52 protein-coding genes, 1 tRNA gene and 1 pseudogene (1 of these 54 cut by a window edge) are annotated in these 57,671 nt (G+C 42.0%); 32 read left to right on the top strand and 22 right to left on the bottom strand.

What is annotated here, in order from left to right:
- From bioA to C8322_RS09045, 9 genes are all read left to right on the top strand, one after another.
- Positions 1-1,018, top strand: partial view of an adenosylmethionine--8-amino-7-oxononanoate transaminase gene (gene bioA, locus C8322_RS09085; protein ID WP_008305607.1) — the 3' portion only. 263 nt of this gene lie to the left of the window's left edge; 1,018 of the gene's 1,281 nt are visible here — the last part of the coding sequence; its start codon lies off the left edge, out of view; the stop codon is at positions 1,016-1,018.
- Positions 1,015-2,184 (top strand): 8-amino-7-oxononanoate synthase, encoded by a 1,170-nt coding sequence (locus tag C8322_RS09080; protein WP_005221162.1) that lies wholly within the window; start codon positions 1,015-1,017, stop codon positions 2,182-2,184. The genes bioA and C8322_RS09080 overlap by 4 nt, the downstream gene beginning before the upstream one ends.
- Complete coding sequence (bioC, locus tag C8322_RS09075; protein WP_005221164.1) at positions 2,181-2,933, top strand: malonyl-ACP O-methyltransferase BioC; 753 nt, start codon at positions 2,181-2,183, stop codon at positions 2,931-2,933. The genes C8322_RS09080 and bioC overlap by 4 nt, the downstream gene beginning before the upstream one ends.
- Complete coding sequence (bioD, locus tag C8322_RS09070; RefSeq protein WP_005221166.1) at positions 2,930-3,580, top strand: dethiobiotin synthase; 651 nt, start codon at positions 2,930-2,932, stop codon at positions 3,578-3,580. The genes bioC and bioD overlap by 4 nt, the downstream gene beginning before the upstream one ends.
- 494 nt (positions 3,581-4,074) lie before the next feature.
- On the top strand, positions 4,075-4,491 hold the full coding sequence (locus C8322_RS09065) for a hypothetical protein (RefSeq protein WP_004811008.1): 417 nt from the start codon (positions 4,075-4,077) through the stop codon (positions 4,489-4,491).
- 63 nt (positions 4,492-4,554) lie between these two features.
- A complete protein-coding gene (locus C8322_RS09060; RefSeq protein WP_004811006.1) occupies positions 4,555-4,749 on the top strand; it encodes a hypothetical protein in 195 nt (64 codons plus the stop codon).
- Positions 4,750-4,758: 9 nt separating this feature from the next.
- Positions 4,759-6,198 carry a cytochrome ubiquinol oxidase subunit I gene (locus C8322_RS09055; protein ID WP_004811005.1) on the top strand — a complete coding sequence of 480 codons (1,440 nt, stop codon included), beginning with the start codon at positions 4,759-4,761 and terminating at the stop codon, positions 6,196-6,198.
- Positions 6,195-7,199, top strand: a complete 1,005-nt coding sequence (cydB, locus tag C8322_RS09050) for a cytochrome d ubiquinol oxidase subunit II (protein ID WP_004811002.1) — start codon at positions 6,195-6,197, stop codon at positions 7,197-7,199. Before C8322_RS09055 ends, cydB begins: the two co-directional genes overlap by 4 nt.
- An 18-nt stretch (positions 7,200-7,217) precedes the next feature.
- Positions 7,218-7,325: a hypothetical protein gene (locus tag C8322_RS09045; protein ID WP_017401650.1), complete on the top strand. Its 108-nt coding sequence runs from the start codon at positions 7,218-7,220 to the stop codon at positions 7,323-7,325.
- A gap of 191 nt (positions 7,326-7,516) precedes the next feature.
- Here the strand turns inward: C8322_RS09045 and C8322_RS09040 are convergent, their stop codons facing one another.
- The gene (locus C8322_RS09040) at positions 7,517-7,711 is read right to left on the bottom strand and encodes a hypothetical protein (protein WP_004810999.1); all 195 of its coding nucleotides are present in this window, start codon (positions 7,709-7,711) and stop codon (positions 7,517-7,519) included.
- Between the two features lie 412 nt (positions 7,712-8,123).
- On the opposite strand from C8322_RS09040, the gene sbmA reads away from it, so the two are divergent.
- From sbmA to C8322_RS09020, 3 genes are all read left to right on the top strand, one after another.
- On the top strand, positions 8,124-9,317 hold the full coding sequence (gene sbmA, locus C8322_RS09035; RefSeq protein WP_004893364.1) for a peptide antibiotic transporter SbmA: 1,194 nt from the start codon (positions 8,124-8,126) through the stop codon (positions 9,315-9,317).
- Positions 9,318-9,927: 610 nt separating this feature from the next.
- Positions 9,928-10,914 carry a hypothetical protein gene (locus C8322_RS09025; RefSeq protein ID WP_004893365.1) on the top strand — a complete coding sequence of 329 codons (987 nt, stop codon included), beginning with the start codon at positions 9,928-9,930 and terminating at the stop codon, positions 10,912-10,914.
- Positions 10,915-11,107: 193 nt separating this feature from the next.
- On the top strand, positions 11,108-11,629 hold the full coding sequence (locus C8322_RS09020) for a hypothetical protein (RefSeq protein ID WP_111810539.1): 522 nt from the start codon (positions 11,108-11,110) through the stop codon (positions 11,627-11,629).
- A gap of 664 nt (positions 11,630-12,293) precedes the next feature.
- On the opposite strand, the gene C8322_RS14585 is transcribed toward C8322_RS09020, so the two are convergent.
- The 5 genes from C8322_RS14585 to gatC form a co-directional block, all read right to left on the bottom strand.
- Positions 12,294-12,671, bottom strand: coding sequence for a hypothetical protein (locus C8322_RS14585; protein ID WP_228156501.1), 378 nt, complete (start codon positions 12,669-12,671; stop codon positions 12,294-12,296).
- A 59-nt stretch (positions 12,672-12,730) separates the two neighbouring features.
- Positions 12,731-13,579, bottom strand: a complete 849-nt coding sequence (locus C8322_RS09005; RefSeq protein WP_111810538.1) for a hypothetical protein — start codon at positions 13,577-13,579, stop codon at positions 12,731-12,733.
- 64 nt (positions 13,580-13,643) lie between these two features.
- The gene (gatB, locus tag C8322_RS09000) at positions 13,644-15,119 is read right to left on the bottom strand and encodes an Asp-tRNA(Asn)/Glu-tRNA(Gln) amidotransferase subunit GatB (protein WP_111810537.1); all 1,476 of its coding nucleotides are present in this window, start codon (positions 15,117-15,119) and stop codon (positions 13,644-13,646) included.
- The gene (gatA, locus tag C8322_RS08995) at positions 15,119-16,597 is read right to left on the bottom strand and encodes an Asp-tRNA(Asn)/Glu-tRNA(Gln) amidotransferase subunit GatA (protein ID WP_004893377.1); all 1,479 of its coding nucleotides are present in this window, start codon (positions 16,595-16,597) and stop codon (positions 15,119-15,121) included. The genes gatB and gatA overlap by 1 nt, the downstream gene beginning before the upstream one ends.
- A gap of 52 nt (positions 16,598-16,649) precedes the next feature.
- Positions 16,650-16,964 carry an Asp-tRNA(Asn)/Glu-tRNA(Gln) amidotransferase subunit GatC gene (gene gatC / locus C8322_RS08990; RefSeq protein WP_004893380.1) on the bottom strand — a complete coding sequence of 105 codons (315 nt, stop codon included), beginning with the start codon at positions 16,962-16,964 and terminating at the stop codon, positions 16,650-16,652.
- Between the two features lie 133 nt (positions 16,965-17,097).
- On the opposite strand from gatC, the gene C8322_RS08985 reads away from it, so the two are divergent.
- The 6 genes from C8322_RS08985 (at position 17,098) to C8322_RS14415 (ending at position 21,854) form a co-directional block, all read left to right on the top strand.
- The gene (locus C8322_RS08985) at positions 17,098-18,144 is read left to right on the top strand and encodes a rod shape-determining protein (protein ID WP_004893381.1); all 1,047 of its coding nucleotides are present in this window, start codon (positions 17,098-17,100) and stop codon (positions 18,142-18,144) included.
- Between the two features lie 16 nt (positions 18,145-18,160).
- Positions 18,161-19,018: a rod shape-determining protein MreC gene (mreC, locus tag C8322_RS08980; RefSeq protein ID WP_004810981.1), complete on the top strand. Its 858-nt coding sequence runs from the start codon at positions 18,161-18,163 to the stop codon at positions 19,016-19,018.
- Positions 19,005-19,496, top strand: a complete 492-nt coding sequence (gene mreD / locus C8322_RS08975; RefSeq protein ID WP_004893383.1) for a rod shape-determining protein MreD — start codon at positions 19,005-19,007, stop codon at positions 19,494-19,496. The genes mreC and mreD overlap by 14 nt, the downstream gene beginning before the upstream one ends.
- On the top strand, positions 19,484-20,050 hold the full coding sequence (locus C8322_RS08970; protein ID WP_004893384.1) for a Maf-like protein: 567 nt from the start codon (positions 19,484-19,486) through the stop codon (positions 20,048-20,050). The genes mreD and C8322_RS08970 overlap by 13 nt, the downstream gene beginning before the upstream one ends.
- Positions 20,051-20,090: 40 nt before the next feature.
- A complete protein-coding gene (gene rng / locus C8322_RS08965) occupies positions 20,091-21,545 on the top strand; it encodes a ribonuclease G (protein ID WP_004810976.1) in 1,455 nt (484 codons plus the stop codon).
- Positions 21,546-21,680: 135 nt separating this feature from the next.
- On the top strand, positions 21,681-21,854 hold the full coding sequence (locus tag C8322_RS14415) for a PA1571 family protein (protein WP_004810972.1): 174 nt from the start codon (positions 21,681-21,683) through the stop codon (positions 21,852-21,854).
- Between the two features lie 156 nt (positions 21,855-22,010).
- Here the strand turns inward: C8322_RS14415 and C8322_RS08960 are convergent, their stop codons facing one another.
- On the bottom strand, positions 22,011-23,393 hold the full coding sequence (locus tag C8322_RS08960) for a WS/DGAT/MGAT family O-acyltransferase (RefSeq protein ID WP_004893385.1): 1,383 nt from the start codon (positions 23,391-23,393) through the stop codon (positions 22,011-22,013).
- A 478-nt stretch (positions 23,394-23,871) separates the two neighbouring features.
- Positions 23,872-24,606: a phosphoadenylyl-sulfate reductase gene (locus C8322_RS08955; RefSeq protein WP_004810968.1), complete on the bottom strand. Its 735-nt coding sequence runs from the start codon at positions 24,604-24,606 to the stop codon at positions 23,872-23,874.
- A gap of 202 nt (positions 24,607-24,808) precedes the next feature.
- Between C8322_RS08955 and thrH the strand changes: the two genes are divergently transcribed.
- Positions 24,809-25,426, top strand: coding sequence for a bifunctional phosphoserine phosphatase/homoserine phosphotransferase ThrH (thrH, locus tag C8322_RS08950; RefSeq protein ID WP_111810536.1), 618 nt, complete (start codon positions 24,809-24,811; stop codon positions 25,424-25,426).
- 72 nt (positions 25,427-25,498) lie between these two features.
- On the opposite strand, the gene C8322_RS08945 is transcribed toward thrH, so the two are convergent.
- The 4 genes from C8322_RS08945 to C8322_RS08930 all read right to left on the bottom strand — a co-directional run bounded on the left by C8322_RS08945 (position 25,499) and on the right by C8322_RS08930 (position 30,114).
- Complete coding sequence (locus tag C8322_RS08945; protein ID WP_111810535.1) at positions 25,499-26,635, bottom strand: OmpP1/FadL family transporter; 1,137 nt, start codon at positions 26,633-26,635, stop codon at positions 25,499-25,501.
- A gap of 310 nt (positions 26,636-26,945) precedes the next feature.
- Positions 26,946-28,250 carry an OmpP1/FadL family transporter gene (locus C8322_RS08940; protein ID WP_008305644.1) on the bottom strand — a complete coding sequence of 435 codons (1,305 nt, stop codon included), beginning with the start codon at positions 28,248-28,250 and terminating at the stop codon, positions 26,946-26,948.
- Positions 28,251-28,597: 347 nt separating this feature from the next.
- Positions 28,598-28,670, bottom strand: a tRNA-Arg gene (locus C8322_RS08935).
- Between the two features lie 91 nt (positions 28,671-28,761).
- On the bottom strand, positions 28,762-30,114 hold the full coding sequence (locus C8322_RS08930; RefSeq protein ID WP_004810960.1) for an amino acid permease: 1,353 nt from the start codon (positions 30,112-30,114) through the stop codon (positions 28,762-28,764).
- 332 nt (positions 30,115-30,446) lie between these two features.
- On the opposite strand from C8322_RS08930, the gene prpF reads away from it, so the two are divergent.
- Both prpF and C8322_RS08920 read left to right on the top strand, forming a co-directional pair.
- A complete protein-coding gene (gene prpF, locus C8322_RS08925) occupies positions 30,447-31,640 on the top strand; it encodes a 2-methylaconitate cis-trans isomerase PrpF (RefSeq protein WP_111810534.1) in 1,194 nt (397 codons plus the stop codon).
- A 251-nt stretch (positions 31,641-31,891) separates the two neighbouring features.
- Entirely contained in the window at positions 31,892-32,800 is a 909-nt protein-coding gene (locus C8322_RS08920) for a polyprenyl synthetase family protein (RefSeq protein WP_111810533.1), read from the top strand.
- A 64-nt stretch (positions 32,801-32,864) separates the two neighbouring features.
- Here the strand turns inward: C8322_RS08920 and putP are convergent, their stop codons facing one another.
- The 5 genes from putP to C8322_RS08895 form a co-directional block, all read right to left on the bottom strand.
- A complete protein-coding gene (gene putP, locus C8322_RS08915) occupies positions 32,865-34,355 on the bottom strand; it encodes a sodium/proline symporter PutP (protein WP_111810532.1) in 1,491 nt (496 codons plus the stop codon).
- A gap of 215 nt (positions 34,356-34,570) precedes the next feature.
- Positions 34,571-35,425, bottom strand: a complete 855-nt coding sequence (locus C8322_RS08910; RefSeq protein ID WP_111810531.1) for an SPFH domain-containing protein — start codon at positions 35,423-35,425, stop codon at positions 34,571-34,573.
- A 23-nt stretch (positions 35,426-35,448) separates the two neighbouring features.
- A complete protein-coding gene (locus C8322_RS08905) occupies positions 35,449-35,910 on the bottom strand; it encodes an NfeD family protein (RefSeq protein WP_004810952.1) in 462 nt (153 codons plus the stop codon).
- Positions 35,911-36,009: 99 nt separating this feature from the next.
- Complete coding sequence (locus tag C8322_RS08900) at positions 36,010-36,927, bottom strand: patatin-like phospholipase family protein (RefSeq protein ID WP_034592511.1); 918 nt, start codon at positions 36,925-36,927, stop codon at positions 36,010-36,012.
- A gap of 62 nt (positions 36,928-36,989) precedes the next feature.
- Entirely contained in the window at positions 36,990-37,619 is a 630-nt protein-coding gene (locus tag C8322_RS08895; protein ID WP_048881392.1) for a 1-acyl-sn-glycerol-3-phosphate acyltransferase, read from the bottom strand.
- Positions 37,620-37,752: 133 nt separating this feature from the next.
- Here C8322_RS08895 and C8322_RS08890 point away from each other — a divergent pair, with 133 nt between their 5' ends.
- The 3 genes from C8322_RS08890 (at position 37,753) to C8322_RS08880 (ending at position 41,116) form a co-directional block, all read left to right on the top strand.
- Positions 37,753-38,997 carry an MFS transporter gene (locus C8322_RS08890; RefSeq protein ID WP_111810530.1) on the top strand — a complete coding sequence of 415 codons (1,245 nt, stop codon included), beginning with the start codon at positions 37,753-37,755 and terminating at the stop codon, positions 38,995-38,997.
- Positions 38,998-39,134: 137 nt separating this feature from the next.
- Complete coding sequence (locus C8322_RS08885; protein WP_111810529.1) at positions 39,135-40,286, top strand: porin; 1,152 nt, start codon at positions 39,135-39,137, stop codon at positions 40,284-40,286.
- 140 nt (positions 40,287-40,426) lie between these two features.
- Positions 40,427-41,116: an HAD family hydrolase gene (locus tag C8322_RS08880; RefSeq protein ID WP_111810528.1), complete on the top strand. Its 690-nt coding sequence runs from the start codon at positions 40,427-40,429 to the stop codon at positions 41,114-41,116.
- On the opposite strand, the gene C8322_RS08875 is transcribed toward C8322_RS08880, so the two are convergent.
- Positions 41,113-41,793 carry a DUF421 domain-containing protein gene (locus tag C8322_RS08875; RefSeq protein ID WP_111810527.1) on the bottom strand — a complete coding sequence of 227 codons (681 nt, stop codon included), beginning with the start codon at positions 41,791-41,793 and terminating at the stop codon, positions 41,113-41,115. The two genes, C8322_RS08880 and C8322_RS08875, sit on opposite strands and share 4 nt — an antisense overlap.
- Before the next feature lie 397 nt (positions 41,794-42,190).
- On the opposite strand from C8322_RS08875, the gene C8322_RS08870 reads away from it, so the two are divergent.
- From C8322_RS08870 to C8322_RS08855, 4 genes and pseudogenes are all read left to right on the top strand, one after another.
- A complete protein-coding gene (locus C8322_RS08870; protein ID WP_111810526.1) occupies positions 42,191-42,910 on the top strand; it encodes a carbonic anhydrase in 720 nt (239 codons plus the stop codon).
- 111 nt (positions 42,911-43,021) lie between these two features.
- Entirely contained in the window at positions 43,022-44,050 is a 1,029-nt protein-coding gene (locus C8322_RS08865) for a molecular chaperone DnaJ (protein WP_111810752.1), read from the top strand.
- A 91-nt stretch (positions 44,051-44,141) separates the two neighbouring features.
- Positions 44,142-45,326: a molecular chaperone DnaJ gene (locus C8322_RS08860; protein WP_111810525.1), complete on the top strand. Its 1,185-nt coding sequence runs from the start codon at positions 44,142-44,144 to the stop codon at positions 45,324-45,326.
- A 56-nt stretch (positions 45,327-45,382) separates the two neighbouring features.
- Positions 45,383-45,751, top strand: a pseudogene (locus C8322_RS08855) (endonuclease domain-containing protein).
- A gap of 48 nt (positions 45,752-45,799) precedes the next feature.
- Here the strand turns inward: C8322_RS08855 and C8322_RS08850 are convergent.
- From C8322_RS08850 to C8322_RS08840, 3 genes are all read right to left on the bottom strand, one after another.
- Entirely contained in the window at positions 45,800-46,465 is a 666-nt protein-coding gene (locus tag C8322_RS08850; protein WP_111810524.1) for an HNH endonuclease, read from the bottom strand.
- A complete protein-coding gene (locus C8322_RS08845; protein WP_111810523.1) occupies positions 46,465-47,712 on the bottom strand; it encodes an ATP-binding protein in 1,248 nt (415 codons plus the stop codon). Before C8322_RS08845 ends, C8322_RS08850 begins: the two co-directional genes overlap by 1 nt.
- A 64-nt stretch (positions 47,713-47,776) precedes the next feature.
- A complete protein-coding gene (locus C8322_RS08840; RefSeq protein ID WP_111810522.1) occupies positions 47,777-50,671 on the bottom strand; it encodes a valine--tRNA ligase in 2,895 nt (964 codons plus the stop codon).
- 188 nt (positions 50,672-50,859) lie between these two features.
- Between C8322_RS08840 and C8322_RS08835 the strand changes: the two genes are divergently transcribed.
- From C8322_RS08835 to C8322_RS08825, 3 genes are all read left to right on the top strand, one after another.
- Positions 50,860-51,534, top strand: a complete 675-nt coding sequence (locus C8322_RS08835; RefSeq protein WP_004810923.1) for a hypothetical protein — start codon at positions 50,860-50,862, stop codon at positions 51,532-51,534.
- Positions 51,535-51,551: 17 nt separating this feature from the next.
- Positions 51,552-52,358 (top strand): SDR family oxidoreductase, encoded by an 807-nt coding sequence (locus C8322_RS08830; RefSeq protein WP_111810521.1) that lies wholly within the window; start codon positions 51,552-51,554, stop codon positions 52,356-52,358.
- A gap of 223 nt (positions 52,359-52,581) precedes the next feature.
- Positions 52,582-53,856 (top strand): glutaminase, encoded by a 1,275-nt coding sequence (locus C8322_RS08825; protein WP_004810920.1) that lies wholly within the window; start codon positions 52,582-52,584, stop codon positions 53,854-53,856.
- A gap of 93 nt (positions 53,857-53,949) precedes the next feature.
- On the opposite strand, the gene dhaK is transcribed toward C8322_RS08825, so the two are convergent.
- Positions 53,950-55,680, bottom strand: coding sequence for a dihydroxyacetone kinase subunit DhaK (dhaK, locus tag C8322_RS08820; RefSeq protein WP_111810520.1), 1,731 nt, complete (start codon positions 55,678-55,680; stop codon positions 53,950-53,952).
- A gap of 343 nt (positions 55,681-56,023) precedes the next feature.
- Between dhaK and C8322_RS08815 the strand changes: the two genes are divergently transcribed.
- Positions 56,024-57,643 (top strand): hypothetical protein, encoded by a 1,620-nt coding sequence (locus tag C8322_RS08815; RefSeq protein ID WP_228156500.1) that lies wholly within the window; start codon positions 56,024-56,026, stop codon positions 57,641-57,643.
- Positions 57,644-57,671: the final 28 nt, after the last annotated feature.

The following is a 57,671-nucleotide window of genomic DNA, read 5'->3' as shown; positions in this document are numbered from 1 at the left end:
GGCCAAACTGCTGATCGAAATTACCCCAGAGCCACTGGATCGGATTTTCTATGCCGACTCTGGTTCGGTCGCTGTGGAAGTAGCATTGAAAATGGCGGTGCAATACTGGCATGCGCGTGGTCAGGTGCAGAAAAGCAATTTTGTGACTACTCGCTCCGGTTATCATGGCGATACCTGGAATGCCATGTCGGTCTGTGATCCGGTCACGGGCATGCACCAGATTTTTGGTTCCAGTCTGCCAAACCGTTATTTTGTCCCGGCACCACAAAGCCGTTTTGATGGTGAATGGCAAGTTGATGATATCCAGCCACTGGAACAATTATTAGCAGAAAAGCATGAACAGATTGCAGCCATGATTATTGAGCCGATCGTGCAGGGAGCAGGTGGTATGCGCCTGTATCATCCAGAATACCTGCGCCAGGTACGTCAGCTGTGTGATCGTTACAATATTCTGTTAATTCTGGATGAAATCGCGACTGGTTTTGGTCGGAGCGGCAAACTGTTTGCCTGTGAACATGCGGGTGTTAGCCCGGATATCATGTGTCTGGGCAAGGCGCTGACTGGCGGTTATATGACCTTGTCAGCCACACTGACGACTGCGCATGTCGCAGAAACCATTTCCAGTGGTGAAGCAGGCGTATTTATGCATGGCCCGACCTTTATGGCGAATCCACTGGCCTGTGCAGTGGCACTCAAAAGCACCCAGCTTTTATTGTCACAGGACTGGCAGGCAAGAGTGCAACAGATTGAACAAGTATTAAAAGACCATTTACAGCCATTAAATGTCTTGCCACAGGTTGCTGATATCCGCGTACTTGGCGCGATTGGAGTCGTGGAACTACAGCAACCTGTTGATCTGGCTAGCTTCCAGGCAGAATGTGTACGCCGTGGTGTATGGATTCGTCCCTTTGGTCGGTTGGTCTATGTGATGCCACCATTTGTGATTTCTGCTGAACAACTTAAAATTCTACTGACGCATATGTGCGAGATGATTCAGGCAATGGGAGCAACAGCATGAAGCATCTGGAATATTTTCAGCAGCAACTGGATGATTTGAAACAGCAGGGCCAGTATCGCCAGTTTAAACAGGGGATTTCCAGCCAGCCTTATCTTCAGTTGAATGGGATTGAGATGCTGAATCTGGCATCCAATGACTATCTCGGTCTGGCGGCCAATCTGCAGCTACGGGAAGAATTTTTTGATCTGACACCGCTTGCTGAACGACAGATGAGTGCCAGTTCTTCGCGCCTGCTGACTGGAAATTTCCCGGCTTATGAACAGCTGGAGACCAGCATGGCGCAGGTTTTTGGTCGTTCGGTGCTGTTGTTTAATAGCGGCTATCATATGAATATCGGGATTCTGCCAGCATTGGCGGATAGCAAGACCATTATTATTGCCGACAAGCTGGTACATGCCAGCATCATTGATGGTATCCGTTTATCCAATGCCAGCTATGTACGCTACCGGCATAATGATCTGGAACATCTACAACAGCTTTTAGTAAAGTATCAGGCAGATGATAATATTCAGCGCATCATTGTCGTCACTGAATCCATTTTTAGTATGGATGGTGATGAAACGGATCTCGGTGCATTGGTAGCACTCAAACAGCAATTTGATAAGGTTATGCTGTATGTGGATGAAGCCCATGCCATTGGTGTGCGTGGTGAACACGGGCTGGGTTGTGCTGAGGAGTATCAGGTCATAGACCAGATTGACCTGCTGGTCGGGACTTTTGGCAAGGCGCTGGCTTCAGTCGGTGGCTATCTGGTCTGTCATCCGCTCATTCGTGAATATCTGATCAACAGCATGCGTCCGCTAATTTTTAGTACTGCGCAGCCCCCAATCTGTATGGCCTGGACGCATTTTATTTTCCAGAAAATGCAAGCAATGAGGGAAGAGCGCCAACAGCTTGGCAGTCTGGCCAGGTGCTGTCATCAAAGTATTCAGGCCTTGGGTTATGCTTGTCCATCCAGCTCTCAAATTGTACCGGTAATTATTGGCGATGCAGCCAAAACCGTCGCTGCAGCAGAATATGTACAGCAAAAGGGTTTTTATGTCCTGCCAGTACGTCCACCGACTGTACCTAAAAACACTTCCAGATTGCGAATCTGTTTACATCAGCAGGTCAGTCCGGTACAGCTGCAACAGTTGCTGGATGCTCTGCAGGAGTTGCCACGATGAAAACTGATCAGGTCGCGCAGCGCTTTGCTCAGGCACAGTCCAGCTATGAACAGCATGCTATTGCCCAGCGTCGGGTAGCAATGGAACTGGTCCAGTATATGCAAGCGCATATTGCGGTAAATTTACAGCGTATTCTGGAAATTGGCTGTGGTTCAGGCCTGTTTACCCGCCAGTTAATGCAGCATTACAGTTTCGACCAGTTGTTTTTAAATGACCTTTATCCAGAAGTTAAACAGCATTTTGAGGAAGATGGCCGGATTTACTGGGGAATTGGCAATATCGAAACTTTGCCACTGCCACAATCGCTGGATCTGGTGGTGTCCTGTTCTGCCTTGCAATGGGTGCAGCATCTGGACACTTTATTTGTGAAAATTCATCAGGCTTTAAATCCGTCCGGCTGGTTCTGCTTTGCCAGCTATGCGCAGGACAATTTAACAGAAATTAAGGCATTGACTGGACAGGGGCTGAAATATCGCTCACTTCCACAAATGGTTGAACTGCTGGAATCTTGTGGTTATGAGGTCCTGATGCAGGAGGAGCAGCGCCTGATTCTGGAATTTGAACATCCTCGCGAGGTACTGAAACATATCAAGGCCACCGGCGTACAGGCGACGGCAGATAGTTTTCGCTGGAGCAAATCTTCTTTGCGGCTTTTTTATGAGCAATATCAACAATTCCAGCTACCAGATAGCCAGAAGTATCCTTTGACCTATCACCCGATTTATCTCATTGCACGGAAGCGCTCATGAACGCAAACATCTATTTTATCAGCGGTATAGATACTGGTATTGGCAAGACCTATGCTACCGGTTTTCTGGCCAAAATCTGGAATGCGCAGGGCATCCGTACTATTACCCAGAAGTTGATCCAGACTGGCAACACTGATTTGTCTGAAGATATCGAACAGCATCGCAAGATCATGGGCTGCGGCTTGCTCCCAGAAGATCAGCAAAAGCTGACTATGCCGGAAATTTATAGCTATCCGGCATCGCCCCATCTAGCAGCACGTTTGGACCAGCGTCCAGTAGACTTTCAAAAAATTGAACAGGCCACACAGCAACTGGCCGCACAGTTTGACCGTGTTCTGCTGGAAGGAGCAGGTGGTCTGATGGTGCCACTGACAGAAGACCTGCTCACCGTAGACTATATTGCCGCACAGCAGCTTCCTGTCATTCTGGTAACCTCAGGTCGTCTTGGCAGTATCAATCACACTCTGCTCAGTCTGGAACTGCTCAAACAGCGTAAGATTGAGCTGTATGCGCTGGCATTTAACCATGCCGATGATGCCCAGGATGAAGTCATTGCACAGGATACTATTCAGTATCTGCAGCAATGTTTGCAAAAGGATTTTCCAAATGCACAGTGGCTAGATATTCCGGTATTTCAGGAAATCTGAAGTTCTGTTTTAGCCTGGTAGTATGGCGCTATGCAATAAAGAAAATTCATCCGGAACAGTTTCTGTTGACCGGACTTGGGCTGTCGAGAATGTGAAATTTATAGCGTACTGCAACAAAGGCCTGCCTGATCCGGACAGGGTGGTCATTCAGCTAAACTTTTTTCTGCCAGAAAATATTTTAAGTTGAAGCGTAGCTCTCTGTCTGATCCTGCTACTGTAACAAGATGAAATTCTCAATTTAGATATTATTTTTGTGGCTCGGCGCATTCCTGTTCAAAGTATGCGGTTGTGCTTTTCCTGAGATGAATAAGCTCTGGAACATGAAAATTAATTTCTTATATTCAAAAATCTATAAAAATTAAGAATGAAAATAAGGCTTTCATAATAAATATATATATTATAAGGTTGTAATATTAAAGTTGAGTATAATGCTTGGATTTTGATCTAAGCTAAGCCTCAATATTTCTTTACTTCGGTCAATTCGAGAGAATGTTTTGCTGAAACGTAGTGGATTACTGTTGGCATGTGCAACGCTGCTATTACAGTTTGCCGTATATTTACAGCCGCTATTACCGGAGCAATACCATATTGCCCCGGTCTGTCTCTCTATTACACATAATCTTCTCTCACCGAAGCAGCATCAGCATGTACACGCAAGCTATCATGCGTTGATTGACCATCTGGGGGCCGAATCTGGCCATCATCATGACCATAATGAACATAACCATCAATGCCAGTACTGTACCGTATATGGTGACATTGTTCTGCCGTTTAATTTTGGTATTGATGAGGTCATTGACCGGATTCAGGTAAAGCTGAGTTTCTATAAATCCGCTTACCGACATGTCTATTTTTCCCTGCAACGGCTGTATTTGCTACCGCAAGGCAGGGCACCTCCTGTCACGCTTTAATACGCCAAGTCCGGTAAGGCATGACCTTGCCGCTATCTAAAACGTTTTAAAGAGTGAAATAACATGAATATCACAAATTTCGCATGGCTGACCCATGGCGGAGCGAAGCCGCTCAGCTTGGAAAAAGGGCAGAATGCAGATATTAAAGTCCTACAGATTTGCAACATTGTGAAAATCGTATACGGCCTAAACTACAAAATAATGAAGCCATTTCAGCTGTTTAAGCTGAAGTTCTCTCACCAACAACTTCTACAATAAGGTGATGACATGGATTTAGGTTTAACTGCGCTGGAACTGGCACGTATTCAATTTGCCTTTACTGTCTCCTTTCATATTATTTTCCCTGCGATTTCCATCGGTTTGGCCAGCTTTCTGGCCGTCCTGGAATGGCGCTGGCTGAAAACCCAGGATCCGGTTTACCGGGATCTGTTTAAATTCTGGATCAAAATCTTTGCATTGGCCTTCGGTATGGGGGTGGTCTCTGGTGTGGTCATGAGTTATCAGTTCGGCACCAACTGGAGTGAATTTTCCAGGGTGGCTGGAAGTGTCACTGGACCGCTACTGGCTTATGAAGTCTTAACGGCTTTTTTCCTGGAAGCCGGTTTCCTCGGTATCATGCTCTTTGGCTGGGATCGGGTCGGTCCGAAAACCCATTTTTTTGCTACGGTAATGGTTGCCCTCGGCACTTGTATTTCCATGTTCTGGATTCTGTCCTCTAATAGCTGGATGCAGACCCCGCAGGGTTTTATTATTGAAAATGGCATCATCATGCCGCAGGACTGGTTTGCTATCGTGTTTAACCCGTCTTTTCCGTATCGTCTATTGCATATGGGGATTGCTGCCTTTCTGGTTTCGGCACTGCTGGTAGCGGCTACAGCTGCTTGGCATCTACTTAAAGGTCGCCGTGATGCACTGGTCAAAAAGTCTTTTTCCATGGCGATGTGGATGATTCTGGTGCTGGCACCCCTACAGGTAATTGTAGGAGATTTTCATGGTTTAAATACCCGTGAATATCAGCCAGCCAAGATTGCTGCGATTGAAGGACACTGGGAAACTAACCGTGGTGAAGGCATGCCACTTTATCTGTTTGGTATTCCAGATATGGAAGCCGAAGAAACCAAATATGCTATCGGCATACCAAACTTGGGCAGCCTGATTCTGACCCATAGTATGGACGGTGAAGTGCAGGGTCTAAAAGATTTTGCGCCTGAAGACCGCCCAAACTCGCTGGTAGTGTTCTGGAGCTTCCGCATCATGGTCGGTCTGGGCATGCTGATGCTTTTGATGGCGCTGGCGGGTCTGATCTTGCGTAAAACGGGTCGTTTCTATGAAGCCCGCTGGTTGCACCGATTCGCCTTTTTCATGGGACCTTCCGGATTTATTGCTTTACTGGCAGGCTGGTTTACTACGGAAGTGGGCCGTCAGCCATGGGTGGTCTATGGGGTTATGCGCACTCGTGATGCACTCTCACCTGTATCAGCTGAACAGGTAGGACTTACTCTGATTATCTTTGTAGTGGTCTATTGTGTCGTATTTGGTGTCGGGATTTATTACATGCTGAAAATGATGCATAAGGGACCAGAATTTATCCATGCCCGTCCGCATACTGAGGGTGAAGTCATCCGTGCCTCTAAACGTCCAATGAGTACCTTTGAGCAAAATGAAGAGGATGACCGTGCTCAACGTGATCAGGAGAATAACAAATGATTGACCTGTCATTGATCTGGATTGCGATCATCGCGCTCGGTGTACTGATGTATGTGGTACTGGATGGCTTTGACCTGGGTATAGGCATTCTTTTTCCCTTCTTTAAGGATCAGCATGAACGCGATGTGATGATGAATACCGTGGCACCGGTTTGGGATGGTAATGAAACCTGGATGGTACTCGGTGGAGCAGGTCTGTTTGCAGCCTTTCCACTGGTCTATTCAACCGTGCTGTCCGCGCTATATATGCCGATTATCCTGATGGTTATCTCACTGATTTTCCGAGGAGTTGCTTTTGAATTTCGCTTTAAGGCACATCGTGGCAGGCACTGGTGGGACATCGCTTTTATTGGCGGTTCGCTTCTGACCTCTTTCTTGCAAGGCGTAATTCTTGGTGCTTATATCCAGGGCATTAAAACTACGAATGGCATTTATAGTGGTGGTGGACTGGACTGGTTGACCCCATTTTCGCTGTTTACCGGAGTAGGTGTAGTAATCCTGTATGCAACCCTAGGTTGTGGCTGGCTGATCTTTAAAACCGACCACGAGTTACAGGACAAGATGTTCCAGCTGATGCCAAAACTTATCATTGTGTTATTACTGGTCTTTGGAGCAGTTAGTCTGTATACGCCATTGGCACATCAACAGATTGCCGAGCGCTGGTTTAGTCAACCACAGATTTTCTATTTTAGTCCGGTGCCGATACTGGTTGTATTATTTACATTTATGGCGCTGCGTGCCTGTAAACGCCGTCAGGAATTTGCACCGTTCATCTATACCTTGGCGCTGGTGATCCTGGCTTACACCGGTTTTCTCATTAGCCTTTGGCCTTATATCATTCCGCCAAGTGTTACCCTTTGGGAAGCCGCCGCACCGCAAAGCAGTCAGCTGTTTTCCTTGATTGGTGCATTGATCCTCATCCCAATTATCCTGTTTTATACCGGTCTGTCTTATTGGGTGTTCCGGGATAAGGTACGGGTAGGTGATGATGGCTATCATTAGGCTTGTGGAGGAAACAGGATGAAACTGAATCGGGCAGGTTGGTTTATTGTGTTATGGCTTGCAGGCTTTGTCACAATGGCTCTCATTGCAGGCTTTTTCCGCTTCCTGCTAAAGCTGGCATATTGATTGTGTAGTAGGTCTCAAGATTCTACATTTTTCTTAAGACAATAAAAAAACCTCCCGATGTGATGGGAGGTTTTTTTATCTGTTTTCAGCTTTAGGATTAAAATAATAATACTGTCAGGCAGGTGTTGATCTGTATTCAGGAGAAGAAGTAAAACATACAACAACCCAGACCAAACTTTGAATCAGCAGAATTACAATTCTCTCCAGATTGTATTTTCATCTTTTAGTGCAACAGTAAAGTTAAACTGGTTGTCTGTAGTGACCAATAGACTGGTTGGTGTTTGCATAACTACTTTCAGCACTGTACCTTCTTCATAAATAATTGGCGTGCAGTTTTCTTTTTCCAAGGTGATTGGCTTCAGTAGTTCAATTACAGAGCTTTCCATGAGTTAACTTCCCGCGGTTATTATGTTTACTATTCATTCAAGGATAGCATAATTTTTCTTTGTTATTTAATAGTTTTTGCAAAATGAAAAATTGGAATGATCTCTTTCAATAGTGCATATCGCTGTAGTGTAGGATGGAAAATAACCATATATCGTATCTATTCTGTACAGGCTTGTTAACTGATGTTAAAACCAACAAAAGATGGATCACAGGATGCGTCACATAAGTATTCAGTTCACTACACACATAATGATTCATGCTTACAAATAGATTGATAAAAATAAGCAGTTTTCAGGCAGATATTTTTTTGATCAGGTTGAAAAACCTGTTATGAACTGCTTTACACTGCTGCAGATTTCATCATGATTGATTGACCTGAGGTCTACTAAAAATAAGGAGCATGCAAAGGACATGTTTAAGTCTTTCTTTCCAAAACCCGTCTGGTTTTTTCTCAGCGTGGTGGTGTGGTTCTTTATCAACCTCGCGATCTGGCATAGTGGAGGTTCAAGCTGGGGCAGTTATGTGGGTTTTAGCGAAGGCTACCATGAAGCGACGATGGCGATTGATATCAGCCGTTTCTGGTCACAGAAATTCCTGTGGTTCTATCTCTGGTTCCTGACTGCAACTGCGCTTTTTGCAGGATTCTGGTATGTGGTAGCGCGTCATCCCTGGCAGCGCTGGTCGGTGTGGGGTTCGGCCTTTATCCTGTTCAATATCTGGTTTGGGGTTCAGGTCAATGTTGTGCTGAATGAATGGTACAGTCCGTTCTATGACCAGATACAGAAGATGCTGACCAGTGGTGGTGGGGACGTAACTTTGCTCTATCAGGGCGCATTGGTCTTTATCTATATCGCGATGATTTATGTCACCCTGGCAGTATTTAACATGTTCTTTGTCAGTCATTATGTGTTCCGTTGGCGGACAGCAATGAATGATTACTATACGGCTTACTGGGAAAAGCTGCGGCATATTGAGGGGGCTTCACAGCGTATTCAGGAAGATACCATGCGCTTTGCTCGCAGTACTGAAGAACTCGGCGTTTCCTTTATTGAATCGTTTATGTTGCTGATGGCTTTTTTGCCAGTTCTGTATAAGCTTTCAAGTCACGTCAAGACCTTACCCATTGTGGGTGAGATTAGTCACGCGCTGGTCTGGGCATCCTTGGGCTGGGCGGTCTTTGGTACAGTGGTATTAATGGTCGTTGGTATGAAACTGCCAGGACTGGAGTTTAATAACCAGAAAGTCGAAGCGGCTTACCGTAAAGAACTGGTATATGGGGAAGATCATGCCGAACGTGCCCAGCCACTGACACTAAAAGAGCTGTTTAGCCGGGTGCGCTGGAATTATTTCCGCCTGTATTTCCACTATGCCTATTTCAATATGGTACGGATCTGGTATTTGCAGCTCGACAATATCTATGGCCTGTTTGTGCTATTTCCGAGTATTGCAGCGGGAGTAATTACTTTAGGTCTGATGATGCAGATCCTGAATGTGTTTAATAAGGTCCGTGAATCATTCCAGTACCTGATTTTGTCTTGGCCAAAGATTATCGAGTTAATGTCGATCTACAAGCGTCTGAAAGCGTTTGAATCTCATATTCATTAAAAAATAGTGTTTGGTATTTTAAAAAGACCAGCCTTATGGCGGGTCTTTTTTATATCAACTCAGGATTGGCCGGAGTATCCGATGAACGGTCAGTTATAGGCAAAATATTTGTAAAACCTCCCAATTTGGGGATATTCAGTGAATATTCGCTTGACTAGAATCCTAAGGGCCAAACGTGTTTGGTACTTAATTTTCAACCCCGCTGACGTATAAAAATAATAAATGTACGTTGATGAAAATTAAGTATTTTAATGCTCATAAACTGAATGCGGATGGTGGAGAGTGGTTTGCTATGCAAGTATAAAAGCTCGATCCAGCCTGCCAGATGAGTGACCAAAGAAGTACGTACTTCCTTCTTTGGTCTTTTTTCTTGAGCAGGTTTTATCTCAAAAATAATACTGCACCACATGAAAGTTAATGCAAATAATTTCAAAAATAACCATTAAAATGTCTCATAGTTATCATTTTTGATATTTTTAAATTTAAAAATAATTCTATTAATCAGATGCTTGTATTTGTTGTTTGCACAGTTTTGCATTATTTTATGTGAATGCTTTGGGTTGAGATATCTACGGTGAAACTGAAAGTATTTTTATTGATAACAATAACAATGAGCTTGGCAGCGTGTAATAGCATGCAAGGCGCAAAGAAAAATATATTACATCCTTTTCACAGTCCTCAGGAACTGATTGTGAAACGGGGCATCAATCAGCCAGATGGCAAGGCGAAAGACTATGTCTATCTATGGGATCAACAACAGCGCCATAATACCACTCAGGCCATGTATCCACGTTCCGTCATGACGCAATATTGCCATGAACAGGGGGGCAAGTTATCCCTGCTGTATAAGAGCAAATTTGGTCTGGTGAATGATTCTGCCCAGCGTACACGTCTCGCTGCAAATCGAGGTGTTGTACAGGGAATCGGTGCCTATAAATGTACGATGGGTGATCTTGCGGAAAGCTGGATTGTGTCGATTGAACCTGTTGCGGAACGTCAGGCAGAAAATAATAGCAAGACCCGTAACGTTCGGTTGCTGACCCGACTGATGAAAACAGCTGAAGCACATAATTTTTATCAGGCGGCTGCGAGCACTGCGAAGACAGCCAAGAAACAGGTCAATGTGGTGAAGGCAACGGCTACTGCCAAAACGTCTGTAACAGCAAAACCAACAGTAGAACAGAAAGACCACGATCGTAAAGAGCTTGAGCGCAAAGAACTGGCCAAAGTCGAAGTTGAGAAGAAAGAGCCTAAGCCGGTGACAGTTGCCGCTCCACGTGCAAGTGTGAACGAAACCCCACAACAGCAGCAAATGAAGCTGTATGTGACTGCCCGGCGTGACATTAATAATGGTAGAAACCTGAATAATGCCTGTAATAATGCTCAGCGTGCTTATAACTATGGCAAGCAGCAAGGCACAGAAGGAACGCGGGTTTATACTGAATCCGGTATGTTGGTGGCGCGTTGTCTGACCAGTATTTCGACGTATAGCAGCCGTTTTCCAAATGCCAAAGGACAGGCTCAACGCGTCCTGAACGGACTGGCATCGCAATATAATCATGCGGGTGCTAAGAATATGTTGAAACAGCTCAATTAAAAGAATCTGACTTTAATCGATAAGAATGCCACGCTTTAGGAACGTGGCATTTTTATTTTGAAATTGGGTGAATGCCTAGCATAATCAACGCGCCAAGTACTTTGCTAAAAATCAGATTGATTTTGCAATGCAATAACAGATGAACTGTTATGCTTTGTGGTACAAAGGGCAAACTGTTCATCGGAGTTTGCTTATGTCTCGCCATGTTTCCCCTGTAAGCCACAGATTTTCCCAAATCGTTCGTTCTGCGCTGATGGCAACTGCCTTGTTGGGAGTAGTGCAAATAGCAAATGCAGGCCCAACGGTCGATCAGCTCAGTAATTGTCTGGAGAGGTCTACCACAACTGCCGATAAAACCACGGTGATGCAATGGACCTTTGTGGCCTTGTCTGCACATCCGGACTTAAAAGCCTATAGCAATGTATCAGCCCAGCAGAAGGAAAGTCTGGATAAAAATCTGGCTTCAGTATTACAGCGTATTTTAGTTGAGCAATGTTCGGCACAGACCAAAGCGGTAATTCAGGCAGAAGGTCTGGAGGCTGTGGGGAATAGTTTTCAGGGACTCGGACGTAGTACGGGTGAGGAAATTTTAAAGAATCCTGAAATCAACAATCAGCTTAAAGGTATATTGCGTTATGTAGATCTGAATAAGCTGGTAACCACGTTTTTAACGCCAGATATTTGGAATAAGTTGGGTTCGATAAGAGGGAATTAACGTATCTGTAAGACTTACTTGAATATTGCAATAACAATTCTAATGAGTCCGTAAATGGGATAGAAAATAAATTCGATACCATTTGGTAATCCTGATCCTCGCTGTTTTCTGCGAGGTTCGGGCTGCATTCTAGATAGCCATTTATGGCATTTTGGAATCAATAGCAAAATGGTAATGACCAGTGCAAATATGCCAATGGCAATTTGGATAAGGAAGAGCAAAAGTTTGGGTGTCATTTTTGTTTTTCTTAAATGTTTTTGATTTTATAGCATAAATATTAATCCTTTACCTAATCCTCGCTTGTGCTTCTTTTTTAGAAATACCTCTCCCTAACCCTCTCCTAAAAGGAGAGGGGATTATTCACTATTAAATTAATGCAGTCATGAAATTATTTGATACTCCCTCTCCCTTAGGGAGAGGGTTGGGGTGAGGGGGAATTACAAAAAATCAGGATAAAACTTCTCAAACTCGCTATTCACCGCTTCACCCCGTAATAAATAACCTTTAGGTTGGATATAGCTATAAATTTCCCGAGTAGGTTGTTCATGCCAGCCAATATTAAATGCACAAAGTTTTGGGAAAAATTGTAGATGGTTGTAATTCAAATTATTATGAATCCAATAGGCGAGTTGTTGCCAATTGACTTGATCTTTTTCATACAGTGCTAAAAATGATGGAATGACAATACACGCCGTTGCACCGTAGCTTTTTCATCTGGATAGTCCCAAATATGACTGGCAAAGTTTTTCTCGTTGCTGGCGCAATTATGTCCTTTTTCATTACCAAGCTGATTGACGCTTGGTGAACGATAAGCAGATCGAATGGTGATACGCCCAAATTTGTCTTGGAGAGGTTCAAGTAATTCTTCACAGAGTTTTGTGCCTGTACGAATTGCAATTTCAGGATGGTCTGGAAAGTTAGGTATACCGTACCAATTGGATATTTCGCTATAGAGGAAATCACGCATAAAGAAGGACTTTGAAAGCTGAATACGTCCTAAGTCTTCGAGTTTAGCGATAGATGATACTTTTTTGATGCTCATATGTATTTTTATTCAGATATAAAAACCTGCTAATTAATGAGCAGGCTTTTATTAAAAAATTACCCTATAGACTTCATTAATTCAGGAATATATGGCGCTAAAGAGGACCAAAGAGTTGCGATTGATGCACTGTTTGATAATAAAGATTCGAATGCTGATTTTCTTTCAGGATGACTTTGAGCATTTTCAATATTATTTATGTCAGTATTTAGAGTCTCCTTAATTGGGTCAGATTCTCGAGAGTTATTAATAACCTCACGAATTTGGTTACAAACCTGTTGTAACGCCTGGTTATAAATTTGATTAACACTCATTGTATTGTTATGACCACTTTGAATCATACTTTGCTGTATTGGTGCATTATAATTATTTTGAATAGTTGTACTGGGTTTCATTATTGGGTCAATATCATCCATTTGTAGAGTACCTTTCTGAAGTCTATATGTTTTAGTTTGCTTAAGTAGATTTAATATATCTGAAATTTGGTCAATATCGGCACAGATATATTTACAAATGTTGATCATTTCAAGGATAGACCATTCATAAAATTCAAGTTCATGGATTCTTTTTTCAACTGCTTTATATGTACTTTCACAAATATTTTTATGGTATTCGAGATTTACAGATAAATGATCTATTAACTTTTTTAGCGTCGGTGTATTGGGTGGGTAAGTTGAGTCGAATATAATACTGTTTAAAGAAATAACAGTATCGCGACCTTTACTATATATTTTTGAGATTAAAAAATTATCTTCTGGATTTAATTTTTTAATACATTCATAAAAATGTTCTATGGACTTATGATGGATAAATTGTTCTTCATATTCCTTCATATTTTGACATTTCATTTTTATAATTTCAATTTGTTGGTCAATATCAATAATTTCATTTGTAATAGTATAAGACATAGTAAAAAAAACCCCGCATTAAGCGAGGTTTTTATAACATGAAATCAATTAATTAGCGAATAAATTAACCAATCAATTTCTTCATCAATTCATTCACTTGAGCAGGGTTGGCTTTACCTTTTGCTGCTTTCATTACTTGACCAACCAGACCGTTGAACGCTTTCTCTTTACCAGATTTATATTCTTCAACCATCTTCTCGTTCGCAGCAAGCACGTCCTTAATAATCGCTTCAATTGCGCCTGTATCAGTTTCCTGTTTCAAGCCTTTTTCCGCAATAATCTCGTCCGCAGATTTACCTTCGTCCCACATAAAGCCGAATACTTGCTTCGCGATCTTACCGTTAATCGTGTTGTCCACAATACGTGCGATCATACCGCCAAGTTTTTCCGCAGATACAGGAGAATCAACCAAATCTAAGCCTGCTTTGTTTAGCGCCCCTGAGAATTCACCCATCACCCAGTTTGCAGCAATCTTACCTTGTGTAGCGCCACCAGCAGCCTTAACGACTTCTTCATAAAATTCTGACATTTCACGAGTCAATGTCAGAACGTGCGCATCGTACTCAGTCACGCCAAAGTCAGCTACAAAGCGTGCACGACGTGCAGCAGGAAGCTCAGGAAGGGCAGCACGTGCTGCTTCAATTTGCTCATCTGCAATGATCACAGGCAACAAGTCTGGATCAGGGAAGTAGCGGTAATCGTTCGCTTCTTCTTTAGAACGCATTGAACGGGTTTCCATCTTCACAGGGTCAAACAGACGAGTTTCTTGGTCGATGGTGCCGTCCCATTCCAGAATTTCCATTTGACGTTCAATTTCAACATTGATCGCCTGTTCAATGAAACGGAATGAGTTCAAGTTTTTCAATTCACAACGTGTACCGAAGGGTTGACCCGGACGACGTAAAGACACGTTACAGTCCGCACGGAACGAACCTTCTGCCATGTTACCGTCAGAAATACCTAACCAGCGTACCAGCGTGTGAATCGCTTTGATGTAGGCAACGGCTTCTTCAACTGAACGCATATCCGGTTCAGATACGATTTCAAGCAGTGGCGTACCGGCACGGTTCAAGTCGATGCCTGACATGCCTTCAAACTGGTCATGGATTGATTTACCCGCATCTTCCTCAAGGTGTGCACGAGTCACGCCAATGCGTTTTACTGTGCCATCTTCAAGCTGGATGTCAATATGACCCAAGCCCACAATTGGGTTGTCCATCTGGCTGATCTGATAGCCTTTTGGAGAATCCGGGTAGAAGTAGTTTTTACGTGCAAATACAGAAGCCTGATCGATATAAGCATCGATACCCAAACCAAAGCGAATCGCAAGATCAACCACTTCTTTGTTCAGCACTGGCAATACGCCCGGCATGGCCAAATCTACAAGGCTCGCCTGAGTGTTTGGATCATTACCAAACTCGGTAGAAGAACCCGAGAAGATTTTAGATTTGGTCGCAAGCTGAGTGTGAATCTCGATACCAATAACGACTTCCCAACCATCAATCAGGTTTGATTTAGGTTTAGCGTTGTTCTTCGCCATTATGCATTCTCCTCAGCAATTGCAGCGCGTTTTGTATGCCAATCTGTTGCTTGTTGATACTGGTGTACCACAGACAACAGTTGAGATTCTGACCAGTAGTTACCAATCAGCTGTAAGCCAACCGGCAAGTTGTTATGGTCAAAACCAACAGGCGCGTTAATCGCAGGAAGACCTGCCAGGTTTACCGCAAGTGTATAAATATCGCCCAGATACATTTCAACCGGCGTTAAATCCGCACCGATTTTATAGGCAGTCGTTGGCGCAGAAGGAGCAGCAATCACATCGACAGATTCAAAAGCTTTAAGGAAATCTTGCTGGATCAGACGGCGTACTTTCTGTGCTTTTACATAATAAGCATCGTAATAACCAGCAGACAGGGCATAGGTACCAATCAGGATACGACGCTGAACTTCGGCACCGAAACCTTCTGAACGGGAACGTTTATATAGGTCGAGAAGATCTTTAGGCTCTTCACAACGGTAGCCATAACGCACGCCGTCATAACGAGACAGGTTTGAAGATGCTTCGGCAGGTGCGATCAGGTAATACGTTGGAACATAGGCTTCTGTCATGTCGAGATCAATCTCAACCAGAATAGCGCCCATTTCTTCCAGTTTTTTTAAGGATTCTTCAACGCGTGCTTTTACATCAGCGGCAAGACCCTCAACATTGAAGTACTGTTTTGGAATACCAATACGTAGGCCTTTCACAGATGTGCCGTTCAGGTTTGCCACATAATCATCTACTTCTTTTTCCATTGAAGTAGAGTCTTTAGCATCGTGGCCTGCCATGACATTCATCAGGTAAGCACAGTCTTCCGCAGAACGTGCCATTGGACCACCTTGGTCCAATGATGATGCGTACGCGATCATACCGAAACGCGATACACGGCCATAAGTCGGTTTCAGACCAGTCAGACCACAGAAAGAGGCTGGCTGACGGATCGAACCACCAGTATCAGTACCGGTTGCAAATGGCGCCAGATCAGCCGCTACAACCGCAGCAGAACCGCCTGAAGAGCCACCCGGAACATGATCCAGTGCCCAAGGGTTTTTGGTCGCGCCAAAGTAAGATGATTCGGAAGTTGAACCCATGGCGAATTCGTCCATGTTCACTTTACCAAGCGTCACCAGGCCCGCAGCTTTACCTTTCGCTACAACGGTCGCGTCGTAAGGAGAGATAAAATTGTCCAGCATTTTAGAACCAGCAGTCGTTTTAATGCCTTGGGTACAGAAGATGTCTTTATGTGCAATTGGCACACCAGTCAGCACATTTGCGCTACCAGCACGACGCAGTGCGTCAGCAGCATCGGCTTGTGCCAGTGCTTGCTCAGCGGTCACAGTCACGTATGACTTCACTTGAGCATCCACTTTTTCGATGCGTTTTAAGTAATGTTCAGTCAATTCGCGTGATGAAAATTTAGCATTGGCCAAACCTTCGGTAAGTTCACGAATTGATAGGCGGTGTAAATCTGTCATGAGAAATAATTCTTTACGTTTAATTTAATAAAAAGATTGAACTGGATAGTAATTACTCAATTACGCGAGGAACAAGGTACAAGCCATCCTGTACCACTGGCGCAACTGCCTGATATTCATCACGGTGATTACTTTCACTCACTACATCTTCACGTAATGGCTGAGGATGGTCGAAAGGGCTTTTTAATGGTTCAACACCGTCAGTATTGATACCTTTCAGCGTTTCCATCATGCCTAAAATTTTATTTAAAATTTGAGCATATTCAGCAGATTGCGTATCATTCAGCGATAATCGTGCAAGGTTCGCAATAGCTGAAACTGTTTCTGCATTTAAATCTGCAGAATGCTGTGCATCCGATGTAGACATAACATTACCTAATCAGTATTAAAAAAAAATCAAATTATCATGCGTTATGATAAGCGATTGACTTGTCCAAAGCATCACATTTAGTTAAAGTTGCCACCTTGCGTCCATATAAAGTTTAATTGAGAACGTCCCCGTGATTCTAAAACGACTAATAGGCTTGTTTTCGCCAGATCTAGCCATTGATTTAGGTACTGCAAATACACTTATTTATGCGCCAGGACGAGGCATTATATTAAATGAACCGACGGTTGTAGCAATCCGTCATAGTGGTTCACAAAAAATTGTTGCTGCCGTAGGTCTTGACGCGAAACAAATGCTTGGTCGTACCCCGGCAAATATTTCAGCAATCCGCCCGATGAAAGATGGTGTGATTGCAGACTTTGAAGTCACTGAAACCATGTTGAATCAGTTCATCGGCAAGGTTCACGAAAAACGTTTATTCCCGCCTGCACCACGTGTTGTAGTGTGTGTTCCATGTAAATCTACCCTGGTTGAACGTCGTGCGATCCGTGAAGCCGTGTATAACGCTGGCGCGCGTGAAGTACGTTTGATTGAAGAACCGATGGCAGCTGCAATTGGCGCTGGCATGCCGGTAGAGCAGGCATGTGGTTCGATGGTTGTGGACGTGGGCGGTGGTACAACAGAAATCGCGATCATCTCGCTGCAGGGCTGTGTCTATGCAGACTCATTGCGTATTGGCGGTGATGTGTTTGATGAACAGATTATTAACTACGTGCGTAAAGCACATGGTTGCGTAATCGGTGAAACGACTGCTGAAATTATTAAAAAAGAAGTCGGTATGGCGCTTCCGGATGAAGGTGCAAAACCACTGGAAATTGAAGTTCGTGGTCGTAATCTGGCTGAAGGTGTGCCGCGTGCAATTACGGTGACTTCTGATGAAGTGACTCAGGCAATTTCTGACCCATTGCAATATATCGTGTCTGCTGTGAAATCTGCACTGGAACAAACCCCTCCTGAACTGTCTTCAGACATTGCTGAGCGCGGGATCGTATTGACGGGTGGTGGTGCATTACTACGTAACTTGGACAAGCTTCTTGCCAAAGAAACTGGTCTTCCTGTGGTGGTTGCAGAAGATCCGCTGTCATGTGTAACACGTGGTGGCGGTAAGGTTCTCGAATTCTTCGACAACCCAAATCATGACATGTTATTCGTAGGCTAAGAACAGGACACGGCGGGTGCAAACACATCTGTTTTCTCGACAACCGCCATCTTTTCGCTCATTCGTCATTGCGTTGGTGACCTGTCTGGTGGTGCTTTTCTTTGATTGGCGCATGCCTCATCTGGTTCAACCTGCAAGGGATGTGCTGAATGCGGCATATAATCCGATATATGCTGTGGCCAGTTATCCTGTATTGTCGCGAGAATGGCTGAATCAACAAACCAAGTCTGAAGCACAACTGCGTCGTGAAAATACCGCGATGCAGGCTGAGCTATTACAGGCGCAGGTACGCTTACAGAAAATTTCTGAACTGTCTGCTGAAAATACCCGTCTGCGCGGGTTGCTGGACACGCCTTTAATTATTGATGGACGTATGGAAATTGCAGAAGTGATTGGTACTGATGCCGATCCGCTGCGTCATATCATCGTGATTAACCGGGGTTCTAACAGCCACCTACGGATAGGACAGACTGTGCTGGATGACAAGGGGATCATGGGACAGATCATTAGTGTCTATCCGCATAGTAGCCGTGTCATGCTGCTCTCAGATAAAGAACATTCACTTTCAGTACGTCTGGAACACACTGGCATGCGTGCCATCGTCTCGGGGACGGGTGATCTTGGGCGTCTGAAAATGGAATATGTACCGACCAGTGCCAACATCAAAGTCGGTGAAAAAGTTTATAGCTCAGGTTTGGGACAGCATTTCCCGGCAGGTTATCTGGTTGGCACCGTCTCTAAAGTACAACGTCATAATTCAGGTGAATTTGCCCAGATTGATGTGATTCCGGCAGCACAGCTGGCTGGTGGTCATCATGTGGTGGTACTGTTTTCTGATTCATTAGCGATGGAGCAGCCACATGTCGATCGCTAAAATGCAGTCCAGAACCCATCGGGATCCATTGTTCCCGATTATTATTTCAGTAATTTTTGCCTCGGTTCTGGTGGTCTATCCTTTATCTTATTCGCTCTCTGGCTGGCGTCCGCAGTTTATGCTGATGGTGATGCTGTTCTGGGTGCTCTGTCAGCCGACCTGGTGTGGGATCTGGTTTGCGTTCAGTACCGGAATCTTGTTAGACCTGCTATTAGATGCACCTTTAGGTCTGAATGCGCTGAGTTTTATTATTATTGCCTTTATGGCGCGCTTCCTGACCCGTGAGCGCCGCATCCTGACTTTTAGCAATCTCTGGATTATTGCTACATTGGCACTCGTTGCCCATCTGATGCTGACCTTCTTTGCTCAGATCATTAGCGGCGTGCAGTTCTCGATTCCACGTCACTGGCTACCGATACTGACTAGCGTTATGGTATGGCCTGTTCTATATTATCTGCTCAGAAAATGGCGCATCTGATTCTGGCCTCCAGTTCACCTCGACGCCGTGAACTGTTGCAACAGTTGGGACTGGAGTTCGAGATTTACAGTCCTGATATTGACGAATCCGTATTGCCCAATGAGTCAGTTGCGGCTTATGTTGAACGTTTGGCACGTGCCAAAGCGGATGCCGTGGCCGAGCGTTATCCAGATGCAATTATCATTGCTGCCGACACCAGTTTGGGGGTTGATAACGAGATTCTGGGTAAACCTGAATCCAAACAGCATGCCTTTGTAATGTGGGCTAAAATATCAGGTCGTAAACATGATGTATTTAGCGGTGTCTGCGTACGCACAAAAAATGAAAAATACAGTATAGTGGTAAGGACACAGGTTGAATTTCAATCACTCACCACCCATGATATGGAAAGTTATTGGGCGACTGGTGAACCGGTAGGCAAGGCAGGCGGTTATGCCATTCAAGGTATTGCAGCACGTTATATCCCCGCGATTCAGGGGAGCTACTCTAATGTAGTCGGTTTGCCCCTATATGAAACGGTACAGTTATTACAGACGGTTAAGGCACTAAATTAACTGCTGAAAAAAGAATTCTTATAATGTTTTGAGTGTTGTTATGTCTGACGAGTTATTGATTAACTTCACACCGATGGAATGTCGTGTGGCGTTAATCGAAAACGGCACGGTGAACGAACTGTTCATCGAGCGTACCGCGAAGCGCGGTCTGGTGGGGAACGTATATAAAGGCAAAGTGGTCCGTGTCCTGCCAGGGATGCAGGCTGCTTTTGTCGATATTGGTCTGTCACGTACTGCTTTTTTGCATATCAATGATATGGTCTGGCCGCGTCAGCAGCCGACACCGAATGTATTTGAATTACTGCAGCCAGGTCAGATTCTGACGGTGCAGGTGATGAAAGACATGCTCGGGACCAAAGGGGCACGTCTTTCGACTGATCTCTCCATTCCTTCACGTTATCTGGTTTTGATGCCTTATGGCAATCATATTGGCGTATCGCAACGAATTGAATCTGAAGAAGAACGTAATCGTTTACGTTCGATTATTGAACGGATTCAGGCCCAGCATAAACTGCCCGGTTCGGTGATTGTCCGTACTGCGGCAGAAGGCATTGATGAAGCTGAAATTGCCCAGGACATGGCTTATCTGGCCAAGCTTTGGGATTACATTCAGCGCAAACAGAAGAGTATTGCTGTTCCATCACTGATCTTTGAAGAACTGCCGCTGCCACAGCGTGTGATTCGTGATCTGGCCAATGAAAACACTGCCAAAATCTATGTCGATTCACGTGAAATCCACGGCAAACTGAAAGAGTTTGTTAAAGAATTTGTGCCAAGCATGAATGATCGTTTGCTGCACTATCCAGGCGAGCGCCCGATTTTTGACTTATATAATGTTGAAGATGATATCCAGAAGGCTCTACAAACCCGTGTGGCACTAAAATCTGGTGGCTATCTGATGATTGATCAGACTGAGGCCATGACCACGATTGATGTCAATACCGGTTCCTATGTCGGCGGTCGTTCACTGGAAGATACCGTCTTCAAAACCAATATGGAAGCAACTGAGGTGATTGCACGTCAGTTACGACTGCGTAATCTGGGTGGGATCATTATTATTGATTTCATTGACATGCAGGAAGCACAGCATCGTGACGAGGTAATGAACCAGTTCGAAAAAATGCTGGAACGTGATCATGCCAAAACCAAGATTACCCAGGTATCTGAACTGGGTCTGGTCGAGATGACGCGTAAACGTACCCGTGAATCTCTAGAGCACCTGTTATGCGAATCCTGTCCAACCTGTCAGGGACGTGGATACGTCAAAACAGCAGAATCAGTGTGTTACGAAATATTCCGTGAAATTTTACGTTACGCACGCGCTTATCAATCACAAAGTGGATTTACTGTAGTGGCACATCCGTCAGTGATTGATCGACTGCTGACTGCAGAAGCCCCGGCTGTGGCGGATCTGGAACACTTTATTGATCGCGTGATTAAGTTCCAAGTTGAGAATTTATATACGCAAGAGCAATACGATATCATTCTCAGCTGAAATTGTAACAGAATATCGTAAAACCCTTGTTACAACTGGAATTTTACAAGCGCAGGTGAATTCTGAATACTAGACACATCCAGTAGCCAAAGCCAATCTCCCAATATTTTGGCTTAGCAAAAAATGAGGTGTGTCATGAGTATAAGTAAAGCAGTTATTAATAAGGGTCTAAAACACGTGCTTGAACCGAAAACTGTCCACGCGGGATACATTGTGGACGAACGCGGCAATGAAGTTCAGATTACTTCATCTATGATTCGTACGGTCTGCCATCAGCTATTAAAACAATGTCGTACTGTGAAAAGTTAAAATTTGAATATTGCTTGAATGGTTTGAATAAAAAATAATCAAATAAAAATAAAGGGGCACCATATGCCCCTTTATTATTGCATGAAATTATTGGCAAAAATGTTCATACTTATTTTTGCATAAAAACTTAGTCTTGATTTTAGTCTTCATCGCAGTCTAACTTACTGCTGCGAGCTTTGGGGTTTTGCCACCATCGACAATCCGTTCAAAACGCTGGATTTCGTCCTCAAGATGAGTAAGCAGATTCTGCATTTTAGGCAGGGAATTACGGCAGGCGGTCAGACCCACTTCAAGTTTGTCTAAATAACTGGTCATGGTGATATTGAGTGCCTGACCATCGAGCACGATAGAGGCAGGGTAGAGAGCTTCCAGACGGGCACCATTCCAGTACAGCGGTTCTTGTGGACCTGGAACATTGGAAATCACCAGATTAAATGCCTGGCGTTTTGGCATCAGACCTGATGCAATATTCAAACCTGCAGCGCCATAAACAAAAGCACTATAGTTCAGAATCTGATTGGCATTCATGCGCTTAAAACGTTCTTTGGCATTCAGTACGCTACGACGTACGATCTTGAGACGTTCTAAAGGGTCTTCCTTATGCGTACCCAGATTCGCCAGAATCATGGTAATACGGTTTGATACATCAGAGTCATCAGAACGTACAGAAGCCGGTACCATGGCAATCAACGGTTTCTTCGGTAGAGCATCTTGGCTGATTAAATATTCACGTAAGGCACCGGAACAGATTGCCAGCACGATATCGTTAATGGTTACACCCAAGGCTTTAGAAATACGGCGAAGACGCTCAAATTCAAAGGATTGCGCGGCAAATCGGCGTGATGCACTGACACGTTGATTTAGAATGGATGAAGGGGCCTGGAAACTGGAGACATAATCAGGATTACGTCCCATGTCTTTTAATACAGTTTGCGACAGCTCATAGATGACACGCGGAGTAGATTCCAGTTGTCCTTTCAGCGTAGATAAAACGCCTTTAATGCGACTAACTTTTGGTGCTTTCAGGCGCTTGGCACGTGGTCCTTCTACACACCATGGTGGCACAATACTTTTTCCCTGTGGATCATGAGACAGTGATTTCTCGACCAGACGCATACCCGCAATGCCGTCGACCATGGCATGGTGGATTTTAAAGTACATCGCGAAACGGTTACCTTCTATTCCTTCAATGATATGACAGGTCCAGAGTGGTTTGGCACGGTCAATCAGGGCACTATGTTCCTGTGAAATATAGGTGAGTAATTCACGGATGCGACCCGGTTTTGGCAGGGCAATATGCCGGAAATGATGATCCAGATCGAACTGTTGATCTTCATCCCAGAACAAGCCATTTAAATAATTATTGAAAGGTGGGATTGGAATAGATTTGGAAGTACGGATATCACGCACCAATTCCTGAATAAAAGTTGCCGGTGCATTATCGGGAATCTGAAATAAAAAAAGACCACCTACATGCATAGGTTGCTGCCGTTTCTCTAAAGATAAAAAAATAAGATCAATTGGATGTAATGGACGCATAGCGTGGATTGCCTCACTGCACTCTATATGGCTGTTCTCTATCTGAAAAGCCTTGTTAGAATTATTGCTTTAGTAAAGAAAGTATAGCTGTTTTAACGTAGAAATGAACTGCTTAATCTTAATCTGTTAAGTTAAAAAGTAATAATTGACATGGAGGTTTATACCTTCCTAAGTTTTTGAAATGTGAAAACTTTAGTTTTTAAGGCTACTGCTGAAAATACGTTTTTTAGGTCTGGTGGGAGTATAACTGAATAATTATGCATCATTAAAAGAATGGTATTGAGTTCAATTTCACATTTTTTTGCAAATAAATCTATTCAACAACATTTTATAAATTCTTTGATTATCCTCAGGATCTTTCCTGATGAATGGTAAAAGAGGAGACTTGATATCTTGTCACCAAATGTAAGATTCGTAGTTAAAAAGGCTATCCTGATTCAGGATAGCCTTTTACAAATATGCACAGTCTGATTTAATTTTACTCTTTCAGGTTGCCTGCATGTAAGCCACATTCTTTATGCGTGGCTTCTTCCCACCACCAGCGACCTTCACGTTCGTGCTGGTTCGGTAAAACGGGACGAGTACATGGTTCACAGCCAATAGAAATGAATCCTTTCTCATGCAATGGGTTGTATGGAATTTCCATCATGCGGATATAACTCCATACATCGGCACTCGACCAGTTGGCCAGCGGATTGTATTTAATCAGCTGTTTACCGGGACCTGAAAAACCTGGATCTGCCTGAACCACCGGAATTTCATTCCGTGTACCCGGGCTCTGGTCTTTACGCTGACCGGTAATCCAGCCATCAAGTGTTGCAAGTTTTTTTCGTAATGGTTGAACCTTGCGGATGCCACAACATTCCTGATGACCATCTTGATAGAAACTGAACATCCCTTTACGAGTAGTCAAATTTTCAATGGCTTCACGTTCAGGAAAACAGATTTCAATATCTACATTATAGTGTTTTCGAACTTGCTCGATAAATTGATAGGTTTCAGCGTGCAAGCGGCCTGTATCCAGACTAAAGACACGGAAAGGTTTACCGAGGTGGGAAGCCATGTCAATCAGTACAACATCTTCTGCACCAGAAAATGAAATGGCAATTTCACCTGGTTGATTCAGGGCAAGTGCCAAAATTTCACTTGGAGATTTATCAGCATATTCAGATGCAAGCGCATCCATAATATCAATAGTAGGAATAGTGGTCATGAGAATCCTGGCGATATAGGCTTGGAATGACTCTGCCTATATTAATTAATTTCACATGTATTTTAATAGAAGAGAATTAGTAGTCTTATCACTAAAAAATAAATACTTATGAAAAAAATAGATTTAAAAAAGAACAATGCAAAATATGAATCTTCAGCTATGATATGGAAAATTTTTTAGATGATAACTGAGGGGAATATTCATGGAAATCGTATGTCTTGATCTTGAAGGTGTGTTAGTTCCAGAAATTTGGATTAACTTTGCTAAAAAAACTGGCATTAAAGAACTTGAAGCAACTACACGTGATATTCCTGACTACGATGTGTTGATGACTCAGCGTTTAAATATTCTAAAACAGCATGGCTTGGGGTTGAATGATATTCAAGCGGTGATTGCGGATATGGGGCCATTTCCTGGCGCGAAAGAGTTTGTAGAGTGGGTGAGCACACACTTCCAATTGATTATTCTTTCAGACACGTTCTATGAGTTTGCACACCCGTTGATGAAGCAGTTGGGTTGGCCAACCATTTTCTGCCATAAGCTAGAATCAGATGAAAATGGCATGATTACTGCGTATAAACTGCGTCAACCAGACCAAAAACGTCAAGCTGTTAAAGCCTTACACGGTTTAAATTTCCGCGTAATTGCTGCAGGCGATTCATATAACGATACAACGATGTTGGGTGAAGCGGACAAAGGTTTCTTGTTTGATGCACCTGAAAATGTGATTGCAGAATTCCCACAATTCCCTGCAATTCATGGTTATGCAGCATTAAAAGAAGCAATTCGGGGTGCTTCGGTACGTTATATTCCTGCTTAATCTGAAGCTGAATACAATAAAGGGCATCATTTGATGCCCTTTGTTTTTATGCGATATTAACAGTGCATTGATTTAGAAGCGGTAGCCGATTTTTAGACCATAACCCAAAGCATAGTTGTCTTCAAATTCACCAACGTCTGTTGTACCCGTACGTGCAGTGGCATCACCCAACCAGAAGTATTTTACGCCAGCTTGAATAAAATAGTTTTCTGCTGGGCTATATTGACCACCTAAGCCAACGCTCCAATAACCTTCTGTTGGACCTAAAGTGGTGACCGGGTTACCCGCACCAGAGTCATAACCTACAGAAGCAGAACCAGACCAATGACTATTAAACTTGCGACCCACGCCTACGGTTGCAGACCATTGATCATCTGAATAGTCAATAAGGTTATTGCCAGAAGCTGAATTTAAAAACTTTGGTGTGACCGCAAATTGATCCCAATGTACCCAACGGATATTGGCAAAAGCTAAAGTGTTGGCTGCAACACCTGTTTGAAAATCAATGTTTACTGATTGTGGGGTTATGGCATCAAGTTGTGATTCTACATTTAACATTGGCATTAACTTGTGTGTCTCTACCGATTTAGCTTTATGCTTGATTTCGGAGCGATAAGTTACTGATGTTTTAAGTGCGATTTCAGGGATTTGATAAGCAAAGCCTGCGAGCCAACCAAAAGCCTCTTCTTCATGTATTTTAATGTCATAGCCACTTAAAACTTTAGTTGGGTCTTTAGGTGATATATAGGCTTGACCACGTAGGGAGATATCTGCTTCAACAGTTTGCCAAACAGGACCTGCGTAGAAATTCCAGTTTTCTGTAGGTTGGTAACCAATTAAAGCTGAAAGATTGTGTGTTTCTACTTCTACTTGGGTTGCTTCACCATTCGCACCAAAAACTGGATTATTTGAAGGGTAGAGAGATTCGGCGCCAAATGGTTGGTCATATAAAAGACCTATAGAAATGTGTTCAGTTGCTTGTACTTTAATTGCAGCAGAAGGGAAATAATAATCTTCTGCCATATCGTTAACTTTCAATTGATTAGATTGAACTTTGGGATCTAAAATTGAAATACCTGCTTCTGCATAATTACCCAGTTGTAAAAATGCAGCAATAGACTGACCAGAACGGTCTAAACCAGCAGCAAGCGCAGGTGTAAGTGGGAGAGTACTAAGTAAAATAGCCGAATAAATTCTATTGAGCTTCATGGTCGTTCCCTGATGCTTTATGTAACAAAAAGTGCAGGAAAAGTAACACATTTGAAAAAAGAGTAAATGCTCAACTTCGCAGAATAAATGAACTGAATAAGTTATAAATAGCAGTTGATTAGAGTAAAAGAACTATTTTTAGGTCTTAAGTAAATGAATTTTATTAAATAATTTTTTTAGGGTGATGTTTGGGTAAATATGAGTTTAATTGCTTTAAGTTTGAACATTTGGTTAACACTTGTATAAAAACGAGTGGGTTTTAAGTGCAAAAAAGCCACCCCGAAGAGTGGCTCCTTTGAAAACTAAGGGATTAGAAGCGGTAACCAATTTTTAAGCCGTATGCCCATGCATCGTTGTCTTCAAATTCTGCAACTTGAGCATTTTGAGCATTGCCAGGAACAGAATATGAACCAGAATGTGCTGTAGCATCACCCAACATAAAGTATTTCACGCCACCTGCAATAAAGTAGTTTGGAGCAGGGCTAAATTGTAAACCTAAGCCTACGTTCCAGTAGCCTTCAGTAGGGCCAAATGTTGATACAGGGTTACCTGCACCTGTGTCGTAACCTACAGATACATTACCAGCCCATTGTTCACTGAATTTACGACCTACACCTACTGTTGCAGAAATTTGATCATCAGAATAGTCGAGTAAGTTAAAGCCTTTCGTGTAAGCACCACCAGTTAATGCTGTTGATGCAGCTTCTGCGCCTTTACCGAACGCGTATGGACGGATTGAAAAATCTTTCCAATTAACCCAGCGTACATTTGCGAATGCTACGGTATTAGCCATGATACCTGTTTGTAAATCTAAATTAATAGATTGAGGTGTGGTAATCTCAGTTTCGCCAAGACCATTGTTCATATTGATTACTGTACCTGGATTTGTTCCCAATGCAGCAATAGAGCTTTCGTCAACAGTTAACTCATGTTTAATTTCTGAGCGATATGTTACAGATGCTTTTAAAGCAATTTCTGGAATTTGGTATGCAAAACCTGCTAACCAACCAACTGCTGAGTCTTCACCAATATTTGCGTTGTAACCACCAAAATTATTTGTTCCACTGTAAGCGTAACCACGTAATTGGACATTACCTTTTACTGTTTGATAGACTCCACCACCATAGAAGTTCCAATTTTCAGTAGGTTGAAAACCTAGAATAACGCTAATATTTTGTGTATCTACTTCTGCTGATGTTGATTCATTTCCGTCATGGAATAAACCTGCGCCACCTAAAGCTGCTGAACCTGTGTCGCCAGTTGAATAAGTAACATCAGCGCCAAATGGTTGGTCGTAAATTAAACCAAAAGAAAAATTATCGTTTAATTGTAATTTTAGTGCTGCAGACGGGAAGTAGTAGTCACCTGCCATATCATCAACGCTGGTATTTTGTAGGCCTACTGCTGCTGGTGGAACTGCTGCTGAAGGCGTATAACCATTTTTTACTTTGCCAGAAACATTCGGATCTAAAACAGAAATACCTGCTTCAAAGTAGTTACCCGGTTGTAAGAATGCAGCCATAGATTGACCAGAACGATCCATACCTGCAGCAAAAGCACCTGTCATTGGTACAGTTGCTAAAATCATTGCTGTGCTTAGTGCTTTTAATTTCATTATACATTTCCCTTGAGGTACAAATTTGGGTATTTAAAACGTTTTTTCGGTATTAGCTTGGTATTGTTTTTGGAGTCATTCCTATGCCTTCAATGGCTGATTTGTTACTCCATGTGACAAAAATAACACAATATAAAAAAGAGTAAATGCTCTAGTTTGAATGAGTAGTTCAAAAAAACATCAAATTAGAGTAAAAATACTAATTGAAAAGTAATGTAAGGATATAAGTTTTTGAAATTTAAAAATTTAATTAGAAATAGAGAGATAGTAAAAAAAATGAAAAAAATATAGATTTATTGAATTATTGCTTAAATTTTTTGTTAATTAGTTCACATATTTGAAATATGTGCGCCCTGCGGGACTCGAACCCACGTCGGTCGCTTAGGAGGCAACTGCTCTATCCAGTTAAGCTAAGGGCGCAAAACGATCCCTAATCTACTCCAAAAAAGACGAAAAAAAAAGTTATTGCCGAAGCAATAACTTTAAAAAATAGTCAATTAAAACTTTTTAATTAATTTTTGGTCTTGAGCAGTTTAAACAGGATAAACATGATCACGACCCAAATCGGAAGCATGTATACAGATTCCTGGAAGCCCTGAGTCCACATAATGTAAAGAATAGTCGCAATAAAGCCTAATACAAGTATGTTACTTGCTGGAGACCAAAGTGCTGGAAATTTGGTTTTTTCCCCAACTTTTTTCATTGCCTGAATAAACTTGAAATGTGTCAGTGAAATCATTGCCCAGTTCAAGACCAAGGCACCTACCACCACATAGATCAGATGGCTTAAAGCATCTTCTGGTACAAAGTAGTTCAACAGTACGCAGCCAAAAATCAAAGCAGCAGAGAAGAGTACTGCAGGAATTGGCGTACCTTGTTTATTTACTTTCAGGAAGAGCTTCGGTGCATTGCCTTGTTTGGCCAGACCGTAAAGCATGCGGCTATTGGCATACATACCACTGTTATATACAGACAGTGCAGCAGTTAGAATAATGAAGTTTAGCAGGTGGGCTGCCCAGTCAATACCTAGCTGACTGAAAATCATTACGAATGGACTTTTATCCAGACCGCCGAGTTCCAACTGGTTCCAAGGCACTAATGATAACAAGATGGTCAACGCACCGACATAGAAAATCAGAATACGGAAAACAACCTGGTTAATCGCTTTAGGAATGGTCTTTTCCGGATTCTCCGCTTCTGCTGCTGCCATACCAATCAGTTCAATCCCACCAAAGGCGAACATGAGGAAGGCCAGCATGAAGAATAAACCTTCAAAGCCATTTGGGAAGAAGCCACCTGCGGTCCATAAATTGCTAAAAGATGCAGTAGATGAAGCATCTGCAGTCAGGATCAGGTATAAACCAAAGACAATCATCGAGATGACGGCAGTCACTTTAATGATTGAAAGCCAGAACTCTGATTCACCATAGAATTTCACATTGCCAAGGTTGACCAGGGTAATCACAATGAAGAAAAACAGCACCGATGCCCAAGCAGGAATATGGGGCCACCAGTAGTTAATATATTTTGCGACAGCGGTAAGCTCGGTCATTGCGACCAGGATATACAGGATCCAGTAGTTCCAGCCCGCGAGGAAACCAGGGAATTTACCCCAATATTTATAAGCAAAATGGCTGAAAGAACCTGCAACAGGTTCATGAACAATCATTTCACCCAATTGACGCATAATAAGGAAAGCAATTAAGCCACCAATGGCATAGCCCAGAATAATCGAAGGACCAGCGGATTGGATCACCTGTGCGGAACCTAAGAATAAGCCTGTGCCAATTGCACCGCCCATGGCGATCAACTGAATATGACGGTTCTTTAAGCCACGCTGAAGTTGTGAAGACTCGTTATTCAAAGTATTCAGCCCGACAATGTAAAAATAAGTTGAAAGATTGTAATTGATCAGTCAAAAGAAGCCTAGTAGAAGCCTTAAATGAAAAATTATTATCAGATTAATAAAAAATTATTATAAAAATAAATTAAATAAAAGATAAATGAATCAATATATTAATTTTATTGAATCTGATATTCCTCATCGAATACTAAAAAGACAGCCGTTGTATATGTTGTTTTTTTATACAAAGGTCTTGCAGTCAATTTATCACGATATAAATATACTATACTCAAATTCAACCTCAGTTACATTGCATTTACAAAATAAAGATCAGACAAAGGAAGGTAATAACGATGAGTTTTGCCCCGCAAATCAAGATTCCAGCTACCTATATGCGTGGAGGTACCAGTAAAGGTGTATTTTTCAAGCTGGAAGATCTTCCACCTGCAGCACAACAGCCGGGCAAAATCAGAGACCAGTTACTCTTACGTGTGATTGGTAGCCCAGATCCTTATGGCAAGCAGATTGATGGGATGGGGGGAGCCAGTTCCAGTACCAGCAAAGCGGTCATTCTGTCTAAAAGCCAGCAACCTGATCATGACGTAGACTATCTGTTTGGACAGGTTGCAATTGACCGACCTTTTGTCGACTGGAGTGGTAACTGCGGCAACCTGACAGCGGGTGTAGGTTCATTTGCGATTAGTAATGGTCTGGTACATTCCTCTCGTATTCCGGAAAACGGCATCTGCACAGTACGGATCTGGCAGGTCAATATTCAGAAAACCATTATTGCCCATGTGCCAATTGTGAATGGGCAGGTACAGGAATTGGGTGATTTTGAGCTGGATGGTGTCACCTTTCCAGCGGCTGAAGTTCAGATCGAATTTCTGGACCCTGCCGATGATGATGCCGAGGGTGGAGCTATGTTTCCGACAGGTCATTTAGTCGATCAGCTGGTTGTTCCAGAATACGGTACCTTTGAAGCAACTTTGATCAATGCGGGTATTCCGACAATTTTCCTGAAAGCTGAAGACCTGGGCTATCAGGGCACAGAGCTACAGGAAGATATTAATAGTGATCCGGTAGCGCTCGCTAAATTTGAAACCATTCGTGCTTATGGCGCATTAAAAATGGGATTGATTTCAGATATTACTGAAGCAGCTCAACGTCAGCATACGCCGAAAATTGCTTTTGTATCACAATCTAAAGCTTATGTGTCTTCAGGGGGTAAAGCGATCACCGAATTAGATACCGATGTATTGGTACGTGCCTTATCGATGGGTAAGCTGCATCATGCCATGATGGGAACCGTCGCGGTTTCGATTGCCACTGCAGCTGCGATTCCAGGAACATTGGTGAATCTGGCAGCAGGTGGTGGTGAGCGTGAAGCGGTGCGATTTGGTCATCCATCAGGGACTTTACGCGTTGGCGCACAAGCTACTCAGGAAAATGGTGAATGGAAAGTGAAGAAAGCCATCATGAGCCGTAGTGCGCGTGTCTTGATGGAAGGCTGGGTACGTGTGCCTGCAGAAGTTTTGAAAGAATAGAATTAATTTAATGAAATCTGCTTATATACAAAACCATTGTCCGTACAATGGTTTTTTATATTCAGGGCAGCACCTTTAACATTCTAGATAGCTTCTTTTCATTAAAATAATCTTGGCTTTTGATAGAGCAAAATCAGCAGACGAATTCAAGCTGATAATTTAGGATATTTAAAGGTACAATGCAGGAATAAAGCGGCAAGTTCCTTATTCTTGTCATCGAAAATATATTGAACAACCGATCTGAGGCGAATGTGTCATCTACAACTGAGCTGTCAACCCATGCATTAACTCAAGCACAACATCGTATTCAACAGGACCTATTGACAGCATTAGATGCTTTTGCCATTCCTGAGCCGCTGAAAGCAGCCGTACACCATGCAGTGATGCTGGGTGGAAAACGTGTACGTCCAGCCTTATGTTATGCCACAGCCGCACTCAAGCCAAATCAGAATACTGCTGCTGTGCGTCGTGCTGCAGTCGCAATCGAGTTCATTCATTGCTATTCACTGGCGCATGATGATCTGCCTTGTATGGACAATGATTTGTTGCGTCGTGGACAACCAACCTGTCATGTTGCCTTTGGTGAAGATACCGCGTTGCTTGCTGGCGATATTCTGCAATCCATGGCTTTTGAAATTTTAGGCAGCCGTCTGTTTGATCAGGGCCCTGCAGTTGAGCCAGCAATTGTATTAAAGCAGATGCAGATTCTGGCTACAGCATCTTCCAAGATGGTCAATGGTCAGGTTTTAGATCTGCAGTCTGAAGGAAAACGAATTGACCAGGAAGCATTAGAAACCATTCACCGTAATAAGACCGGTGCACTGATTTCAGCAGCCATCATGATGGCTGCGGTGACGATTTTTGAAGGTACCGATCTGGCGATTCCGAAACTGCGTGAATTTGGTCAGGCCATTGGTCTGGCTTTCCAGGTGCAGGATGATATTCTAGATATCATTTCTGATACTGAAGTATTAGGAAAAACGGCAGGCAAGGATGAACAGGTAGAGAAATCGACTTATCCTGCGCTTATGGGACTCGAGCAGGCAAAACAGTATGCTAAGCAGTTGCATGATCAAGCCTTAAATGCTTTGGCTCACTTCGAAGGTCAGGCTGAAGAATTGACTCAGATTACACAGTTTTTGTTACATCGCAAAAGTTAATTTTCATAGGGATACAGCGCATAAAAAAGAGGACATTTAGTCCTCTTTTTTATTTTAGCTCATTTTATTTGCTTTCATTGTACAGACGTTCTGCCTGTTCAAAACGGTCAGTAATTTCTTCTGTCGGGGCTTTGCCCATCAAGCTCACCACAATAATAGTGATCATTGAACAGACGAAACCTGGAATGATTTCATACAGTCCAGTCGCAGCGAACAGGTTTTTCCATAGGATCACAACAGTTGCACCCACAATCATACCGGCCAAGGCACCATTCAGGGTCATGCGTTTCCAGAACAGTGACAGGATAATCAATGGACCAAATGCAGCACCAAAACCAGCCCAAGCATAAGCAACCAGACCAAGCACTTTAGATGCCGGATTACCCGCTATCCAGATCGCAAGCAGGGCAATCAGTAGCACCATCAAACGACCTACCCAAACCAGTTCTTTCTGAGAAGCATTTTTACGCAGAAAAGATTTATAGAAGTCTTCAGTCAAAGTACTTGAGCACACCAGTAACTGACAGCTGAGTGTACTCATTACCGCAGCCAAAATTGCAGCCAGAACCACACCGGCAATCCATGGATTGAACAGAATTTTAGTCAGTTCCATAAATACGGTTTCAGGATTGGCATTGACTACACTTGCCAGTTCTGGATGTGCCTGGAAGTAAGCAATACCAAAGAAACCGGCTGCGACCGCACCACCCAGACACAGTATCATCCATGTCATGCCAATACGACGTGCATTCGGAATTGATTTCACCGAATCTGCTGCCATGAAACGCACCAGAATATGCGGTTGACCAAAATAACCCAGACCCCAAGCCAGTAAGGAAATAATCGCAACAAAGCTCAGATCACCCATGACATTCATGGCTTGTGGACGAGCCGCTTCAAGTGCCAAAGTGATTTGTGACATATCGGAGAAAGATAAAATAGCCACAATTGGTGTCAACAACAAAGCAAAGATCATCAGACCCGCCTGAATCGTGTCAGTCCAGCTGACGGCCAGGAAGCCACCAATGAATACATAACTGATCGTCGCAATCGCGCTAATCCAGAGGGCAGTACTGTATGGCAGTTCAAACATGCTTTCAAACAGACGTGCACCTGCAACCATGCCTGAAGCACAATAAATAGCGAAGAAAATCAGGATCACGAATGCAGAAACCACACGCAGAACTTTTTTCTGGTCGTTAAAGCGGTTCGAGAAATAATCTGGCAAGGTCAGGGCATTGTGCTGTACTTCAGTATGTACACGTAAACGTCCAGCCACCAAGAGCCAGTTTAGCCAGGCACCAATAATCAGGCCAATTGCAATCCACATTTCAGACAGACCTGAAAGATAAATTGCCCCGGGCAAACCCATCAGCAGCCAGCCGCTCATATCGGAAGCACCAGCAGAAAGTGCAGTAACAAAACTACCTAAACGTCGGCCCCCTAAGATGTAGTCGGAAAAGTTTGTTGTCGCGCGATAAGCCATCAGGCCAATTATGATCATGGCAACAATATAAAATAGAAAGGTGATTAAGGTTGGATTTAGGGAGCTCATACGGTATCCATTTTTAAGTTGGACAGTAGATCGAAATAAGGATTATGGCGAATGTTATGGTCTTTAATCCGAAAGCCATGCAACATTAAATCCAGAAGATTTCAAAAATAAACGCGAAATTTAACCATAATTTCACAATCTTTGCTGAGATTTTCTTGATTTAAATGAAAATAGGCAGTCATTCGACTGCCTATTTGATTCATATTTCTTAACAGTTAATTGTTGCGACCCATAACGCCACGAATGGTATTCATAATATCTGCTGGCAAGACCACAGTCTTGGCATTTTGAGATTTCGCCATATCCTGCATGGCTTTTACATATTGCTCGCCAAGTAAGTAAGCCACAGGAATTTCTTTATCACCAATCGCCTGAGTTACCATATCAATAGCACGCTGTGAAGATTCAGCCAGTACGACTTGTGCTTCCGCATCACGACGTGAGGCTTCAAGACGACCATCTGCTTCCAGAATGGCTGCCTGTTTTTCACCATCGGCTTTGGTTACTGTGGCACGACGTTGACGTTCAGCCGCTGCTTGTTCTTCCATCGCTGCCTGCATGGTATGCGATGGTTTGATGTCCTGGATTTCTACGGTTTTCAGGGTAATCCCCCAATCAGAGATATCATCTGAAATACTGGCTTTCAAACGTGCCTTAATGTGATCACGAGATGACAAGGCATCATCCAGATCCATTTCACCGACAATCGAACGCAATGAAGTCTGAACCAGGTTCTGAATCGCCCATGAATAGTTTTCAATCCCGTACACGGCTTTTTCAGGTGTAGTCAGGTTAATATAAGCTACGGCATTCATCAGCAAGACTGCATTATCACGGGTAATCACTTCCTGAGAAGGAATATCCAGCACGATATCTTTGGTCGTCACTTTATAAGCAACTTCATCGATATAAGGAATCACGAAGTTCAAGCCAGGATTTAGGGTAGAATGGTATTTACCCAGACGCTGTACAATCCATTTATAGCCTTGAGGAACAATTCGTACACCTTTGAAGATGGTGACAGCCACAAAGACCAGCAAGGCCAATACAATAATAGAACTTATACTCATGTCTTTTTCACCTTTTCCTTTTCTTAATTATTGCTATGTGGTTGTACCACCAGGTCATTGCCGAGAATATCGACCACACGAACCCGGTCGCCAACTTGTACCGGACTGAGCGTACGACATTCCCATTCATCTGAACCGAGGACAGGGAGCGGAAAGCGGACTTTGACTTGACCGTGATCCAGATTGGTTTGAATCACCATCCCCACTTGGCCAATGGTGGCCTCACGTGACAGTCCGGCTTTGGTCTTGTCTGTAGACAGCGGTTTAATAAACTTGAACCAGGCCAGGGTACACAGCACAGAGAGAACGATCCAGGTCAGTAGCTGCGTGGTCAGTCCCATCATCGGGAACATCCAGTACAGAATACCCACCATAATGGCCCCAATACCAAACCAGAGTGCAGCAAATGCTGGCAGAATTAACTCTGACAGAATCAGGATAATGCCAAGTACAAACCAGTGCCACGGTTCAAGAACAAATTGCATAAATTAACCTATGTAATTCAAAATTAAATATTCATCATGATTTTTATCTTCACTTCAATGTAGCAGATGCAGCAGCGGATGAATACCTGCAATCCCGATTTAGAACCTGGCCTTGCGTGGCGGTTGTAATGCAGCTGGGGACTTGCTGAAATCGCTGATGGCCTTTTCAATGGCCCGGATTTTTAACTGGGCCGCCTTTTCACCTTCCAGAATCGTTTCATTACTCGATTTCAGATCCAGTGTACCAATATGTCCGACCTTCGGCTGAATGACCACGTTAGCCTGAGCCAGTTCTTCATTAATACTTTGCTGACCCATGATATTAATGGTCTGATCCAGTAGGCCAAACATGTTCATGGCTTTGTTGGCATCCGGACGCGCTGAGATATCAACTGCAATGACAATATCCGCTCCCATATCTTTGGCTGTTTTCACTGGAATTGGACTGACTAATCCACCATCGACATATTTGTTACCCCCAATCACCGCTGGCACAAAGACATTTGGAATACTGCAAGAGGCACGTACCGCCTGACCAGCATTGCCTTTGATAAAGTCAGCCTTACGGCCATTATCCAGGCGGGTAGCTACCGCAGCAAAACGGATCGGGAACTGTTCAATGGGTTTATTGGCCACGTTCTTATTTACATAATCCTGTAGCTTTTGACCGGCGATAATGCCCTGACGGTTTAAAGTCAGATCACGAATATCCGCCTCTTTAAAATTAAGCGCAATTTGTTGCAGCTGATATGGAGTTTTACCGCTGGCATACAGACTGCCGACAAAACTGCCGGCACTGGTTCCAGTCACAATTTTAGGTTTAATTCCATGTGATTCAAGGACTTTAATCACACCGATATGGGCAAAACCTTTCGCTCCGCCACCACCCAAGGCAAGGGCAATGACAGGTTCACGGGCTTTAAGCGTCGGGGTAACAACAGGTTTCGATGGGCTTCTGTCGCAGGCTGCAAGGCTCAGGCCCAAACACCCAATCATTGCATAACGAATTAATTTCATTCTAAAAATAGAGGATTAAATAAGCAAATTATGGTTATCAGAGCAAAAAAAAGACATTTTGCCTAGCGTTTTTTCACCAGTTTTTGTAAAGGCTTGGCAATCCAGTCCGGGTTTTTTGCCGAGATCTTGCCTTCATAATGGGCATAGATCTGCTCCAGATCATATTCATAATCACCGGTTAAATGGTATACGCCCAGGATATGAATGGTTTTAATGTCATAGTCAAAAGAAAACATCACAATCGGCAGATTGGCAGCTTTGGCAATATGATAAAAACCGCTACGGATTTTTTCCGGTGCCTTACGCGAACCTTCAGGTGCCATGCCTATCCAGATTCGATCAGTCTTGTTAATGATATCAACAATCTGTCGGGTATGTCCTTGAGGAGTATCACGTACCACCGGAACCACACCAATCCATTCCAGAATCGGTTTCAGTGGTGTACGGAATAAACTGTCCTTGCCAAAAATCGTGATCTGAATGCCGAGACCGAGCAGAGCATTAAAGCCCAACCAGGCATCAATATTAGAGGTATGCGGAGAAATGATGGCAACTGCTTTTGGCAGATTTGGAAATTCACCTTCCATTTTCCAGCCTTGAGCAAGAAAAAGCTTTTTATAAAATGTCCGGCTGAATTTACTGCCACGCCCAGGGACTAAAGCAGGTAGGTCAGGAAAGGAAGTATTTGCCATCTTATAAGACTCTTGAATTACGAAAATATTCTTTGTTTTTTATTATATTATTGCTTCGTGATAATTTTTTCACTGGCAAAATATCCATGCCAGATGATGTTTTCTGGAATATTTGATCAGCCAAGGACTTTTAATGCCGGCCATGCGCAACCTCTATGTTTTGCTATTTTCCTTATACTGGGCGCAAGGCTTGCCGGTAGGATTTATGACGCATGCACTTCCAGTAATTTTGCGTGCTCAAGGTGTATCTTTGACGCATATTGGGGGATTCGGCCTGCTGATGCTGCCTTGGTCAATCAAAGTCTTTTGGGCACCTCTAGTCGATCGTTATGGTTCTACAAAAGGCCATTATCGTAGCTGGACTATTCCCGCACAGTTATTGTCTGTCATCGTACTCATCATCCTGTCCTTTATACCAATTGAGGCATTAAATCAGCCAGTTTATCTGCTAGCTTTTTTTGTGGCGCTGTTATTTATGAATGGTATTGGAGCGACACAGGATATTGCTACGGATGGACTCGCGGTCAATATTCTGAGAAATGACCAGCAACACTGGGGTAATACCTTTCAGGTGATGGGTTCACGTCTGGGGTTTATTGTCGGTGGGGGTGCCATCCTATGGCTTTTGGATATCCTGCAATGGCAAACGACGTTCCTGATTTTAGCAGCTCTGGTCTTTCTGAATACTTTACCCATACTTTTATTTAAAGAGCCGCAACATGAAAACCTGAACGAGATTGCCAAAGCCCAGCAAAATAAATTCCAGTTAAAAACCTATTTTCAATATTTTCTCCAACAGCCTACTTTACGCTGGTGGCTGGCGATTCTGGTGACGTTTAAAATTGCGGATGGCCTGTCTGGACCTCTATTAAAACCGTTAATGGTAGATATGGGGCTGAGTTTTAGCCAGATCGGGGTTTACGTGACTATGTTCGGTGCATTTGCGGCACTGATTGGAGCAGGGTTGGCTGGTTGGTGCCTGAAAATATTTTCCCGTGCCCGAACTTTGATGGCTTTCTCAATTATCAAAATTATTACCCTAATGGCGTATACCTGGCTGGCAATGCAATACGAAGCCAAACAGTCAGTTACACCCATGGTGATTTACTTGATTAATGCGGCTGAAGATATGATTTCTGCCATGTTATTAGTCGTGATGCTGACTTTAGTTATGCAATACAGCCGTAAACATCTGGCGGGAACGGACTTTACGTTTCAAGTAGCGATCATGGCGACGGTAAGTGGCGGGCTTTATAGCATAAGTGGAATATTAGGGGATAGATTGGGTTATCAGGATTATCTGTATGGCATCGTTTTTACTGCAATATTGTGCTTAATCCCGATAAACGGTTGGATAAAATACCGTAAAATTGATTGAAAAATTATCTAAATCAAATGTTTGATTGGATATTAGCCTAAAGTACTAAAAAGAATATATAAATACATTTTTAATAATTTTGTAATATAAAGACGTTGTGTATGATTTGTTACAAAATAAACCAAAGGATTATTGAAATGAAAACCAAGTTAGCGACAGCGATTGCATTGAGCCTATTGGCGGGGACAACTTTTGCAGCACCAACTTTTTATGGTGAAGTTGACTTAAGTGTTGACTATGTAAAAGTTGACAGTGCGACTGGTAACGATCGTGATGTTACAGAAATTAACTCTAATAACTCATTTTTAGGTCTAAAAGGCGATGAGAAGCTAACTGATCGTTTAAGTGCATTATATCAAGCTGAATTCACATTCTATGGTGATGACGGTCAAGGTGGTTCAGGAAATGATACTTTTGTACCACGTAACATCTTAATTGGTTTAAAAGATGCAAAATTAGGTGCATTAAAAGCTGGTAAAATTGATACTCCAGTAAAACAGCTTTCTGCTGCAGTTGATACTTTTAATAACTATGTAGATAACTCTGCAGATGTACACGGTATTATGACAGGTGAAAACCGCATTGATAATGTCCTTGTATACGAAACACCAGCTTTTAACGTTGGTCAAGGTAAAATTGAAGCGAAAGCTTTATTAGCTACAGGTGAAGATGAAAGCCGTATTAAAACAACTAATGGTGGTGCTCAAGTTGCTGGTCGTGGCTTAGGTGATTCATGGTCTTCTTCAATCACTTATACAGATAAAACTTTCCTTGCTGGTTTGGGCTATGACAAAGCTATTCCAAGTCGTTTCTTAAGCCGAGGATTCCTAAATTCTAAAGCTTCTGAACGTGAAGTAGATGAATCAACAAATACACTAGCTTCAGCAGACACAATCCGTGCAATTGGTCGTGTAAATTTAGATAATGGCTTATCTTTGCGTGCTTTATATCAAGTATCTGACGTTAATAAAGCTTCTGTAAGCCCAACAGCTGAAGAAGTAACAACAGCAGGTTTAATTGATGATGCTCAAGCTTGGTTAATTGGTGCGGAATATAATCTGCCGAATGCTCAAGCATGGACTGTGAAAGGGCAATATAGCCAAAATACTGTAGCTTTCAAAAATGGAGCAGCTCCTGATTTTGAAGCGAATCAATTCTTAGTAGGTCTTGATTATGCATTTTCTAAACAAGTAAAAGCATACGGTCATGCTGGTTACCTGACTATTGAACAAGGTTCTGATGAAGACAAACAGGTTCTTGTAGGTACAGGCTTTGAATACAAATTCTAATTTAGATTTTGTGATCTGAAAAAAAGGCGATGTTTTTACATCGCCTTTTTATATGGAATTTTGTATAGCTTATGAGTTTAAACCCATTAGCAGCAGGATTTGAGCTGTTAAAGTAAACACAAAAGTTTGATGTAACTATTATGACTGTACGAGCTGTTTTATTTGACCTGGATAATACACTGACGCATCGCGATTTGAGTGTACAGGCTTATAGTCGCTATCTGGCAGAGCAATATAGTCAGATGCTAAATTTAGCCGATATCGCAAAAATTACCGAGATCGTACGCCGTATTGATAATGGTGGCTATCCGAAAAAAGAACTGCTGACCCATTCCACAATTGGTGGATCAGTCGCTTTTGCGCTTCTGCAAGAATTGTCCTGGCAATCTCAGCCAGCATTAGAAGAATTGAGTGATTTCTGGTTCCAGTATTTTGGCCAGTTCGCCGTCGCCATGCCGCAAGCAGAAAACTTATTGCGATCACTTAAAGCCGCAGATTATAAGCTGGCGATTATTTCCAATGGTGGACATGACACTCGGATGAATATTATTAACGGGCTGGGTTTTGCTCATTATTTTGATGAAATCATGAGTTCAGGTCTGGTTGGTATCAGTAAGCCAAATCCTGAAATTTTTCAATATACTGCGCAAAAACTTGCTGTGGCTCCAGAGCATTGTCTTTATATTGGAGACCATCCTGTCAATGATATTCAGGGTGCACAGAATGCCGGTATGCAGACTTTATGGATGGAAGGATTCCATACGCCTTTACAGCAGATAGAACACAAGATCCAGAATTTGGCTCAAGTGCTGGATTATCTCAAACATTAAGTCTGACGCTGGGTATTGATGGCTTTGATCCATTTGCAATATTCACAGCGCTGGCAGATTGCATCTGGACTAGACAGCAACTCTACGTTGCCGCAATGCAGACAGGCATAATAAGTATGTGGTTCAACTTCTGTAATGAGATCTTTTTGGGCTTTAGGAAATAAGGGCAAGCCATAACGGACTTCTTCGGGACTGTAAAAGAGTATGCTGAATTTACCATCGCTTTCCAGCAGTCCAGTACGAATTTGTCCTAAGTGTTCAGCACCTTGCTGACGCATTTCGGCAAAGAATTCATCATGCGACATTTTGCCTTTGGAAATATGCTCAAGCACCATTTCACCATTTTCGACAATATAAAGCGGTTTGCCTTCGAGCAGATCTTCGAAGGACTGATATTGCATGGTCAGGTAGGTGGTAAGACGGTATAAAATAATGATGGTAGACATGACGATAAACGCCTGCAGCAAAGGCAGTGTTTCATCGAACATAGGATCGCCTGCGATCGAACCCAAAGCCAAGATAATTGCGACTTCGAAAATGGAAAGTTGACGTACCCCACGTTTACCGGTCAAGCGCAAGAATACAATGATCATGGTATACATGACCAGGCAGCGCAGCAGAATTTCGCCAATAAAGGTCCAGTCAGTGTCATGGATAAAAATCGTGAAAAAATCCATAGGCTTAGCTCATATTTCCTTAGGTGAACTGAGTGTAGCAATGAACTTGGATGTGAAGTTTAGTGATTATGTTTATACAGGTAAGATCTCGGTATCATCAGTTATCAATTAGCCGATGATGAACATGAATTACCAATTTAAAAATATTATATTTTTCAATTAATAACAAAACTATAAAACTCTAACGACATTCAAGTTTGAGAATGGAATCTTTTGTGCTTGTTTCAAATTTCCGCTCTGTTTTAATAATACCCGTCTGAATTTTTTAATATCATAATCATTATTATAGATATTATTTTATTAATAAATCAGTTGCTTAATTATATCGTATGGAAAATTAATGTATGAATATTCATGCATTTTGACAAGATGATTGATAACAAGGGTGGGTGAATAGATGAAAAAGGCCATGTTATGTGCAGTTGCTTTTGGACTGATGAATACGGCATATGCGGATGCAGACTGGGATTATAAGCATACCCATCAGTGGGGTTCACTGAGCGATAAATATACTGCATGTAATAGCGTAAATCAGTCACCTATTAATATCGAAGGCAGCGTAAAGGCAGAACTGGAACCTTTAAAGTTCAGCTATAACACCATGATTCATGCGATCGAGAATAAAGGTCATACCGTACAAGTGGATTTTGCTCAAGGTGGCGAATTGCAGCTGGACGGCGATACCTTTGTACTGAAACAGTTTCATTTGCATAGCCCGAGTGAAAACTTGATCAAGGGCAAAAGCTATCCACTCGAAATTCACTTTGTACATGCCAATGCCAAAGGTGAGCTGGCTGTAGTGGGGATGATGTTTGAACAAGGTGCAGAAAGCCAGATGCTCAAACGTATGTGGAACCGTTTGCCGAAAAAACAAGGTGAAAAAGTGGTATTAAGCAAACCGCAACCGGTAAATGAGATGCTGCCTAAAAACCTTGATTATTATCGCTTTAGCGGATCACTGACCACACCGCCGTGTTCGGAAGGGGTACGCTGGCTAATTCTAAAAGATATTCAGCAGGCTTCGGCACAACAGATTGCAGCGTTCTCAAAACTTATGGGACATCCGAATAATCGTCCGATTCAGCCCTTAAATGGACGGGTTATTGTTGAAAATTAATTGATAACTCCCTTAAGCAGACTGCGGTCTGCTTTTTTTATTTGCAGTAAATCAGCAGTCACTTAAAAGTTTTAGGGATAAAATAGCATTTATTTGCTTTGCATGTTTGCCATGTCTTTTGATTTGAAAACCACTGTTCAGCCCGATGCCGAGCTTTCACCGCAGCAGAGAAAGCTGAACCGTTTGATTAATAAAATTGAACAGCAGCAGCTTGAACTGAAGCAGTGGCAGCAGGCGCAGGAACAGATTCAGCAATATACCCGTCAAACCTTGATGCCGGTCTATCATGAGTTACATACAGTGCTGTTTCAGCAACTGGAACAGCTCTGGACGCATTTGCATGAGGCTGAATTTTCCAAGGCCGAGGCGACGCAGCTGGATGTAAAAATCCAGTCTCTTGCAGCTTACTTAAAAGATTCTCAATCTTTATCAGGGCAACATGTCCAGATCGTTGACGACATTTACAATTATTATCAACAGCATATTGAATACACGCAAGGCAGAAAAAATAAAAAGCAAAGCGCCCAGGAGATAGAGCTATTTTTCGATGAAGAAAGTGATTCGGATCAGATAGCATCCGATGACTTGGAGGAATGGGATAGAGAAAAGTACAGTCAGGCACGTGAGCAAGCCAAGTTAAAACGCCAGCAGGAAAAACTGGAGCAAGCTGCAAAGCTGGCCGAGCAGTCCTTAAAAACCGTGTATTTAAAAATTGCGGCAACCATTCACCCGGATCGTGAACCGGATGAAGCGAAAAAAATAGAAAAGACTGAGCTGTTGCAGCAGGCAAATGAAGCCTATGCAGCACAGGATTTATTTTATTTGCTGAAACTGCAAATCCAGATTGAGCAGAATCGGGATGTTTCACAAAAGGGTTTAAGTTCCGAGCAGCTAAAGTTTTATCAACTGGCTTTAGATCTACAAAGCCAGAAACTGGATGACCAGATAGAAGAGATTATTCAATTGTTGAGCTGGAATAAAAAAGCCCATACAGGCAAGGTCAAAATTACCGATTTATATAAGCAGGTGGATGCGGATACTTCAGCGCTGAAAAAGCAGCTAAAAGGGGAAAAGGAACGGTTGAAGTATATGAAGAAAGTGAGTGGGGTGGAGATGTTGATGGAGCATGGGATTTTATAAGTAACTTAAGATTTTTAAATAGGTCAAAAGTTCTTAAGGATTCATCATGTTAAGATATTAAAAGTATTGAAATAGGTAATGAAGTCAGATCATGAGCATTTTGGATTTAAGTGCGTATCAAGCAACTGAAAATTTATCCCCACAACAGAAAAAGTTTAATCGCTTGGTTAATAAAATTGAGAAATTACAAGCTGTATTAGAAGAATGGCAACAAGCGCAGCAAAAAGTCCAACAGGAGGCAAGTAAAGAACTTTTACCTTTATATAGTCAGTGGCACCAAATTTTATTTAGTCAATTAGAGACCCTCTGGCAATATAAAAATACGCATAAAATCGCAAGAACATATTTACAGCGTTTAGATGAAAAAATTTCAATTTTAGCGAGTCAGCTTCTGAATAATCCTAATCTATCTGCACAGCAACATGAGTTGACGGTTATCATCGCTCAACATTACGAGCTTATAGAAGTGGATTCTCACTCTGAGGAAGTCGATATTCATGTCAATGATCATTCGAATCAAGCACAGGATGCTGATGAAATGATGAAGAAACAAGTCATGAAAGAAATTCTAGCAGATCAATTAGGGGTGACAGTTGATTGGCTTGACTTCGATTTAGATCTTGATAATCTCGAAGCGTTTATGGAAAAAGTGAAAGATAAATTAGATCGAGAAGAAGCTGACTTTCTACAAAACCAACTTAATGAAGATGAGCGTAATGATTATCAAAAATTTGCTGAAAAAGAAAAAAAGAAGATTTTAAAAAAGCAAGCACAGCTTGAAGAAGCAAAAAAAATGGCAGAGCAGTCATTGAAAAAGATTTATTTAAAAATTGCTTCACTGATTCATCCTGATCGTGAGCAAGATGAGCAAAAACAAATTGAAAAGACAGCATTATTACAGCAAGCCAATTCAGCTTTAGAGCAGAAAGATTTACTGACCTTGTTAAAATTACGTGCTTATGCAGCACAAGTTGATCAAAAACAGGCAGTTAAAATCGCAAATGAGCATTTGAAACTTTATAATCTATTGCTAGAAGAGCAAATTGAGCAATTGCAATTTGAGGTAGATGATATTGTTTATTCATTTGATTGGGTCGGCTCTGGTTTTTATAAACAGACCTTTAAACCGATTGATTTGACTAAGAAATATCAAAGAGATTTGATTGATATACAAGAAAAACTATTAAAAGACAAAAATCTTTTAGATGCTTACAAGGATTTTGAATACTTAAAAATTTTACTTAAAAAAAGGACATTTAGTTGGTCATTGGATTAATTTTATCATTGATTCTGAATTAAGCATCATCTTTGTATGGTGCTTATTGAAGTGACATTAAGACAGATCCCCAACTACTCATCTTCGCCAAATCCATGCGTCACACCGCCACTGATGCAGAAGCTTTAATGTGGCAACTTCTACGTGCTAAGCGATTTATGAATCTTAAATTTCGGCGTCAGCATGTGATCAAACCTTATATTGTGGATTTTTACTGTCATGAAATTGGTTTGGTGATTGAGCTAGATGGCAGTCAGCATGGAACGGATGATGCCATCTAATATGATGCTGATCGAACCAAGTTTTTAGAGGCTTTAGGTTTAACAGTAGTTCGGTATTGGAATCATGACGTGTTGGGGCGGACGGATGTCGTGTTGGAGGATTTGTGGACGGTGTGTACTGAATTAAAAAATACCTCTCCCTAACCCTCTCCTAACAGGAGAGGGAATATCCTTTACTGAATTAAAAAATCTTTATGCTTCAACAAGTAGAGCAGATAATGCTTGAACTTCTTTTAAGCGATTATTGATAAGAGCTTGAATATCTTGCTTAGACAATGTTTGGTTTGAATCGAGCAATTCGTCTGTGACTTCGATCGTTTTGAAACTCACGCTATCCCAATCACTGTAACTTTGAAAAAAGCGACTCAAGTTACAGAACTCTATAGTTTTTGCACCTTTATCAGTTTTCTTAATTAGAAAATGATGATTAGGTTCAGCTGTTCTTTTGATCTGAATATGATCATCATAATTATCATAGAAAGGATGAACGAAAATATATTTATCAGATCCTTGCGGTAAGTTTTTAACATTAGTTTTTCGTGACTTATGTGGGTTCTTATTTCCTTTTGCAGAATTGCATTCAACACAACTCACAATCAAGTTTTCTGGTTCAAACAGAAATTTGCTGTAAAGTGATTTGGGTAAAATATGATCTATATCCCAATATCTGCCATGTTGAGATGGGATCTGATGCTTACAATAGAAACATACGTTATTAGTTTCTGTTAAATAATGAGTTCGAATTAAGCTTTTAAGCTCTAGAATTTCTTTACATTCCTTATTCCAAAATGTGTGATCTTGTTTATCATAAGTATTAATATATTTATGAAATTTTGAAGGAATAACAAATACTTTCATTATTCCTCCTCAAGATCTAATAAAACTTCAACTAAGGATTTAACTTTATCTTTATCTTGAAACTTTTTTTCATAATAAAGTTTCTTAACTAACTCTTTAGTATGGATTTCATCTAAGCTTAAAGTTACATTGGTATTTAACTTATTGAGAATAATGAGTATTTTTCTTAATAAATATTCATTGTTATTTCCTGGAGCACTAAATACTTCTGTTAATTGAAAATCAGCAGATCGGTTAATAATTTCTTTAGAACTTTTTAACTCTTTAGAATTTAAGTTTAGTACAAAAGAATTTTCACTATTAATATTTGATATTATTTGTGGTGAATGAGTCGCAATAAAAAATTGGCAACCTGTATAACTTTTACTTAGTAACTCAATTAGTTTAATTATTTCTGTTTGCCATTGTGGGTGAAGGTTCAATTCAGGTTCATCGATACATACTAAGCTATCATTTTCAATTGAAGATATTAATGCTAACCCTAGAGTTAGAATCGAAAGTTGTCCTGAACTTAAGGATGTTAAAGGTAGTTTTTTGTTTTCATTAGGGTATGAAATTTTAGTAATCGATAATAGTTTAAGTTGTAGTAGTTCTATAATTTCTTTTTTTAATGAAAATATATTTTCTATAGAGATGATGAAACTATCTTCTTTACATAATTTTTCTAACTTGAGTTCTGATCCATTTTTATTTTCTTCTGAGTATTTTTTTAATTTTTTAAAATGAGTGGACTTTGTTATTTTGAATTCAATAGAGTTTGGTAGGTTTAGGAATTTAGAAATAATTTTCCAATCTTGTGATTTATGTAATTGATTCTTATTGGAAGATATGAAAATTTCAAATAACTGGAATAAATGTAAAGAGCTAATGTTATTTTTTATTGAGAAATCTACCTCATTATATTTAATATAATTTTCTATTATATTTTTGTATTTAGCTAAATCTTTATGATGTTTATCTTGTCCAAAAACAAAATCTGCTGGATTTGTAGAAAATTTAATATAATTTTTATTAATTTTCCAAGGTGTTGGGAGCTTATTGAAGTGTGCGGAAGAAAATCCAATTATTCTAGAAAAGTTATAATCTTCTTTACTAGCTAGCATAATTATTTTATTTAAAAGTCTACTTTTACCAGAATTATTAGATCCAATTATAATTGTAAAGGAATTTTTGTTGGAAGTTAAATCATCTTTGGGAAAAAGTGAAATTTTCTGATTATCTAGTTCAGTTTCTGTAATTTTTTTCATATTTAAAAATAAAGGGCTGAATAATCAGCCCTTTATACACAAATTAGATCAAACTAACAACACATTAAAGCGCTGCAATCTGCTCCATATTCGCCTTAATCTTCGCTAACTGGTCAGCAAATTCAGCAAGTTTAACTTTCTCGCCTTCAACTACAGCAGCAGGTGCTTTCGCGACAAAACCTTCATTGCCAAGTTTAGTGGCAATTTGGTCATGTTGTTTTTGAACCTTGTCTAAGTCTTTTTGTAGACGACCCAATTCCGCTTTAGGGTCAATTAAGCCCTTCATTGGAACGAATACAGATACGTGACCTACAACACTCGATGATGACAATGGCGGTTGTTCAGCATCAGCTAGGAAAGTAATGCTTTCAACTTTTGCCAATGCTTTAAACAACGGTTCAATACGAGCAATCTGTGCTTTTTCAGCATCAGTGGTATTTTGAAGAAGTACAGGCAACAAGCGAGCATTACCTAGACCCATCTCACCACGGATGTTACGTACCGCACCAATCAAACCTTGTAGCCATTGCATATCTGCTTCAGCTTGGTCATTCATCAACGCTTCGTCAGCAACAGGGTATGGCGCCAACATAACCGTTTCGCCAACAATGTTCAGTTTCGGCGCAAGGGTTTGCCAGATTTCTTCAGTCAGGTACGGCATCAACGGATGAGCCAAACGTAAAGATGCTTCCATCACAGAAAGAAGAACACGACGAACTTCAGCTTTGCGCTCTTCAGACACATTTTCATCGTTCAGAACTGGTTTGGTTAATTCAACATACCAGTCACAGTATTCATTCCAGATGAACTCGTAAATCGCTTGCGCAGCCAAGTCTAGACGATAGGTTGCAAATGCGGTTTGCACCGCTTGTTCCGCTTTTTGCAGACGGCTTACGATCCATTGTTCAGGCAATTCCCAAAGGTCTTGACGTGCTTCTGAACCAATCGTTTGACCTTCGACATTCATCATCACGAAACGCGTTGCGTTCCAGATTTTGTTGGCAAAGTTACGGTAACCTTCAACACGTTTCATGTCGAACTTGATGTCACGACCCGTATTGGCAAGCGCACAGAAGGTGAAACGAACTGCATCCGTACCGTAAGATTGAATGCCTTCAGGGAATTCCTTACGGGTTGATTTTTCGATCTTCGCTGCCTGTTTCGGGTTCATCAAACCTGTGGTACGTTTTTGTACTAAAGTTTCAAGATCAACACCGTCAATCAAATCGAGGGGGTCAAGCACGTTCCCCTTAGATTTAGACATCTTCTGACCTTCACCATCACGTACCAAACCATGTACATACACAGTTTTGAACGGTACTTGAGGTGTACCATCTTCATTTTTCATGAAGTGCATCGTAAGCATAATCATACGAGCAACCCAGAAGAAGATGATGTCGAAACCTGTTACCAATACATCAGTCGGGTGGAAAGTATTTAAGAAATAGTTTTCTTTATCTTTCGCAGCGTCACCTGTCCAACCTAAGGTTGAGAATGTCCAAAGACCAGATGAGAACCAGGTATCCAGTACATCTTCGTCTTGGTTCAATTGAACATCGGCAGGAATGTTATTTTTCGCACGTACTTCAGCTTCGTCACGACCCACGTAAACATTGCCTTCTGCATCGTACCAAGCAGGGATACGGTGACCCCACCACAATTGACGTGAGATACACCAGTCTTGAATGTTGTTCATCCACGCCATGTACATGTTGCTGTACTGCTCAGGAACGAACTTGATACGACCATCTTGAACCGCTTCAATTGCAGGTTTCGCAAGTGGCGCGATTTTCACATACCATTGATCCGTCAATAACGGCTCAACGATCACACCTGAACGGTCACCACGAGGTGGTTTCAATGTGTAAGGTTGAATTTGGTCTAACCAGCCTTCAGCTTCAGCTTGTTCTACTAACTTTTTACGTGCTTCAAAACGCTCTAAACCAACATAGTCCGCAGGTGCAGGAATGGTTTTAGAAATTTGCTCGCCCGCTTTTGCGATGTATTCAAACTCAGCAAGAACTTCAGCATTTTTATTGAAGATGTTGATGATAGGCAATTCACAACGTTTACCCACTTCATAGTCGTTAAAGTCGTGCGCAGGGGTGATTTTTACACAGCCTGTACCGAATTCTTTGTCGACATATTCATCTTTAACGATTGGAACAGCACGACCTGTAATCGGCAGGATGATGTTTTGACCCACCAAGTGTGCATAGCGTTCATCATCTAGGGCAACCGCAACCGCTGTATCACCGAGCAATGTTTCAGGACGAGTCGTCGCCACAACAATGTGATCTTTACCATCGTGGGTGCGTAGTGACTTGTCTTCAAAGAAATATTTAAAGTGCCACAGTGAACCTTGTTCTTCTTTATCAGACTCAACTTCCAGGTCAGACAGGGCAGTTTGCAGTTTAGGGTCCCAGTTCACCAAGCGTTTACCGCGGTAAATCAGACCTTCTTCATGCAGTTTAACGAACACTTCTTTCACTGCGTTAGATAGGCCTTCATCCATGGTGAAGCGTTCACGAGACCAGTCAACTGAAGAACCTAGGCGGCGGATTTGACGGGTAATATTACCGCCTGATTGTTCTTTCCATTCCCATACTTTTTCGATGAACTTTTCACGCCCCAAGTCATGACGGCTGATGCCTTGTGCACCCAACTGACGCTCTACAACCATTTGCGTTGCAATACCTGCGTGGTCAGTCCCCGGTTGCCAGAGCGTATTTTTACCTGACATACGGTTATAACGGGTTAAGGCATCCATGATGGCATTGTTAAAACCATGACCCATGTGCAAGCTACCGGTGACGTTTGGTGGCGGAATCATGATACAGAAAGACTCGCCTTTTTCAGACGGCTTGAAGTAACCGCGCTCTTCCCAGGTTTGGTACCATTTTTTCTCGATCTCGGTCGGATCGTAAGTTGTAGCAATATTTTGCGCTGAATCAGTCATAGTTCGAACAGATCAAAAGTGGATAAAAAATTGCATCTATTGTAGCAAAAAAAATGGCGGCTGCGGCAGCTTAACCAAAAGCAAACTTTAAGCAATTGGCAGTAAGCTGAACTCATCGTATGATAGCAACAGCGCCAGACAACTCATCACAAAATTTAAATAACAAGATGAATATTAAGGATAAGAAGATGAGCTATAACATTTCCCTGAAAATACAGCCAGAAACTCACTATCGTTTCCGCGATATTCATTCCCGTCTCAATAGTGGTGATCAAACCAGTCTGTCCAAAGCCTTGGGTGAAAACCTCACGGATATTGCCTGTGAAATTATTGATCAGGTCTTTGGCCGCCTTGCGCGTCTTTCAAATTCTGCGGATCGCGAGTCTGAAAAAGTCGTCCAGCAAATTGTCGAGACTACACGTAAATATATGCCATGGTCAGTCTCATTTTTTGGCAATGAACGGCTGATTCCCATGGTGAATTATCTTTATGAAATGACCCATGAAATTGAAGGCGATTATTACGTGCGTTATCCCATTCAGAAGACGCTGGCGATCGAATTACTCCGCTATGTAAAAGAAATGGAAAGTGGCAATCATCATTGTGTTTCACCTGCCTTAAAGACCTTTATTGAAGTGGTGGATCAGGGGGTTACCCATCTGGTACGTCAACCCAAAAACATGCTGAAGTTCAATATGGTGGTTGATAAAACCCTGAATGGTGTGATTCATTTAACTACGCAGCTCGGTTATAAGCGTTTTGACAAGTTGGGAAGCCTGTATGATGCACCGACCATCAGTCATTACTTTGAGCATTTTTTAGCGTTTTTAGAAGATGAAGTAAAACAGACATCGGATATTTAAAAGAGATAGAGGGATCAATGGCAAAGCTGGAAAGTTTAAATGGAAAAGTGGTCTGGATCACCGGAGCATCTTCAGGGATTGGTAAGGCAGTCGCGCAGGAATGTGCGTCACAGGGAGCGCAGGTAGTTTTAACGGCACGCCGTTTTGAAGAACTGGAAAATGTGCGTCTCAGTTTGCCTAATCCTGATCAGCATCTGTCTGTCATTGCTGACATTACCGATGAAACCCAAGTAGAAAAAGCCTATGCCAAGGTTTTGGAAAATAAAGGCCGGATTGACTGGTTGATCAATAATGCCGGTTTAAGTCAGCGTGCCCTGATTGCCGACACCACCATGCAGACTGAACGCGCCATTATGGAAGTGGATTATTTCTCGCAGGTGTATTTGACTAAAACGGTCTTGCCAACTTTCTTGAAACAGCAGTCTGGACGTATTGTATTTATTTCCAGTGTAGCAGGTTTGCTCGGCACCCAGTATCGCGCATCTTATTCCGCTGCCAAAGGTGCAATACATATGTGGGCGAATAGCCTGCGTGCTGAAGTGGCGGATCAGGGTATTCAGGTCTCGGTGATTTTCCCGGGCTTTGTCAAAACCAATGTCTCTTTTAATGCCTTAAATGGTGAAGGCAAACCGCAAGCCAGGCAGGACGAGGCGATTGAAAATGGTTTAGAGGCTGATGATTTTGCTAAACAGACAGTGAGAGCATTACAGCAGGGCGAGGAATACATTGTGGTCGGTGGGAAGAAAGAAAAACTGGGCGTACTGGTTTCACGTATTTCACCAAAAGTTCTGTACAAGATGATCCGTAAAACCAAAGTAAAATAAATCATCCAGATTAAAAAAGGGCAGGAGCGCCCTTTTTTATGTCTCTTAAAACTTCAATAAAAATAACAATACTTAAAAATGCAATTCATTTCTGGAGAATTGCCCGTACAGGGAATGCGTCCGATAACATGGATATGCAGAAAATTACCTTTTCACTCTGGTACTTAAGCTGAAAACCGGTATGTTAATTAAAAATAATAGTGAATTGGAATAAGCTCATTCGATGAAAACACCGGTGCCAGACTACCTCAAGCATGTTTTAACTTCCTGCCGTGACAATGAAAAAGGTGCCCTGGCAGATTATATTCCTGAGCTGGCAGCCGTAGACCCGGATAAGTTCGCTTTGGCGCTCTCTACCGTAGATGGCACGATCTATTCCACCGGTGATGACGAAGTTGAGTTTACCATGCAGTCCATGTCCAAGCCCTTTGCTTATGCTCTGGCTTTGCAGAAAGTTGGCTTGACCAAGGTCATGGAAAAAGTAGGCGTGGAACCTTCGGGCGAAGCCTTTAACCAGATTTCACTGGAGAAGGATTCCAATATTCCAAAAAATCCGATGATCAATTCGGGTGCAATTACCACCCACTCCTTGATTCCCTATAAGCGGACAGTGTCCCGTGCCGAACAATTGCGCCGTTTTTTAAGTGGTCTGGCGGGGCGTGAACTGAGTTTTGATACCGATGTATATACCTCCGAACTGAAAACAGCATTTCGTAACAGATCCCTGGGCTATATGCTGCGTACCGTGGGGGTGCTGGAAGAAGATCCAGAAGCGATTGTAAATGGGTATATCAAGCAGTGTTCAATCAAGGTGACGGTCAAAGACCTGGCGATGATCGCCGGGGTACTCGCCAACGGCGGAATTCAGCCACAAACCGGTAAAAAATTGCTGGACCGTTCTGTAGTGCGGCAAGTCCTGAGTGTGATGCTCACTTGCGGCATGTATGATGCTGCCGGGGACTGGCTGACCACCGTGGGTATTCCGGCCAAAAGTGGGGTTGCAGGCGGTATTATCGGAGTGTTACCTGGGCAGGTGGGTATCGCCGTGTTTTCTCCGCGAATTGATGAGCATGGACATAGTGTACGTGGCGTCGATATTTTTGAGCGTATGTCCCGGGAAATGGGGCTGCATTTAATGGAAGGGACGCCATCGGCACAAACCATTTTGCAAAGTCGTTATCTCACCGGTAAACGTGATCATGTGGTGGTGTACGAACTGCGTGGCGTATTGCAGTTTACTGAATCGGAAATGCTACTGCGTATTTTGCAAGATGAACCGGAAGGCAAAAAACGAATTGTGTTGGATCTGACCAATTTGACCTTAATTCATAATGTCGGTGCTCGAATGTTATTTGAAGGTGTGGCCCGTTTGAAGAAGGATGGTCATCCAGTCGTGGTGGTTGACTCGGAAGGAATTTTAAGTGAAGCCCAGATGAAGGGAAATAAAAGGGTCGTGGTCAAAGAAAAACTGACCAAGTATCTGGAAAAATTTCAATAGACGTTTTTCTGTCAGCTTGCTTCAGAATAGGATATCTGTCAGTAAATAAAAAAGCCCCGATAATGCGAGGCTTTTTTTCAAATCTTGAAATTCTTATTTAATATGTTCAGCAATATCCGTAAAGATTACGCCTAACCCATGTGCACCTGCATCAGGATAGCCCAAGCTACGGTCACCGACCGTACCGGCACGGCCCATACGCGCCACGATGTCTTTGGTGGATTCTGCACCTTTTACTGCCGCCGCTGCACCCAACACAAAGTTTTCTTTAAAAGTCTTATCGGTATTGGCTGACCATGAATCGGCACAAGGAACCAAAGCATCAATCAGGGTCTTGTCACCAACAACTGCTCCACGGCCAAATGAACGTTCGCCGGTAACTTGAATGCCTTTCACTGCTGCTTGCAGCATCTCGGCAAAATCTGACACAGTTAATGTGGATTTGCCTTGAATGGCTTTACTCGCTGCACGAAACGCTGAACCCCAGATCGGGCCTGATGCACCACCACAGTGTTCCATAATAATCATTGAACTATTTAGCAAGAATTCATCCATGTGCTGGGCTTGAATCAGGCTTTGCCATTCGCGTTTCAGCTGTTTAAAACCTTTAGCTACACTCATGCCAAAGTCACCATCACCTGCATGGGCATCCAGCTCGCAGAATGGCACTTCGTTTTTGATAATACAGGCAGCCATCACATCGACCACATAACGCATATTTTCAATTGTGAACTGTTCATTTTGAATTTCAGCATGTTCGGGCTGAGTTTCGACTTCTGTATTTATTACATCTTCTGCTGCGGCATTTTTTGTTGAGAAGATTAAAGGCTGTGCTGCTGAACCATCCATTTTAAGAGCGGGCGTATTGGCCTCTGCATCTAAATAACCTTTTAGTTCATCATCCACAGCTAGCAATGACACCGAAGCACCGTTCATGTCGATACTGGTCATGTAGTTGCCGACAAAAGTACGGTAAATCTTGATGCCTTTGCGCGCCAAATGTTCGCACACATCATTATTAAAGACATACAGCTCTTGCATTGGTGTTGAACCAAAGCCATTCACTAGAACAGCAACTTCTTGCATGTCAGGACGATTGAGGAACAGGTCATCGATAATACGTTGTGCCAGTTCTTGGGATGGCAGAATTTTTTCACGACGAATGCCCGGCTCACCATGGATGCCGACGCCGTATTCCATTTCATCATCTGCCAACGTAAAGGTGGGCGTGCCTTTGGCAGGAACGGTACAAGAGGTATAGGCGAAACCAAGGCTAATCACATTGTCAGCCGCTTTTTGTGCCAGTTCTTTCACGCGTGCCAGTTCATAGCCTTTAGAGGCAGCAGCACCGGCAATTTTATGCACGAAGATCGTACCGGCTACACCACGACGACCAACGGTATATAAGCTGTCTTTTACCGCGATGTCATCAGCCACTTTGACATAGTCAACTTTAATGCCATCTTCCTGAGCAAGTGCAGCGCCATTCTGGAAATTCATCATATCGCCAGAATAGTTTTTGATAATCATCAGGACACCTTTGTCCGTCGCGACTTGCTGCAAGGCTTTATAGACCTGAATTTGTGAAGGTGAGGCAAATACGTCACCACATACAGCAGCATCTAGCATACCTTGGCCAACAAAGCCGGCATGAGCAGGTTCGTGACCGCTACCACCACCACTGATCAGGGCGACATTTTGGTGTTTTTCTTTTCGGGAAATGATTTTATAAGATTCATTAAATGCCAGTTCTGGATGTGCCAGGACAAAGCCTTTGCACATTTCGACAACGATGTTTTCAGCACCGTTCATGAGTTTCTTCATTGGAACACCAACAGTCATTGATTTGGGAGATAAATTTATTGGTCTATTATTCATGAAAGTGATGAATTTTGCAGACTTAAAAGTGTAAAAACGAAGAGTTTGGGATTGATGGGTTAGAAAAGGGGCGTTTTTTTATCTTTCCCTAGCCCTCACTTGCGTTTCATTTTAAAGCAGTGCTTTAAAACTTGCTCAGGAGAGGGAACCATCATTATTAAATTTAAACAGTTATTTAATTCATATTAATTTCTCCCTCTCCCATTGGGAGAGGGTTGGGGTGAGGGTATATTGTAAATGATAGGTTTTTGGATTAATTTATCCATAAAAATTATGTGGATAATGGCATATGATCCAACCAAATTGGGAAGTGTTTTCGGCAAAATTTTCAAATAATCAGCAAGTGACATTCGAATGGTTTGCTTATCTATTATTTTGTCGAGAATTTGATTTACCAAAAGGATGGTTTGGGTTTAAAAATCAGTCAGGCATTGAAAAAAATCCAATTGAAAAAGAGGGTGAAGTCATAGGCTTTCAAGCCAAGTTTTACTCTACAAGTCTTTCTAGCCATAAAGATGACTTTTTAGAAATGCTAGAGAAAGCTAGAAGAGATCATCCCACACTAACCAAAATATTGGTATATACAAATCAGTTTTGGGGAGAAGCATACAATAAAGCTGAAAAAAAGATGATGTCCCCTCAGGCTTTAATAGATATAAATGCTAAAGCTAAAGAATTAATGATTGAGCTTGAATGGAGAGAAGCTTCATTTTTTGAATCTGAATTTGTGTGCTTAGAGCATGATGATTTAGCTAAATACTTTTTTACAGAGCAAAAGCTAGAAGGTTGGCAACGCTACGATGATTGGTCAAATACAAAGGATAAAGTTGAAGCAGAATATTTAGTTGATGAAGATATTAAAGTTATTGTACCTAAAGATTTTAACAAAAATGAAATTAGTGTGACTGATGGTATCAATACAATTCGAGAAAAACTATCAGTAGGCGGATCTTCTATAAGATTGGTTGGTCTCTCAGGTGTAGGTAAAACACGCTTTGCTCAAGCTCTTTTCGATGAGCGCATTGGAAGCAATAGCCTAGATATTAAAAATGTTTGGTATTGTGATTTTGGTGATTCACCTAACCCACAACCTCAGCATTTTGTTGAAGAGCTGATTCAAAAAAAGCAACCCTATATTTTAATTGTCGATAATTGTGGCCAAGATACACATGGCAATTTAACGAAAAAAATTCAAGATACTCAAATTTCGTTATTAACTATTGAATATGATGTTCAGGACGATTTACCAGAGAGTACAGAAGTTTATAAATTAAAGCCAAATAGCCCCGAAATTATTAAAAAAGTTATAGAACGACATTACCCACATATTAATGATTTAAACGCAAGAAAAATTGCTGAGTTCTCAGGTGGTAACTATCGATTAGCTTTGGCAGTAGCTTCAAATATTGAACGTAGTGATAACTTAGCATTGCTTACAAGTTCTGAGTTGTTTGAACGACTCTTTTGGCAGAGAGGACAGCGAGATGATGAGTTATATAAAGTTGCTCAAAATTTTGCTTTAGTTTATTCCTTTAATCTAGAAGATGAAGGCGAAGAAAATTCTGAAGTGGATTATCTATCGAGATTTGCAAGAGTTGATAGTTATGATGCTATTGAAAAAATCGAAGAGCTGAAAAGTAAAGACATTGTTCAACAGCGTGGGAAATGGCGTGCAATTTTACCACATGTACTAGCAAATCATTTAGCTAAAGAATGTATCTCAAAGAAGTTAGTTAGACATCTAGATGAGTTTATTCAAAATATGCCTGCACGTTTGCAGATGTCCTGTATTAAACGTTTAAGTTACTTACATGATGTTCCAAAAGTACAAGAGTTAGTGACATCATGGTTTTCTTCTAGTGGATGGTTGGGAGAGAAACTTTTAAAAGAGGTGGTCCCACTTGTTTGAACAACTAAAAGCGTATTTATAAGTGATA

The organism is Acinetobacter sp. SM1B, assembly GCF_003289665.1.
Lineage (GTDB): Bacteria > Pseudomonadota > Gammaproteobacteria > Pseudomonadales > Moraxellaceae > Acinetobacter > Acinetobacter schindleri.
The sequence above is the reverse complement of the archived record's forward strand: the minus strand, read 5'-3'. Positions and strand labels throughout refer to the sequence as shown.

What these genes read in the sequence shown, in the direction of transcription:
- C8322_RS08870 (WP_111810526.1), top strand. Translation starts at nt 42,191, where the DNA reads ATGAAAAAGGCCATGTTATGTGCAGTTGCTTTTGGACTGATGAATACG.
- C8322_RS09025 (WP_004893365.1), top strand. Translation starts at nt 9,928, where the DNA reads ATGAGCTTGGCAGCGTGTAATAGCATGCAAGGCGCAAAGAAAAATATA.
- C8322_RS08970 (WP_004893384.1), top strand. Translation starts at nt 19,484, where the DNA reads ATGGCGCATCTGATTCTGGCCTCCAGTTCACCTCGACGCCGTGAACTG.
- C8322_RS14415 (WP_004810972.1), top strand. Translation starts at nt 21,681, where the DNA reads ATGAGTATAAGTAAAGCAGTTATTAATAAGGGTCTAAAACACGTGCTT.
- bioC (WP_005221164.1), top strand. Translation starts at nt 2,181, where the DNA reads ATGAAAACTGATCAGGTCGCGCAGCGCTTTGCTCAGGCACAGTCCAGC.
- gatC (WP_004893380.1), bottom strand. Translation starts at nt 16,964, where the DNA reads ATGTCTACATCGGATGCACAGCATTCTGCAGATTTAAATGCAGAAACA.
- C8322_RS09005 (WP_111810538.1), bottom strand. Translation starts at nt 13,579, where the DNA reads ATGTCTTATACTATTACAAATGAAATTATTGATATTGACCAACAAATT.
- C8322_RS08825 (WP_004810920.1), top strand. Translation starts at nt 52,582, where the DNA reads ATGAAAACACCGGTGCCAGACTACCTCAAGCATGTTTTAACTTCCTGC.
- C8322_RS08815 (WP_228156500.1), top strand. Translation starts at nt 56,024, where the DNA reads ATGATCCAACCAAATTGGGAAGTGTTTTCGGCAAAATTTTCAAATAAT.
- sbmA (WP_004893364.1), top strand. Translation starts at nt 8,124, where the DNA reads ATGTTTAAGTCTTTCTTTCCAAAACCCGTCTGGTTTTTTCTCAGCGTG.
- C8322_RS08960 (WP_004893385.1), bottom strand. Translation starts at nt 23,393, where the DNA reads ATGCGTCCATTACATCCAATTGATCTTATTTTTTTATCTTTAGAGAAA.
- C8322_RS08840 (WP_111810522.1), bottom strand. Translation starts at nt 50,671, where the DNA reads ATGACTGATTCAGCGCAAAATATTGCTACAACTTACGATCCGACCGAG.
- C8322_RS08880 (WP_111810528.1), top strand. Translation starts at nt 40,427, where the DNA reads ATGACTGTACGAGCTGTTTTATTTGACCTGGATAATACACTGACGCAT.
- C8322_RS08835 (WP_004810923.1), top strand. Translation starts at nt 50,860, where the DNA reads ATGAGCTATAACATTTCCCTGAAAATACAGCCAGAAACTCACTATCGT.
- C8322_RS08900 (WP_034592511.1), bottom strand. Translation starts at nt 36,927, where the DNA reads ATGAAATTAATTCGTTATGCAATGATTGGGTGTTTGGGCCTGAGCCTT.
- C8322_RS08905 (WP_004810952.1), bottom strand. Translation starts at nt 35,910, where the DNA reads ATGCAATTTGTTCTTGAACCGTGGCACTGGTTTGTACTTGGCATTATC.
- dhaK (WP_111810520.1), bottom strand. Translation starts at nt 55,680, where the DNA reads ATGAAGAAACTCATGAACGGTGCTGAAAACATCGTTGTCGAAATGTGC.
- rng (WP_004810976.1), top strand. Translation starts at nt 20,091, where the DNA reads ATGTCTGACGAGTTATTGATTAACTTCACACCGATGGAATGTCGTGTG.
- C8322_RS08885 (WP_111810529.1), top strand. Translation starts at nt 39,135, where the DNA reads ATGAAAACCAAGTTAGCGACAGCGATTGCATTGAGCCTATTGGCGGGG.
- C8322_RS08850 (WP_111810524.1), bottom strand. Translation starts at nt 46,465, where the DNA reads ATGAAAGTATTTGTTATTCCTTCAAAATTTCATAAATATATTAATACT.
- C8322_RS09060 (WP_004811006.1), top strand. Translation starts at nt 4,555, where the DNA reads ATGAATATCACAAATTTCGCATGGCTGACCCATGGCGGAGCGAAGCCG.
- prpF (WP_111810534.1), top strand. Translation starts at nt 30,447, where the DNA reads ATGAGTTTTGCCCCGCAAATCAAGATTCCAGCTACCTATATGCGTGGA.
- C8322_RS08895 (WP_048881392.1), bottom strand. Translation starts at nt 37,619, where the DNA reads ATGGCAAATACTTCCTTTCCTGACCTACCTGCTTTAGTCCCTGGGCGT.
- mreD (WP_004893383.1), top strand. Translation starts at nt 19,005, where the DNA reads ATGTCGATCGCTAAAATGCAGTCCAGAACCCATCGGGATCCATTGTTC.
- C8322_RS08845 (WP_111810523.1), bottom strand. Translation starts at nt 47,712, where the DNA reads ATGAAAAAAATTACAGAAACTGAACTAGATAATCAGAAAATTTCACTT.
- C8322_RS08890 (WP_111810530.1), top strand. Translation starts at nt 37,753, where the DNA reads ATGCCGGCCATGCGCAACCTCTATGTTTTGCTATTTTCCTTATACTGG.
- C8322_RS08860 (WP_111810525.1), top strand. Translation starts at nt 44,142, where the DNA reads ATGAGCATTTTGGATTTAAGTGCGTATCAAGCAACTGAAAATTTATCC.
- C8322_RS09045 (WP_017401650.1), top strand. Translation starts at nt 7,218, where the DNA reads ATGAAACTGAATCGGGCAGGTTGGTTTATTGTGTTATGGCTTGCAGGC.
- C8322_RS09020 (WP_111810539.1), top strand. Translation starts at nt 11,108, where the DNA reads ATGTCTCGCCATGTTTCCCCTGTAAGCCACAGATTTTCCCAAATCGTT.
- cydB (WP_004811002.1), top strand. Translation starts at nt 6,195, where the DNA reads ATGATTGACCTGTCATTGATCTGGATTGCGATCATCGCGCTCGGTGTA.
- bioD (WP_005221166.1), top strand. Translation starts at nt 2,930, where the DNA reads ATGAACGCAAACATCTATTTTATCAGCGGTATAGATACTGGTATTGGC.
- putP (WP_111810532.1), bottom strand. Translation starts at nt 34,355, where the DNA reads ATGAGCTCCCTAAATCCAACCTTAATCACCTTTCTATTTTATATTGTT.
- C8322_RS08910 (WP_111810531.1), bottom strand. Translation starts at nt 35,425, where the DNA reads ATGAGTATAAGTTCTATTATTGTATTGGCCTTGCTGGTCTTTGTGGCT.
- gatA (WP_004893377.1), bottom strand. Translation starts at nt 16,597, where the DNA reads ATGACAGATTTACACCGCCTATCAATTCGTGAACTTACCGAAGGTTTG.
- C8322_RS09080 (WP_005221162.1), top strand. Translation starts at nt 1,015, where the DNA reads ATGAAGCATCTGGAATATTTTCAGCAGCAACTGGATGATTTGAAACAG.
- C8322_RS08945 (WP_111810535.1), bottom strand. Translation starts at nt 26,635, where the DNA reads ATGAAGCTCAATAGAATTTATTCGGCTATTTTACTTAGTACTCTCCCA.
- C8322_RS08940 (WP_008305644.1), bottom strand. Translation starts at nt 28,250, where the DNA reads ATGAAATTAAAAGCACTAAGCACAGCAATGATTTTAGCAACTGTACCA.
- C8322_RS09055 (WP_004811005.1), top strand. Translation starts at nt 4,759, where the DNA reads ATGGATTTAGGTTTAACTGCGCTGGAACTGGCACGTATTCAATTTGCC.
- C8322_RS08875 (WP_111810527.1), bottom strand. Translation starts at nt 41,793, where the DNA reads ATGGATTTTTTCACGATTTTTATCCATGACACTGACTGGACCTTTATT.
- C8322_RS09040 (WP_004810999.1), bottom strand. Translation starts at nt 7,711, where the DNA reads ATGGAAAGCTCTGTAATTGAACTACTGAAGCCAATCACCTTGGAAAAA.
- C8322_RS08865 (WP_111810752.1), top strand. Translation starts at nt 43,022, where the DNA reads ATGTCTTTTGATTTGAAAACCACTGTTCAGCCCGATGCCGAGCTTTCA.
- C8322_RS08955 (WP_004810968.1), bottom strand. Translation starts at nt 24,606, where the DNA reads ATGACCACTATTCCTACTATTGATATTATGGATGCGCTTGCATCTGAA.
- C8322_RS14585 (WP_228156501.1), bottom strand. Translation starts at nt 12,671, where the DNA reads ATGAGCATCAAAAAAGTATCATCTATCGCTAAACTCGAAGACTTAGGA.
- thrH (WP_111810536.1), top strand. Translation starts at nt 24,809, where the DNA reads ATGGAAATCGTATGTCTTGATCTTGAAGGTGTGTTAGTTCCAGAAATT.
- gatB (WP_111810537.1), bottom strand. Translation starts at nt 15,119, where the DNA reads ATGGCGAAGAACAACGCTAAACCTAAATCAAACCTGATTGATGGTTGG.
- C8322_RS08830 (WP_111810521.1), top strand. Translation starts at nt 51,552, where the DNA reads ATGGCAAAGCTGGAAAGTTTAAATGGAAAAGTGGTCTGGATCACCGGA.